The sequence below is a fragment of the Pseudomonas sp. FW305-25 genome (assembly GCF_017351415.1).
Taxonomy (GTDB): domain Bacteria; phylum Pseudomonadota; class Gammaproteobacteria; order Pseudomonadales; family Pseudomonadaceae; genus Aquipseudomonas; species Aquipseudomonas chlororaphis.
In genome coordinates, this window is record NZ_JACNDE010000019.1 from 57,672 (window position 1) to 115,342 (window position 57,671).

Sequence of the window (57,671 nt, forward strand, 5' to 3'; positions counted from 1 at the left end):
GGAAGCAGGAACTTGGAGCGCCGCATGCCCGGGATCCGCAGCAGGTCGCTGGCGTTTTCCATGGCCAGTACGGTCTGGCGATCGAGGTTGCGATTGCGCGCCATGACCGCCAGCCAACTGGTAGGCCGGGCCGAATAGACCCCGACATAGGCCTGTGCAATCTGTGCCACCGTGGCATCCGCCAGGCGCTCGAAGTGTTCCGACACTATCCATTCCCGCAGGTGGGTGTCGGTGAGGCCATTGCAGGCAGTTCTAATGCTCATAAGGTTCTCGATAGCTGTTGGGCTGCGCAGTTCAGTCGCCGACGACATCGAAGTTGCAGCCGCGAGCGGCCTCGAGCTGGTACATGTCGGACTTGGCCGGGACGAAGAACGTGCCGTCCTTGCCCTCGCGATGGCGTTCGCCAGGTACCGAGACCGGCAGTGCCGCCTGCCCGGTGACTCGTTCGTAGTCGCGCATCAGGCGGGTCATGGAAACCATGCGATCGAGCATCCGGCGCAGCATCTCCATGCCTTCCTTGTCGCCCAGTACTTCGCCTTTCTTGTCACCCACGAGCATGGCCGGGAAGCCGTAGCCGACCATGATCATGCGGTTGAGCAAGGCGCACTGGAGCATCTGGTTGTAGACCTCCACATGGCCCATGCGCCGGCCAGTGACCATGACCCCGGCAACCTTGTTGGTGAGGGTGCGATCGTGGCGCAGGAACCCGGTCCCGACCCGCTCCAGGAATGCCGACATCAAGGGCGTGGCGCCAAAGCCATGGACAGCGCAGGCGAAGATCACGCCATCGCTGGCTTCCATGAGTTGCACGGCGCGCGCGGCGTCATCCTTCTGCGCGCAGGGCTCGTCGCGAAAATTGCAATCACCGCAGGCCCCGCAGGGATCGATCCTGGCGCTGGCCAGTGAAAAGACCTCGAGAATCACATCCTGCTTTTCCAGGTACTCGGCCGCCCACTCCAACGCCCTGGCATTGTTGCCATCCAAGCGTTCCGAGCCGTTGATGGCGACGTATTTGATCTTGTCCGTCATGGTGCTTCTCTCTTCTTAGCGTTTGCGTATTGGCCGGGCACGACGATCGCCGGACCGTCGTGCCATGCCTCCAGCGGTGCCGGAGACTGCTTCAGCCTGCCAGGTAGTCAGCGATCGGATACTTCACGCACAGCGCCTCGGCCTCCGCGCAGAATTGCTTGCGCAGCGCCGGGTCCAGGGTGAACTCGCTCTCGCCGAGCGGAGTCACCTGGTCCAGGATCCGGCAGAGCAGGTCGACGATCTGCCGGCATCCCTGCGGGTCGACATGACGCTGGGCGAGGGCGCCGGTACCGATGCGCAGGCCACTGGTGACGAAGGACGAACGTGTTTCGCCGGGCACCCGGTTCTTGTTGACGATGATGCCGCAGTGCTCCAGCGCGGTCTCGGCGATAGCGCCGGTCATCGCTGCGCGCAAGCGAATCAGAATGGTGTGGTTTTCGCTGCGACCGCCCACCACCTCATAGTCCCGGGCCTGGAATTCGCTGGCCATCACATCGGCCGCGTCGCGGATGCGTTGCATCTCGGCATCGAATTCGGGGGTCATGGCGTAACCCAGCGCCGCGGCCTTGGCGGCCATCATGTTGACGGCCGGCGCGCCTTGCATCCTCGGGAACACCGCCAGTTCGAGCACCCGGGCGAAGGTCGCATCGCGGCCGGGGACTTTTTCATTGGCGTCACGGCCCGAGAGAATCAGGCCGCCACGGGGGCCTGCGAGCTGTTTGTGGGTGCAGGTGGTGGTGACGTGCGCGGCGTCGATCGGGCTCGGATGGCGCCCGGTCGCCACCAGGCCGGCGATATGCGAGATGTCGGCCATCAGGATGGCGCCGGCTTCATCGGCGATCTGCCGGAAGCGCTCGAAGTCCACGACCCTGGAGTAGGCCGTGGCGCCGCAGATGATCAGTCGCGGCCGATGCTTGAGGGCCAGCCTGAGGACTTCGTCGTAGTCGATCAGGCCTTCCTTGGTGGTGCCATAGCCGATGGCCTTGTAGTAGGTGCCCGAGAACGTCACGGGGCTGCCATGGGTCAGGTGGCCACCGTTATCCAGGGCCATGCCCAGTAGCGTGTCGCCAGGTTCGAGCAGGGCGGCGAGCACCTGGTAGTTGGCGCTGGAGGCCGAGTGCGACTGGACACCGGCATATTGCGCACCGAACAGCTCCCGGGCACGGTGGATCGCCAGGGACTCGACCAGGTCCACGTTTTCGCAGCCGGCGTGATAGCGGCGTCCGGGAACGCCTTCGGCGGTGACATTGACCAGCGCGGAAGACGAAGCCGCCAGGGTGCGGGGCTTGACCGCGCAGCAAGAGGCGACCAGCGAGAGGGTGCGTTGCTGGCGAGCGACCTCGGCGTCCAGGATCTGCGCCAGTTCGGCGTCGTGTGCCTGAAGATCGGCCAAGCCGCGCTTGAGCAGATCGGCCTGGGTGAGAAGTGGTTGATGATTGACTGTCATGACTTGCTATCCCTTCCTTTGGTGTTGTGTGCTGCGAACGCCAGCACGGTTTCCTCGACCTCGTGCGCATGGGTACGCACGAAGTAATGCCCGCCACCGGCCAGGGTTGCGGCCTGGGTAACGTCGATGAACGTGCGCCATTGCTCCAGTACCGTTTCGGGCTCGGCGGTAGCCGGATCTTCATCGCCGAGCAGGAGCAATGCCGGTACGCCGTGCGCCGGGTGCTGCGCCAGGTAGCGATAAGCCTCGCAGGCGATCAGATGGTCTCTGCGACCACGGGCCAGCATGCTCTCGACCTGGCTGTCGAGCAGTCCGGTGAAGGCACCCAGGGAGCGCAGGTAGTCGGTCCAGGTCTGGTCCGCCGTGGTTTCGGCGGCGCCAATTGCGGCATCGGCATCCAGCACCGGGCGCGAGGCTGCAACCACCAGTGACAGGCTCTCGTGCCTGTCGGCCATGCTCGAGGCAATGCACGCCGCGGTGGCCGCGCCGGCGCAGTGGCCGTAGATCACCAGGCGGGCGGCGCCGATCTCTTCGATCTCGGTGGCAAGGGTGTCGAGCAGGGCATGGAAGTCCAAGGCGTCCTCGACCTTGAAGTCACCGAAATCCACGCCGAAAACCTGCACATCCTGCGTGCCTTGAAACAGGCTGCGGTAGGCCGTGGCATCGCCGCCGCCGAAAGGCACTGCAACCACCGCGGTCGAACCCGCGGCGGCTTGCGCATCGCCAAAACAGACCAGGCGCACGGCTTGTCGAGTGGCTTCGCAGAGGATGCGCCGGGCTAGGTCAACGGCCGTCGGGTGCTCGAAAAGCGTCACGATGGGCAGGTTGCAGGACAAGCGCGACATCACCCGAATAGCGTCGAAGGAGTCGCCGCCGAGGTTGAAGAAATTGTCTGCAGGGTCGACATGCGGCAGCTTGAGTACCTCGGCAAACGTGGCAGAGACGCGAGCCACTTCGTCGGCGAGGACGTGTTCATCGAACTGGATGTTTTCAGTCATTCCATTCACTCCTATCCATAAGTACATCAGCGAGTTCATTGAGCAGGTGGGTGGCGGCACTGGCGTCGCAAAACGGCCCCTCGATCTCCAGGAGCAGTTGCGAAGCGCCTGTGCGGCGTATTTCGATTCCCACCGGAAACGTCGCGCTCATCACCTGCGAGGCCGGGATGCCGCGCCTGCCCGCGCCGTTGATGAACAGCTCGGACGCCCGGCAGCAGGCCAGCGTCTGGCGCGCTGCGGGACAGTGGCGAGCACGTGCCTCAAGGCTGGTTTGCCCGGGCAGCAGCTGTTCTCCAGGGACTGCGAAGGAGAGCGGGACAAGGCCCGTCATCATGCCGATGGCATCCTGCTGGTGAGCCGGGCGCCAGTCATGCGAGGAACACAGGGTGTCGCCCTCGGCGATGACATCGGCCCGCCGCAGGCAGGCCAGGAGCGTCGCCAAGGGCGGCTTGCCGACATTGATCGTGGCGATGTCCAGGCTGCGTTGCAGACTCACTCGCGGCCCTTGGGCATTGAAGGCCAGGCGCCCGGTTTGCCGCAGGCGCACTGGCGTCATCGGTTGCGCAACAACTGTGCGCAGCCCGTCCTCAGCGTGCCCGTGCAGGGCTTGCGCCTGGACATAATCGTCATAGCACTCACGCCCTCGACGCATGTGCGCCAGGGCTGAACCGACGTCAGCGGATTGCGCTGCTTGCAGCCGCCGCGCCAGAACCTCGAGGCTATGTTCGTCGGCCAACCCATGATGGATCGAGAGGAGACAGTGCCATCCAGTGCCAGTGGCCAGGCTGCCAGCGGCAAATAGCGCAGTGCCGGTTCTGACAGCCAACTGGGCCTTGCGCAACGCCTCGGCAGCGCTGCTGCCGCGAACATCGAGCACTTCAAGATATTGGCCCAGCTCCTCGCCCCATCCAGCGTTCACCAGCTGGCGCAAGAGTCCGAGATCCGGGTCGACCCCGTCCTTGAGCGGTATGACCGTGGAAACTTCCTGGACGACCCCGGTGTAGAAGCCCTGGGCGACCATGGCCCTGGCCTCGACGCTGAGCCTGGCGTCGGCAAGTACCTGCATCATGCCCAGCCGTTCGATCGATTCCGTGGCCGGGCCTTGAGCTGTTGTTTTTGACATGTCCGATCCTCGGCGCGCAGGCATCATCCGGCGGCGATTTCGATCCATTGGAGAACGCATTTCCGGGCACCCGCAGCTCTCCCGTCCAGCGGGAAAGCCATAAGGCGCGCAGCGTTTTTTGTACGACGGCCTTAGTCGGTCATGTCGTAAAAATGCGTCGGCTTTTTACTTGCTTCGAGCGGGCCGATCAGTTTCTAAGGCGCACGCAAAGGAGGGAACCTGACGGAATGTCGGGCAGGGTTCCGAGGGGGTAGGAATCATTGCTCGCAGCATTTCGCTCATGGGCCGAGGTGCTGAGGGCGGGGGTTTCAAGGGGGGCTGGCAGGTTCCGGACAACAATATCGGCAAACAAAAACATTAAGCCATTCCTTAGCTTGGGTAGGAAAAATGTCGCCTTTTGGGCGATCTAAATAAAGCATCCTTTGATACGGCATCAGGTAATCCCTGATTTGGCTAGGGGATGACCCTGCTCGCCATAGGGGAAAACCTTAGTAGGTAATGTCGTAAGCGCAAGTAAGTTTTTTCCGATTTTTTAAAAAATTATCGGACTGCCCCAGGCTGCGGTTCAGCCGTGGAAAACATGCGGACCTGCCATCAGCAAAGCCGGAGGTGCGCCACGGCCAAGTAATAGGCCGCGGCGTCAGGGGAGGGGAGAAATAGAGGAAAGCGGGGGCTCAGCAGTGGATGTGTTCAGCCGCATGCATGGCCAGGTAGGCATCGAGCTTCTTGTCGTTCAAACCCAAGGTACTGAGAATTTGCGCCATGAAGCTGACAGGCGCGCTACCAGGGGCGGTAACCACCCCCTGGTCGGCAACGGCATAGGGCACATCCTGGTAATAGTCCGCTCCGCGGTAATGCACCTGCTTCAGGTTCTCAGCAGAGTTGGACGTATGCTGCACGTGATCCAGCACTCCGGCCTGGGCCAGGACGCGGGTGCCGTCACAGATTCCCGCAACGACGATTTTCCTGGCGTGGGCCGCACGAACCAGCGCCTCGATTGCCGGTGCCTTGTCTGTTTTCCACACAGGGCCTCCCGTCACGATCAGCAAGTCGACATCGTCCAGCTCGATGGCTTCGATGGCCAGGTTCGGGATGATGGTCATTCCTCCGGATGAGGTCACTTGCTTGCCACCGGGGGCTGCGAAACGAGTGTCGAAGCCATAGTAGGCTCGCCCCGTGGAGTTGATGAGTGCGGGTTCCCAGTCGGAGAAATTCTCGGTGAGAACAGTGACGGCACGTACCATTTGAGTGTCCTTCTCAAGTATCCATGATGATCGGCGGCAATGATCCAGAATGCGGGTCCTGGCCGGTTGCCATCGAGTGTAGGCGCTGGCGCGTCGCTGAATGACGGGGCTGAGTATCGGCGGGATGCATCGGACTCGACAATGACAGTGGTCAAAGGGGCGGCGGGTTGGGCATTGAAATCAGCGAGGGGGGCTTCGGTGGTGTTGAGGGCGGCTTATGAACATCAATGACATAGCACCTGATTTTTGTGGGTGATGTCAGATGTTCATAGGCAGCTCATGAGGCCGAGATTACTGGCTCAGTGTTCCCGAAATGAACGCAACTGTTCATCGATTGATGTTCATAGACCGAGTTTTCCGAGACCCGCGTTAGCCTCGTCCCCGGGCTGGCTCAACCATTGGTCGACCTCGCGCTGCCTCGGGTTACACGCGAGCACTACATCATCGGTAACGCCGCGATCAATTTCCCGTATCCGCACGTGTTGGCATTTCTTGTCGTACTGGAATCGTGATTCGGGGGGGGGCAAGGTGTCCCTTGCTGGCAACCATTTTCCGGAGCCACATCGGTTTTTGGTGACGCCGGGATCTTGGATGCTACTTAGCAGCTAGCCAAAAAACGGATACCGGGGTGAGGGAGTCAGCGATCTACGATGGGGGGATGAGTGCAAGCGTGATGCCAATTGCAATTGGTTCGCTTGCTGGGTGGCGGGTTTGTGGCAGTGAGCGTACGGAGTGATTGACGGAGGACTTTGAGGGAGTAGGTGATTGGTTCGTGGTTAGCTGAACCAATTTTTCAGACAGTGCCATATAGATGTGCATCAAAGTTACATGCGCTTCATTAGGAAACGTCGTGAGTATCGCACCGCCTATGAAGGGACTACGTGCGTGAAAACTTTTGGCTGGAAGTCCCGGTATTTTGCCGTCCTGTGGGCAGCAAGGCTAAAGTGCAGCTGTTCAAGGTTGACCTAAATCTGATCCTCGAAGGGCACCCCTTACTGCAAATAAGAAGAAGGTTTCGGCTGAGGTGCCCTCCCTAATATCCGTTCGCTTTTCATTTTTCAGACTACTCCTAAATATTTAACGACTTGTATCACGGTATTGTCTTGAGAAGGCCTGCTGCACCCACTTTGATTAGGGAATTATAACTACAGAATTTTATTTCAAGCCAAACCCTGTTGCAGCGACAAAAGCGCTATTGAAGTTACCAAGTGGCGCCCCGTTTCTTGGTTGCCCGCACAAAAAAGTCGCAGTGCTGACCAGTGATAAATATGTCAATACGGAGCTCGAGGCCCGAAATGATCAAGTTGCTTTCTGCCTATAAAAATAAAAAGCCGATGACACGCATTTAGAACTAATTACATGTTCGAGGGGAGCAGAATGAGTATTTCAGATCATGATTCAAGTCGTATAAAAAAACATCTACTCACAGCACGACAATGGAGGCTCACACCCATCACTTGGGCTGTTACCTTGTCGATGAGCCAGGCAGGCGTGGCTTTTGCGCAAGAAGCGCCAGCAGCCAATAATCCCTATACGTCTCAGGTGCTTGAAGCTGCGTTCAGGAAAGCAGTTGCCTCGTTTGGCCCCAAAACCGACGTATATAAGGGGCTGCGGTTTAAAGACGCGGAGATCGTCGATTTAGCGGCCAAGGATTTTGCCGCCCAGTCCGGCAAGTTTGACTCGGCCCTCAAGCAGAACTACGAACTGCAACCAGAAAACCTGACCATCAGCGCCATGCTTGGTGATACCAAGCGGCCGTTGGACTACGACTCGCCTCTGGACAAATACCGCAGCCGGTTGTTCAGCAACAACGGCCGTTACACCACCGATATTCTCGATTTTTCCAAGGCAATCATCTCCAATCTGCCCGCCGCCAAGCCCTATGTCTATGTAGAACCGGGCGTCAGCAGCAACCTCAACGGGCAACTGAATGCAGGTCAATCCTGGGCGGGTGCTACACGTGACTGGAGCGCCAACGCACAAACCTGGAAGACTCCGGAAGCCCAGGTTAACTCTGGCCTGGACCGCACCAATGCATACTATGCTTATGCCTTGGGCATCACCGGTAAGGGCGTGAATGTCGGCGTGCTCGACTCGGGGGTCCTCGCCGAGCATTTTGAGTTCCAGGGCAAGAATGCCCAGGGCCAGGACCGGGTGCAGACGGTGACTTCTACCGGCGAGTACTACGCCACCCATCCGCGCTACCGTCTTGAAGTGCCCAGCGGCGAGTTCCAGCAGGGTGAACATTTCAATATCTCAGGAGAATATGACCCGGCGTTCAACGATGGCCACGGTACGGAAATGTCCGGCGTGCTTGGGGCCAGCCGCAATGGCACCGGTATGCACGGCATTGCCTTCGATGCGAATATCTTTGTCGCCAACACAGGTGGCAGCGACAACGATCGGTACCAAGGCTCCAATGACCTCGACTACAACGCCTTCATGGCCAGCTACAACGCCCTGGCCGCAAAGAATGTGTCGATCGTCAACCAGAGTTGGGGGCAAAACTCGCGCAACGATGTAGAGAACCACTTCGGCAATGTCGGCGACAGCGCGGCGGACAACTTGCGCGACATGACCGCCGCTTATCGCCCGTTTTGGGACAAGGCCCACGCCGGGCAAAAAACCTGGATGGACGCGATGGCCGACGCAGCACGGCAAAACACGTTCATTCAGATCATTTCTGCGGGTAACGACAGCCACGGGGCCAACCCGGATACCAACGCCAACCTGCCGTTTTTCAAACCCGATATCGAAACCAAATTCCTTTCGATCACCGGTTACGACGAGACCAGCGCTCAGGTCTACAACCGTTGCGGCACGTCGAAGTGGTGGTGTGTGATGGGCGTTTCGGGGATTCCATCCACGGGGCCGGAAGGCGAAATTATCCCAAATGCCAACGGCACCTCGGCCGCCGCGCCGAGTGTCTCCGGGGCGTTGGCGCTGGTGATTCAGCGCTTCCCTTACATGACCGCCAGTCAGGCCCGCGATGTGTTGCTGACCACCTCCAGCCTGCAAGCGCCGGACGGTCTGGACACGCCCGTGGGTACCCTGTACGGCGGCCGCACCTACGGCAAACTGCAACCGGTGCACGACGCTGCGCGGGGTACGCCGCAGGTACCGGGAGTGGTCAGTGGCTGGGGCTTGCCCAACCTGCAAAAAGCCATGCAGGGGCCGGGGCAGTTCCTCGATTCGGTGGCGGTGGCCTTACCCACCGGTACTCGTGACATCTGGGCTAACCCGATTTCCGATGAAGCGATCCGCGCCCGTCGGCTAGAAGACGCTGCCGAGCAGGCAACCTGGGCGGCCACCAAACAGCAAAAAGGCTGGCTCAACGGCCTGCCGGCCAATGCCTCGGCTGACGATCAGTTCCAATATGAAATCGGCAACGCGCGGGAGTTGGCTATGCTGGCGCGTGCCAAGGACCTGCTCACCGGCACGACCTATGTCGGTAGCCTGGCCAAGTCGGGGGACGGTGAACTGGTGCTGGAAGGCCAGAACACCTATTCGGGCAGCACCTGGGTACGCGGCGGCAAGCTGTCGGTCAATGGCTCGCTGACCTCTGCCGTGACCGTGGATGGCAGCGCCTTAGGCACCGTGAACGCGGACAACGGCGTGACAACCACCCTGGGTGGCACACTGGCTGGCAACGGCACGGTCGGGGCCTTGACCGTCAATACCGGCGGCCGTGTGGCGCCAGGTCATTCGATCGGCACGCTGCATACCGGCGATGTGACGTTCAACCCGGGCTCGGTGTACGCCGTGGAAGTGGGGCCCAATGGCCGCAGCGACCAGATCCAGAGCAGCGGTGTCGCCACCTTCAACGATGGTGTGGTGACGGTTTCCCTGGAAAACAGTCCCAACCTGTTGACCGCCACCGAGGCACGTAGCTTGCTGGGCCAGCAGTTCAACATCCTCAGTGCCAGCCAAGGCATCAATGGCCAGTTTGCGGCGATTTCGCCCAACTACCTGTTCATCGGTACCCAGCTCAATTACCAACCTAACCAACTGACCCTGGCGGTAGCACGCAACCAGACGACCTTCGCCAGCGTTGCGCAAACGCGCAACGAACGTGCAGTGGCGACGGTGGCCGAGACATTGGGCGCCGGCAGCCCGGTGTATGAAAGCCTGCTGGCATCAGATTCGGCGGCCCAGGCGCGGGAAGCGTTCAAGCAACTCTCGGGGCAACTGCACTCGGATGTGGCGGCGGCGCAAATGGCCGACAGTCGTTACATTCGCGAAGCCGTCAACGGCCGCCTGCAACAGGCTCAGGCACTGGATTCCAGCGCGCAGATCCAGGCCAGCGACAACGGCGGCTGGGTGCAACTGCTGGGCGGTCGCAATAACGTCAGCGGTGACAACAACGCCAGTGGCTACTCCTCGTCCACCAGCGGTGTGCTGCTGGGCCTTGACACCGAGGTCGGCGACGGCTGGCGTTTGGGCGCAGCGACCGGCTACACCCAGAGTCACCTCAATGGCGACGCCTCGGCATCGGCTGACAGCGACAACTATCACCTGTCGGTCTACGGCGGTAAACGCTTCGACGCCGTCGCCCTGCGCTTGGGCGCCACCACTACCTGGCACCGTATCGACAGCTCGCGGCGTGTGACGTACGCCAACCAGTCGGACTACGACAAGGCCGACTACAGTGCTCGCACTGACCAGGTGTTCGGCGAAATCGGTTACACCCAATGGAGCCTGTTCGAACCCTTCGCCAACCTGACCTACCTGAACCATCAGAGCGATTTGTTCAAGGAAAAAGGCGGCGCCGCAGCCCTGCATGCCAGTAAGCAAAGCCAGGATGCCACGCTCTCGACGTTGGGCCTGCGCGCGCATACCCAATTGCCGGTCAGCTCGACCTCGGCCGTGACGTTGCGCGGTGAGCTGGGTTGGGAACATCAGTTCGGTAATACCGATCGTGAAGCTTCGCTGAAGTTTGCCGGCAGTGACACCGCCTTTGCCGTCAACAGCGTGCCGGTGGCCCGTGATGGTGCGGTGATCAAGGCCAGTGCGGAAATGGCCCTGACCCAGGACACGCTGGTGTCGTTGAGCTATAGCGGTTTGCTGTCCAACCGCGGTAACAACAACGGGATCAACGCGGGCTTTACCTTCCGCTTCTAACCCAGGGAAGTTGTCCAGCGATAATCTTTGGCGAGGGAGCAAGCTCCCTCGCCACAGTGATGCATGGAATAAACAGCCCTGCGCAAAATTGACTCACAGGTTTACAATTGTCGCTCCTGATCAGGAGTATCCCTGTGCTGACTCCGGGCGGCGATGACAGTTACAGCCACAGTTGACACTTGAAGGCAGCATTAAAACCTACTCTCTGGCATCCGATGCGTAATAGTCGACTTATGGATGAGGAGGGCGGGACAGTTCCTATCGGAACACCTTATACCGGTTTTGATGAGCCGTTGATTCCTGTGCGTTCCGGCCGACATGGCAGTGCTCGCTCCACCTGAGCAGAGTGCGCGCTGATATGTTTGTTTATTCGTCGCCATCGGTTCAAAGCAGCAAGCTGAATAATTTAGGTGTAGTCCTATAGAACCCTATGATGGTCTTTGCTTAAGTATGTTGTCTTATTAAACATCAAGCGATATTCAAGTTGGATAAATTACCTCCCCGCCTTAAATCTGTCTTTCTGTCCCTTCGTCACGTGGTGCCGATCCTGGGACTTGCCGCCATAACCGTGCAGCCATCCCTAGTGGGGAGTGAACGTCAGGTCAAACCGACGGACGGCACCCAGACTCTGGTATTCGTGCGCCACGCCGAAAAACCCAGCGAGGGCTTGGGGCAGTTGAACTGCCAAGGGCTCAATCGCGCCCTGGACCTCGCTATAATGCTGCCTGAGCGTTTTGGCAAAGCCGACTACGTGTTCGCTGCCAACCCCTTGCGATATGTTAAGGAGGGGCGTCAGGACCAACGCTATAGCTATATTCGCCCGCTGATGACTATCGGCCCCAGCGCCATCCGCCTTGGCCTGTCGGTGAATATCGACTTTGGGGCAAACGACACTGACGAACTGGCGGACGAGCTACTGCGCAAGAAATATCACAACGCGACGGTCTACACCGCCTGGTCTCGTGGTTACCTCCCGGAACTGATCAATGCCGTAGCAGGCAAGGCCCTTGGTGAGGAGGGGATGATCGCCGAGGATTGGAGGCGTGATGATTTCGACACGCTATATGTATTAACCCTGACCTGGCGCGATGGCAAGGCGAGCCTGTACAGCCAACGCCTGCTCCAGGGCCTCGACCATGGTGAGCCTACTTGCCCAGCCTGATTCGCGGATTACTGCCGGGCTTTGGAGCCGATACCGGGATGACTGGTGGCTTGCGGTGTACAGGGAAGGGGGTGCGACCGGCGGGTAGTAGCGAGACACTGATCTGCCACTCTTCGAGCGTCAGCCGCAGTTGCTCGAATACGTCGTCGCCGTAATAGCTCTCAGGCTCCGGTGGCGAGCGCGCGTATGAATTCGTCCACCTCCAGAGGTAACGACAAGGCAAAGCCCTGTCCCGTGCGGTACCCGTGCTTGAGCAACGCCTCAACCTGCGACGAAGATTCAATCCCTTCGGCGATGACATCCAGGTCCATGGCCTGGCCTATCGAAATCGCCGCGCAGACTGCCGCACAACAGCCGCAGTCATCGGCCATACCTTGTACGAAGCGGCCATCAATTTTGAGTTTGGAAAATGGCATTTGAGTCAACAGGTCTATCGAAGCAAAGCCACAACCAAAATCGTCCATTGCAATCGGAAAGCCCCACATGCGCAGAGAACCCAACTCCATCGACAAGGCAAGCCAATCATGAACTGGCACATCTTCCGTCAATTCGATCGTGAGCAGTGAAGTGGGCACGTCTGCTTCTCGAAGCCTTCGCGCGAGTGATTGACCAATCCCAGTCGTGGATAATATCGAGGCTGATGCATTTACGGCTATCGGCACCGCAATACCCTGACGGTGCAGATCGCTCAACAGCGCAATCACTCTAGTCAGCACTGTGTGGAAGAGCAGTAGCTCCACACCGGCTTGGCGCGCCAACGGCACAAAGGTTGCCGGCGCAATATTGCCTTTGGATACATGGTTCCAACGCGCCAGCGCTTCGGCACCTACGATCTCGCCGGTTTGCAGGTTGAGTTGTGGTTGCAGCACTATTCTGAGGTCGATATTGGCCATCAGGGCGCGCATCAGCTCAACTGCGCTGGGTGCTTGATTTTTGCTGTGCTGGCCTGACCCGACATGAGTGCTCTCCAAGAGCGCGCAGGCGACATTCATATCGATATTTGCACTAGCCAAGTCGAAGAGCAGGACTTTTACACCCGCACGTCCGGCTACTCGTACATGCCATTCCAGGGAATCCTGCTCCTGTGCGCTGTACCATATGACAACAGGCATATTCGACAATATGCATTGCCGCCTAAGATCCAGCAGCAATGACGGCAAGGCTAGCCCCTCGGCACGCTCCGCCGAGATACTGTTCAGCACGACGTCAAACCGTCGCGTGGCCAGTACGATTGCAGCTGCACTCAAGTTCGCTACGAACTGCGCCTCGTAGGTGAAAGATGGGCTGTAGCCGATAACGTCAACTGCTCCTACAATCAGCACCTGAGGCAAAGTTTTGTAATGCTCCGTCTGCATCGGATTCGATGACATCGTATCTGCCCATAGAAATATATTGATGCCAAATACTGTACGTAGTCGTGCAGAGTGCAGACTATCGGAATGGGATTAAAAGGAGTTCGATCATCCTCTCATGGTGAAATTCTGTCTGATCCTGTGGATGACGCACACTGCCCCAGTAGCTGCTCCAATGTGAGAAGATCCGTCTGTACAGAGCTAAAGGACCCGACCTTGAGGCGGGCCTCCATTGATTTCGCCAACGATGCCATATCTGGTTGTTTCAATATTGCGAAGGCGCCAAACAATCGATGCGCGTAATGAGTCGCGTCTTCCATGTCAGCCATTTCAACTGCAGCTCGTAACGCATGCACGTCGCTCCAGAGGTGCGCGAAAGCTGTTCGTTCATCTGTAACGAATGCGGCCTCATCATCAATATGTGCCAGTGACAAATCTGTCCAGAGTTGAAGTGCATCTCTTAACTTGCCCAGCTTGATGGGTTTTTTCAGTACGCCGTCCATGCCTGCTTCGAAGCAGGTGGTGGTGTGTTCATCATCGGTCGATGCGGAGATCGCCATGATTGGCGTAGGTGCAAGGGCGAGCGACGACTCTATGGCTCGCCACTGGCGGGCCACCTCATAGCCGGAAATGCTCGGGAGATCACAGTCTAATAACACAATGTCAAACGTGTTTTGCTCAAGTGCAAACAAGGCTTTTTCCCCATCGGGTGCGAGTGTCGGGCTGCAGCCCAAGACTTCGAGCTGGGCGTGGAGGACAGCTTGATTCGCAGGCATATCCTCTACCAGCAAGACCCTGAGTACACGCTCCGTCGCTGGCACACCCAATTGTTGCCTGGATAAGCTCTGTTCTTGTAGATGGGGCGGCGCAACGTAGATATCACAGGGTAGGAGTACTTTGGCGACAGTACCTTTATCAGGCTCGCTCTCGAGATCTATAGAACCACCCATCAATTCCAACAGTTGCCTGCAGATGGTCAAGCCAAGCCCGGTGCCACCAAACTTGCGCGCAGTATTCGTGTTTGCTTGGGTGTATGGTTGAAAAAGCCGTTGAAGAGAGTCGGCGTCTATCCCGATACCTGTATCCACTATGCGGATTTGTAATTGATGCCGGTTTAGCGGGGGAGGGCTGGGATCCAACCGTATACTGATCGTCACGCCACCTTCAGGCGTGAACTTGATCGCATTCGAGATGAGGTTATGCAACACCTGCTCAACGCGAAACCTATCCAGCATCAGATGGGGTTCAATGGGGTGTTCTTGTATTAGCTCCAGTTCAATCCCGTTTTTTGCCTTTAGCGCTAGCAAATCTACAACGGAGCGGGCCAGTTCCATAATATCGACGGGCCCCAGGTCCAGTTGCAGCCGTCCGGCCTCGAGCTTGGAGATATCCAGAACGTCATCCAACAGATATAGTAAGTTCTCCGCACCGCTGGAAGCTACCGCCAGCAAACGATGAGACTCATCAGGCAGCTCGGGACGCTGCATCAGCAACTCCATGGAGGCGAGGATGGCATTCATCGGCGAGCGAATCTCATGGCTGAGGACGGCCAGAAACATAGTTTTCTCTTTCTCGCTTCGCATGGCCAGTCGCCGTTGCTGCCTAGCGTGAACCGCAAATCCTGCGATCAACAATAGTCCAGTCAAGACCAGTGCCATTTGGAGGCCGTAATAGCGCAATAGTACGTCTAGCGACGGCCTGCCATAGTTGTTGGCCGACTCGAGCTCGTTCTGGACCATCGCATCGATTTGCTCCGCGGTCAGAGATGCTAGCACCTTGTCTATAATGTCACGTAAGACGGGCAGATCACGTCGTACAGCCATGGAAAGTTCCATTGGCAAACGGGCTATCCCACCGGATACATACAGCTCCTCATCATATTTGCTACGTAAAAAAGGCAGCAGCACAGGTGCAACGTCTAGCGCCGCATCAGCCTGCTTGTCCATGACTGCAATAAGCGAATCTTCGGACGTTTTCGTCCCAAGGATTTTGACAGCCGGGTAGAGTGCTCTGATTGCGCTCTCATATGAGCTGCCCTTCTTGACGGCAACAATATGCCCGTCTAGTCGATGTAGATCGAACACCGCCTGACTGTTTTTACGTGTTACAACTATTGTTGCGCCCGTATAATAGGTGTTGGTGAAGAGGGCTGCATCGATAATCGATTGCTGCGCAAACATCGGCATGATCCCGGGAAGAACATCTACTTCGCCCCGCTGAAACTTCTCTATCCTCCTCCGACCGAGACCCGAGTCGGGCACAGGCTCAAATCGAAGGCCTGTGCTGTGTTCGATGAAGTCTATGTACTCGGTGGCCAGTCCCATGAGCTGACCGTCCTCCACATATTGTATCGGCTTCCAGTTAGGCTCGACCGCCACATGGACGACCGGGTTTGCAGCAATCCAGGCGCGTTCTTCAGGGGTGAGATCCAGAGGATGGGAGAAAACTGACGGTAACCAGACCAATAAAATCGCTGGCCAAAATGCCGCTCCCCGCTTCATGGTGCTTTCACCTGGTACTTCGGTTGGAAAAAGTCAATATTGAAGATAACAGCTGACCTGTCGGATTTTTCTGCATTTTTTCTCACGGCCATGCCTCCTGGAAAGCTGTGAATGACCTCACGTTTTTGATCGAAACCCTACCGCTGGCATGAGCGGCCGTCAATTATACTGTACTGCTCGCGCGCCACGAGCGAGATAAGAATACGAGTTGCCATCTCACATTATTTTTAAGAGCAGTCTTATAGTCTGAAATGATCAGGCGTTGTTTAAATGAGCTGTCAGTACACTCATGAAGCGATCGTCAAGTTGAAAAACTCGCCCCTTACTCTAACGCCTCCCCCCCGAGTCAATCTGGTCGTATTAAGCCACGATGAACAATATGTGTTACGCATGACAGAGCGCCTGAACGGTAGTGGTCTTTTCCATATCGAGCACGTTGAGTCGCTGAGCAGGCTGCGCCTGCGTGAGCAACCTATAGACATCGTTATGGCCGAGATTCATGCTGATCATGTCGACAGTCTGATGCTACCGTGTTGGGTCGGTGAACTTAACGCCTACGGCCGGGTACGCAGAGCTCCCCATATTGTCTGGACCATAAAGGCCAGTGCGCTTGATGATGCGACTTCGTCGGCCGCTGCCATCGAGCAGGGCTGTACGGATATCGTCAAAGGTATTTCCAGTATAGCCTTGGCCTCGTATGCCCGACTCGCCAGAGCATCGGGCATACGGGTTGAGATCGTTGCCGAGAATCATCCCACTCAACTTCTACAAGTACTCGAAAAGCTTGCTACTGCCGAACACTTGCTACCGCAGCTGTCGCAATCTGACAGATTTGAGTTGTTGATCAGCGAAGACGATGTCGTGTCAGTGATAACGTCGGGTGAAAATCTACGTGTGGTGCTGCAGCCGCAATATAACTTGGCCAGTCGTCAAGTGATCGGTGCCGAAGCGCTGATACGCTGGCAACACCCAATCCACGGCGACATCCCCCCGTTGATCCTGATCCCGATGGTCGAACAGTTAGGGTTAGGCCTCTTGTTGTTCAGTCATGTCGAGAGAGCGGTGATTGAAGTCCTCGGTACGCTCGATCGTCTGGGTATAGACATTCCCATCGCTATAAATGCCTCGGCCCGCACGCTGTGTGCCACCGGACTGGCTACCCGGTTGGCAATCAAGATGCACAAGGCCGGTTTGCCTGCCCGGCGATTGAAGATCGAGCTGACTGAGCAAATCACCCCTGGAAACGAACTGGTGTTGTCAGCGTCCATCATGGCACTCCGAGCGAAGGGTTTTCTGATTTCGCTCGGAGACTTCGGTGCCGGCGCCGCAACGCTCGCTCTGTTGACGCACATACCCTTCGATGAGATGAAAATCGACGGAAAGTTAGCTGGAATTGCTGAGCAATCGCCACAATCGAGCGAGATCATTTCCGGCATCGTTAACCTTGCCCGCTACTTCAACTTGAATCTGGTGACCGAGGGTATTGAGGACCCATCCAGCATCGAGATGCTCAACCGTCTAGGTTGCAGCGCCGGACAAGGATTGGCTCTGGCCCCTCCATTGGAGCAGGCTGATTTCCTGAGACTCGTCGCGCGATAGTGCACGACAAAAGCCTGGGTGCGACTTTCCAGAACTGTGTGTTTGTACTTAAAAAATTCTCGATCAGGTACCAGTATTGACTATTCTCATTTTAGTCTTTGAGTTACCTGGTCCATACCGAGTGACGTCTGAACGCCATGAAGTCTATACGTGTTGCATTACTCGACGACCATGCTGTCGTTCGCCAAGGTCTTGCCAGTCACCTAGGCGACGCCCCCGGTATAGAGATCGTCGGGATATATAAAAACAGCCGGGAACTGATGCGCGGCATGTCTACAGTGCCCGTCGATGTGCTTTTGCTGGACTTCGTTCTCGGTCGCGACGAGCTTGATGGTGTTTCACTGATTCGCGCTTTGCGGGTTCGCTTTCCTGCCTGCCGGATCCTGGTGCTGTCAACTCACCACGATCCGGCCACTGTCTCGCTGGCCCTGCGGGTTGGAGCGCGCGGATTCATTGGCAAGGATGAGGATCTGACATGCCTCGCCAAGGCTATCCGGGTGGTTGCTTCCGGAGCTGTTTACCTAAGTGCAGAAGCTTCTTATAAAGTAGTCGATGGCATCCAGCAAAGTGACAATTCACCTCAATTAATCAGCAGTGATACTAACGTGCTGCAATTGGCTTTACTGTCGGCGCGTGAGCAGGAGGTGATCCGCTGTTATCTCGACGGCATGACCATCACGGAAATCGCCGAGAAGTTCAACCGTAGTATAAAAACCATCAGTACGCAGAAAGCCACAGCTTTTCGCAAGCTAGGAATAACCTCTAACAATGGGTTGTTCAAGATAATGAAGACACTAGAGTAGCCTGTGAAGCTTTACGCATGTCCGTAGGTTCATTCTTGAATTTGAGGAAGCTCACAAGTTATTATCTGTGAGTTTTTTTGTTGGCGGCAACTACATGAAATCTGTAAAAGGAAAATCATGATCTCAGAAAAAAGCGGAGGTTCGAGAACGGCGAGGAGTTTTTCTCTATTATGGAAAATGATCTATCTCGCTAGACATCAAAGCAGCATTAGGATTATTTCACGCCGACAGCATCATGATTGATGCGGCGGGGAAAATGCATCGTGGTAAAGACGCCATTGCCCTTGAGTTGGAAGGGTTCTTCAGCCTCGGATTTCCTGTATGCAGTACCAGGCGACATTTGTTTGTCTATGGCGATATGGCTTTGCAAATTTCTGATTGGAGTCTTAGTGGTGTCAGCGAGGACGGAACGATAATAAACGTAGGGGGTACTGCGACCGATGTTATATGTCGCGGGCATGATAATATCTGGCGTTACGCAATCGATAATACATTTAGAATTTTAAGTCGCCATCTGAAGTAGATTGTTAGGCCCGGGAATGAGTAGAGAAATAGCGTGGGGCAAAAGCCCGTAGCGAATAAACGCTACGGGCCGATTTTGTATTACAAATAGACTAACTCTAGCGTGGCTGAACCGTCCAGAGACACATCGCTGCTCAAATCCAGTTCAGAACCTTTATTCAACGCGGCCTGCACGTTTAAGGTACCTGACAGAGTCTTGAATGCGATTGGAGCGCCAGCAGTTGTTGCCGACCATGACATGAGAACAGAACCATCATTTGCAATACCTCCTGAACTTGAGTTTAGCCATGTAGTGCCGGAGTCTTTGCTGAAGGTTGATTCAACTTGGGCGCCGTCAGCAGTGAAGCCATTTACGGCTAAGGTCATCGCATAAACACCAATATTTTTTCCGGACGCATTGCCCAAACCAAAGGCACCGATTTCATTCAAGGCTGGCCTGATTTTCTTTACTGCTCCAGGGACTCGTGTGCCCGCACGATTATCTATAGCCTTCAGCGCAACTTTTGTCGGTGCATTGCAAACAATAGTGAACGCAACATTTTTTTCAGGCAACAGGGTAAAATCGTTTGTGCTCAAGTCAGTAGAACTGTGTGTGCCGTAATCGATAGTGCCACCACCCGCCAATGTCGGAGTGCAGGCGTTCGGAATAATAGTGCCAATTACTTTTACCTCAACCGATGCAGCATGTGCACCCAAAGAAAAGGCTGTCGCAGTAGTGGCGAAGGCCCATGCGGCGAGTTTTGGATTGAAACGCATTTTTATTTCTCCGTTACGAAAAGTTAGGTAGGTCTGCTCCAATGGCAGAGTGGCTGGCTTCCATTCCAGCTGGATGCTATTTTCTTATTAATAATGTTTGCGAAGCTCTAGGAGTAGGCCTAAAAATAAAAGTCGATATGCAATCTTCTATTGTGTATCCAGTGTCAACCTGCCGAGCCCTTCAAGTACGGTGATGTCGCGCGCATATGTCTCTGTGTCACTGATATACGTTTGAATTTCAACCTGAGCCAAAAAAACTTTGCCAACAGCCCGCTGACCTTGAACCATAGTTGTCACCACTTCATTTGGGCGCAGTAGCTCCGTTGGCGATAACGGCCTGGCACTGCCAGCCTGAGCGAGTTGCACGGTATTTCCATCCAGCGTTGCGTTACTCAGCGTGATTGTGAAATGGCCTTTATCGGCAAACCGGTAGCTATTCAAATCCGCCGCTTGTCCCTCAAACCGCAATCCAAAGCGGGTTTCTTCGCGACAGACCACCGTCAGGTTTAGTTGCCGGTTTCCGAGGGCAATCGGAGCACTCCCGCGGATATCCATATCGCTCCGGTTAAGTGTGCCGTAATCGACCTCCGGGTTGCTCAAACGCATTTCGCAGTCGGCCGCGAACGTACTACTGGCAACCAGGGTAAGCGCAGTGCCAAGCCATCGCGCGCAATCTGCCCTGGTGCTACGGCGCATGACAAACAGCCGGTGCAACATCATAAAAAGCGTCATAGTCAGTCTCCTTGGGGAAGTCGATCTTCAGCAGGCAGGACTTTTCATCAGTAAGAGAAACCCTCAGTACTTCAGTAGGGGCCAGGTCAGAAAGAAAGATGACGCCCTTGTCCAGAACCGTCGTAAGGAAGTGGTTTTTGTCATCAAGTACCGAAGAACCTTTGGGCAGCGGTTGTCCTGCTGTGTCGGAGGCGTTAATCAGGATGCGTTGAACTTTGATGACCTTGAAGTCGAGGTGACTCACCGAACCACGGCCGGCGCCAATCCTCTGGAAGCCGTTCTGTAGGTCGATCCGTTTCGGCAGCGATTTTGTTTGCACCTCGACGCGGCTATCTCGATAGGCACTCAGTTGTGGCACCACTGCTTTGCCTTTGTAGTCAGTCCATACCGGGCCATAAGGTGTCGACACCTTGACCCCGGACAGGTCGCCGACGTCCACGATGCCGAAGGTGTCTTGCACCGGATATGGCGAGAAGGTCACCCCATCTTGATGTGCTACTGCGCCGCCGGAGACTCGAGCGTTGTAGTTCTTGCTGTCCGGGCCTTGGGCATAACCCAGGTCCACGCTGGTGAAGCGAGGAATGGCCGAGAGGTTGGCGGTAGAATAGTTGTCACCTCGGTCGCCAGTGCTCTCGGTGCTAAGGCGGTAATTGAACTGGTCATTGATGGTTTCGGAATACGTTGCACCAAAACGCTGGTTGTCGCCGCGTCGGCTGGCATAGGTGCGCACGCTACGGGACTGACCCAGGGGCACGCTGACGCTGAAGTAGATTGCGTCGTCGCTGTCACCCGGACTGTTGGAAGAGCCGCTTAATGCGGTTTCCACGGTGGCAGACACAGTGGCATGTTTGAACGTTTTCCCCCAGGAGCCCACCAGGCGATTGGTAGAGTCGCCATTGAAGGTACGGCTGGGTGAAATGGACACGTTGAAGCTGCCCAACGTGCTATTGGACCAGCCCAGCGAGGCACTGTATTGGCTCTTGTAGCGGCGGTTGTACCAATCGTCATCAGCATGCAATGTGGTGTCGGACAGTTCTCGATAGCCGGTGGTCTGCTGGGTAGCCGACACACTGCCCGACACGGTCTCGGTGAAACGCGTGCTCAAGGTGACACTGGCCTGGGTGCCTTTTACGTCTTCCTTGGCTGTGTGGGAGTAGAGGTTACGCACACTCAGGCTGGTGTCCTTTGCGAGGTTGGTGTCCACGCCCCATCCGGTGGATTGATAGTCGGTGGCTGCCATCAGCCCGGTAGTAGCGGTCAGGCTTTCACTCAGGCTCCAGGTGCCAGTGCCGGTAATCACCCAGGGTTGGTCCTCATCATTGGCGCCCTGGTTGCGTATCTTGCCGGCAGAAAAGGTGTAACCAGGTCGGACCGTAACAGCGTTGCGAAATGACGCTGCTGACACGACGAAGTTTCGCTCTGCGCCAGTGATGTCTCGCACTTTGACGTCCAGATCGGAGTTGCTGTTGAGCAACGGTATATCGCTCAGGCTGAACGGTCCTTCCGGCACGATCGTGGTGTAGATCAACGCACCGACCTGACGTACTTCTATCGTGGATTGTGCATTGGCGATGCCCTCTACCCGTGCCCCGGAACGTGCCGACCCCATCAGCGCCGTTTCGGGCAGTATCTGCACGCCGGTAATCGCCCCCCCGGAAAAAAGCGGGTTGTTGATATTGATCTGCCCGGCCTGCAGCAGGGCCTTTTGCTCGGTGAATGTGCGTTGTGCGTATGCGTATAAATGTTCGAAACTCTCTTTGTCGTCGCTCTTGCTATAAAGCTGGTGACTGCGCACGATCCAGTCACCCATGTTGAACCCCAGATCGGTCGAGCCCGACAGGTAGTCGCTAGACTGCGAACCAAATTCCGAACGCATGGCCATTACGTCATAGTTGAAAAGGGCAGCAGTGCCACCACGGCTGAAGTTCGTAGTCTGGGGCGCATCGCTCTGTAAGGCATGCTGCGGGACCACCAGAAAAATCTCATCCTTGTTCGGGTGCAGGCTGACCTCGGTTTGCGGGTACGCCGCCACAAAGTCATAACGTTTTTCGGTGGCGTCCTTTGAACTCAGCACGTACTGCGAACCAGGAACCTTCAGACGGGCCTTGGTCAGCAATGCCTCGTCAAAATACAGCTCTCCGTGGTTGTCGAACCGGGCTTCCACTCTGCCCAGCTTGACCCCGTTAACCACCAGTGAAACTACGTGCGCGCCCTCCGTAAACCGCGCGGGCTCGCGAAAATAATCAGCCAGTTTGGGGTCAATGCCGCGTGCTTTAAGGGTTTGCATATCGAACCTTGCGAAATCGCCGCTGGCTTGCCCAGCCCCCTGCGACATGTCCGCCTGGGCGGCAATCGGCGTAAGCAAGAGTGCGTTCCAGATCGCGTACGCAAGGGGCGCAAAGATCGGTAGGAAAGGGCGCTTGTTTTGTTCAGGCACGAGTTTGCAGCGGCCACCCTTATAGGTAGCCAGGAAAGGCTTTTTCATGGTTTAGGACTGCTAGGTAGAAACAGGCGGGGAGGCAAAAGCTGTTGACTATTGCGCGTGCTCAGTAACTAGTAGTGGCATCAATAGGCGCTTCGTACTTATCGACCGAGAAGCCATAGACCGTGCCAGGGCCGATGGTTACCGAGCTTGAGTGGATAGCTTCAGGTGCCAACGCCATCTTCAATGTCTCACCAGGCAGGACATAGGTGCGTGGCAGCAAGGCCGTCTTGCCCGAAGGCTTGAGTTTCAGCTCTTGAGACAACCGCACGACATAGGCGCTGTTGTTGATCACCACCAGCTTGCCGTTATGGATACCCCATTTCAGCAACTTCCAAGGCTCACGGTTAGGCTCCAGACCCTTGGGGTGAACGATCAAAGGCAGGTTCTGACGCATGCTGACACCGACAGTCGAGCGCCCTTGGCTGTTGAGTTTTGGAGCGATGCCTTCAAAGATTACGCGCTTGAGTCGCTGGGTTGTCACCGGCTCGCCTCCTTGACGCAGGAAACGCACAAGCTGGGTTTCACCGGCCTCAACACGGGTGACGGGTGGAGTCAGCACTACCAGGGGCTCGGTGTCCTCGGGGATATTCTCGATAGTCGAATACAACAGCGCCGGAGTGCCGTCGGTGTTCTTGACGTTGATGCTGGTTTCACCTTCGGCCTCATACAATATCACCACAGAGGTCTCAGGCTGCATACCGGTCGCGCAAATGAACGGTGCGGCTAACGCTGCAGCCGAACCTGCCAACAGGGCACACAAATGTTTTTTGGAGATAGTCATGTCTATACCTCATTGAATTGCCGCCAATCGATGAGTTCAGATGGGGCGCTCATTGAGGTGAATTATGAAAGTCCGGTACTAAGCAAAACATCGGAATAGGATTAAAAGTGAGATGAGTTGCCGATAAATCGTGTCTAGGAGGCGAAAACCTGCGCGGTGGACACCAGGGTGCCGTTGATCAGAGCAAGACCTTTCTTCGGCCCCCCCTGCGACAATGGCTCCACCATGATCCTATTGTGGGCCTCTACCATTATTCATCTACCTTTGATCAATGTATCCGGTGTCCGCGAAGGTGATAATCCGAGCATTCGTCGAGCTGCTCGGCGGCGTGTAAGAAGGTACCGCGAGCGAGCATGTTCCTACGGGGTTGACACCTAGCCCACACGAACATGCCTGCTGGCGAAGAAATGCTTCATTCTTATATTGCAATCGGCTCCCCTATCTTGTTCAGCCCTCTGTGAGGTGCTAACTCCACCAGCGCGAGGTTTTCTTGGGGCGGCGGCGCATCTAGTTACCTCTAGAAAGTCCAGGAGGCAGTAGCAGAAGCGCTCTGGTCGTGAAAGCGCTGGCCTATTTCTCCTGTGTACCCCAAGCCGATGGAAAAGGACGGCGTTAGGTCAAGGCTGGCGTTGAGTGCCAATTGAGCCATGTCTTTTTGCACAGGTAAACCGGAGATACTGACGAAGTCCCCTTGGGACCGCAGTTTCAGTCGGGTCTCCGTGGATGGTTCGCTGAAGGTGTGTTGCAGCCCTGTGCTGCCACTCAGCCGCAAGGTCATGCCTCTGGCCAGTGGATGGGTGGCGTTCACACGCGCACCGAGTCGGGCCGAGGTCACGTCCATGCGGCTTTTCTTGCCGCTGAGGGCGAACAGGTTTTGCTTCTCGGTAAAGGCCTCGGTTTCAAGGTGTGTGTAGTTAAGCCCAACAAAGGGTTCTAGAGTCAAGATGTTGAAGTTGATGGCCTTGGACAGTTCGGCAAAGACCTGGCGGGTGCTTCCATCGTAACTGCCTTTCAGTCGCGTGGTGCCATTCTTGTGGCTTATATCGCGTTTGCTGTCGATCTCATGCCAGGCGTAGGCCGCGCCGAGGCGCACTGTAACGCTGTCCAACTGTTTACCGGCATAGGCGGCAAGGCTGTAGGTCTCGACATCAGCCGAAGCACTCTGCATGGAGAGCGAGGCAGAGCTGCTTTGATAGCTGGCGGCGATACCGGCTCTCAAGCCGCTATCTTCGTCTTGCTGATCGAGCCCCCAGATTACCCCGTGAGTCGAACGATTGAGTTTGGCAGCATCATCCTGGCGATTTTGCGCGCCACTGGAGTTGAAGGCATATCCCCAGGCGCCCAAAGCACGCGGGTTCTGTTCTGTTTGGTAAAGACGATTAAGCGTGGCGTTGCGCACGTAGCCTGAATCTTGCAACAGCGCATTCTTGAGCGAGGCATGCAGCTCGCCGGTCATGGATTGCATGACGTGCTTGAACTCATCTCTGGAGAGCCCGATCAAGGTATTGGTTTCTTTTTCGGCCCAGGTTAGAGGTACGGTTTCCGGAGCGCCCACGGAGGGGGTAGCGGCCAGCGGTGTTGCTGACGGAACAGGCACTGGCGTTACGGTGGGCGAGGGCGTAATAACGACTGGCAAAGTCGAGGGCGGTATAGTGATAGGGGCCTCCTTCAGCAGCTGGGTGGCCAAGACTTTTTCGTTTGCGGTTTCCACCAGTGCTTGAGGACTGACGTCGTTACGCACCAGGTTCAGGTTTACTTGGTTTGTTTCGTAAGTCAGGCTGGGCGTGAGGAAGGCCAAATTGGATGTGACGCTGGCAAATTGGCCGCTGACGCCTTTTTGCGCCTGGATAATAGGCAGGCTGGTGTTGGATTTGTAGTCGCCGGCCTCTGCCTGAACGTCAACCAGACCACCTTGCAGGTCAATATGTCCGGCCACGTCCAGCTTGTCGGCACGTCCAGTCGCATCGACCTCGACCTGGTAAATCGACTCGGGCCTGAAGGTCAGGTTTTGGGTGATGCGTAAGGTACCGATCGAATTGCCGGGGGCGATGATCCCGCCTTTGTTGACGGTGACTGAGCCGACTTCGCCGATGCCCTGCAACTGGCCGCCGGACTCTACGTAAACCAATGCGTGGTTCAGTGTGCCATTGATCTTCAGTGCACCGTTGTTGATGTAGGTGTGCCCAGTAGAACTGTTGTTGCCGTTGAGTTCGAGCATACCCGAGCCGTCTTTTATTAGACTGCCGCCGCCGCTGATATTGCTGCCAAATGCGATGTTGTCACTACGATTGAAGGTTAGTGTGCCATTGTTGTTGATATTGCCCGTCACCGAGCCTTGCGTTCCGCCGTTACCCACTTGCACGGCGCCCTGGTTCACGTCGATGCCGCCATTGGCGTTCGTATTGCCTGTAAGGATCAGCAAGCCAGCGCCATCTTTCACCAGCTTGCCATCGCCGCTGATATCGCCGCCAAAGGCTGTGTCGTCACTGCGATTGAAGACCAGCGTGGCGTCGTTGTTGATATTGCCCGTCACCGCGCCTTGCGTTCCACCGTTACCCACCTGCAAGGTGCCTTGGTTCAGGTCAATGCCGCCACTGAAGGTGTTGTTGCCTGTGAGGATTAGCGTACCGCTACCATTTTTGATCAAGCTACCAGGGCCACCAATATCTTCCTTCCAGGTATCAGTTTGAGAAAAGCCGGCCAGATCCATATCTGAAGCTGGGTTCTGGTTGACTGTGAAATCTTCATAGAAATAGGTGGGGCCGCTAAAAGCGCGGGGCAGGTTGATCAGGCCCCAGTTGGCGTCTGGGTTGTTGGCGTCGAAGGTCCAGCCCGCCAGCGAGTTGCTGGGGTAAGCTGTGCTAGCCAGAATCTGCTGCCATTCGGGTGACTTCAAATAGGGAAAGCGAAAACGCAACAAGGCACTTGACTGTTGCGGAATATGTTCAGGGGTGAGCGCTACGACAGGGCGTTTGAGCATTTGGTTGTAATAGCCGATGCTGTAGTTTTCGTTGGCTTGAGTATCGGTCAAGGGCGAGTCTTGAGCCTCAAGGCAGCCACGCAAAGGGCCCGAGCAAAGCTTCGACTCTTCTACCTGCGTTCGAACATCCTTGCTCAGTTCAAAAAAGGTAGTTGCCAACGTGTCGTCTGACAGTATTTTCGACAGGTAGTAATAGTTGCCAATGCGGGAGGCAATAGTGTCGGTTGGAAAGTGTGCTTCCAACACGACACGACTCTCGCCGTATTGCAATGCGCGGGAAATTATTTCGCTGCCACGCTCTGGAAATACCAGGCTCATGGGCAGCGCCGTTGTATAACCTTCCCAAGTGTGGCCGCTTGGGAAGGATGAGCCTTTTATGGATAGGTAGTCTTTTATATATTGTGAGTTTTCCAGAACCTCATAGGGTCTTCCACGAAGAAACTGTTCCTTTAATATGAAGTCTGCAGTTCGTTTCCTTTGTTTGTTAGGGTCATATGATCTGGCTGCCAGTTCGTATAGATCTACCAAGCTGTCGTAAGACGATAGATCTGAAAGAACTAGCGGCATGGTGGGTGTTTTTGCGGGGGTGAGCGAACCTAGTGCTGACTGCGTCATTATCGATAGTTGATAAGCGGTCTCTTGCGATCTATCGCTCCTAGCGAGCTTGTATCTAGCTCCACTGTCTTGTACGTAGGCGATGGAACCTATCCGATCAAGCTCGGATGATTCTGAGCCTGGTTGTGGATAGCCGGTAAGGACGTTATTTTGGAGCTCCTTGAACCAGGTATTTCTTTTGGAGTCGATCAGTGCTTCAGCGATGTCGGTTTCAACTCCAGCTAATACACATGAAGGTGAAAGCATCCAGAGAAAAAGTGCATATTTCAAAGCTGCGTATTGGCCCGATGGGCTAGTATTCAAGGATATGTTTGTTGGTCGCATGAGTCCTCCTGTGGCGTATTGCTTATTGGGAAGGGATCGTTATGCGGGGTTTTCTTTTCCGTTTTATTGCAATGCTGTCAACAAGCCAAAAGAAAATATTTCTGTAAAAATCAAGAGGCTTTATATTTCGCACCTTAATTTGATTTAGGATTTTTCCTATTGATTTTTGTTTTTGGTTTTGTAAGGTCGCTGTTGGTGGCGTGGTGATTTATTGTGTTAGATGTTTGCTGTAACAGCGAAATTTCAGGATTTGTTGTCAGAGGTTCCGTATGCCTCCCTATAAGGTGGGACCAGTGTCAGCCTAGGCCAGCCCCATTTCATAGGTATCGGTCTTTACCACTTCCTTCGCGTCGCTAAGTAGCTCAGGCCATAGCTTAGGCGGACTGCGATCAGTTCGGCCGTCGTGTGATGTGCGAGAGTCGAGGCTGGCAGTCATGTGCTTGTCGAAGGTTCTCAAGATCATGCGTAATTTGCATCGTGTTGACGGCGACAGAAATTTCGGATCATTCCTAGAGATTTTTTTTACCTCAATCGTCAGTATTCAAACCACCTGCCGTCGGCACGCTCGATCTAGCCACTGGAGAACCGCAGGTCATTGGTCAACCGGGTGGATAACCAGCTATTGATCGAAACACGTATAAACAGACTATCGCTAACTAACGAACACGAGCGGTAAGCTGTTTTCGATCCTCCCCGGATGAGCGCGACGGTGGAGATAAAGTCCAGCTCCAAACGTATTGGACTATCTGATCAAGCCTTTTAACAAGGCAATGGAGGCATCAAGGATGCGCTGACTTCTGAGAGAACTATTCGCCAAGCAAATAACTAATCAATTCTCTTGTAACTCGTATGCTTTGTTCGATTTAGAAATAAAACTGTTTGCCTAACGCCGGAAGCAGCGAGGCATGGCAGCTTTGCTCATGGAATATGATCATGCCTACAAAGGCCTTGCGAATTATGATTTTCGACAAATGTCATTCTCAACGACTGGAAGTCGAAAGGTTACTGAACGAACAGGGTTACTATCGTATAGCGCCGGTGGCAGCCTTTGCCGATTTTCTTCATTTAGTGGAGTACTCACTCGTGGCTTTTGATCTTGTCGTCATGCATGGCGGCTCGATCGATGGGATGAGAGATGGTTTCAATCTTGATGGCTTCTGTCGTAATAGCCCCAACCTTCGCCATACCTTGATCTACGATGACCAAACTTTTGATGTAACAGAAATAGATTGGACGTCTTCACGGATCATCAGGAAGGTCCCCAGTCCTCCGAGTCGTATAGCGATAAGTAGTCTCATGGAGATGATCGACCCACACAGAAAACGGTGAGTGTCGTGAGTGGACTGCCCCCGTCACCGTAGACATCTCCAGCCTATGCTTTGAGCATAGGAGGAAGTTTATGAGCACCCAACGATTCACGCCGGAATTCAAGGCCGAAGCCGTCAGGCAAGTCATTCACTACGCTGTGTCGGGTGTTGCAAGTTGCTCGTGCCGGGTTCTATCAATGGCTACACAAGCCTGTTTCCGATCGAGAAAAAGAGAATGGTCGGTTGTTAGGGCTGATCCGTGACTCCTATGCGGCCAGTCGAGGTGTGTATGGCGCACGGAGGGTGTTTGCTGACTTGCGCGAGGCTGGAGAAAGTTGCGGCAAGCACCGTGTCGCGGCATTGATGCGCACCAATAAAATCAAGGCGCTCAGAGGATATAAAGCCCCGCGCGCAATCAAGGGGAGGCCATCGATCATTGCCCCCAATCGACTCAACCGGGCCTTCACTGTCGATGCCCCTAATAAGGCTTGGGTGACCGATATCACTTACATCCGAACGTGGCAGGGATGGTTATATCTGGCCGTCGTACTGGATTTCTACGCTCGCAAGGTGGTCGGCTGGTCAATGAAGCCAACGCTAGGCAAGGAGCTGGCGCTGGACGCGCTGCTCATGGCGGTATGGCGCCGTAAACCCAAAACCAGAGTCATCGTGCATTCGAATCAGGGTAGCCAATATGGTAGCGATGACTGGAAACGTTTTTGTCTGGCCAACCACCTCGAGCCGAGTATGAGCTGCCGAGGAAACTGCTGGGACAATGCCGTGGCGGAGTCTTTTTTCAGTAGCCTGAAAAAAGAACGTATCCGCAAGAAGATCTACAAAACCCGTGACATGGCCCGTGCCGACGTATTCGATTACATTGAAGCGTTTTACAACCGAACGCGTCGTCACAGTCACCTGGGCGGCGTCAGTCCTGAGGCCTTTGAAAGTGCCTCACTTTGAGGCTGGAAAATGTCTATGGGGGCGGGGGCAGTCCATCAGTCGCTTAGGCAGCTCATGAACATCTATGACATAGCACCTGATTTAACATAATATACATTATGCGAATCATCGTATACAGAGCTGAGGCTAGGGTTGGCCAAATTTTCAGCCTGGCAAAGCCTCCATTCTCGTAATCATGCACGGTGTGGCGTCGGTTACCGCTGCACACTTGAATGCCGTCCTCAGAAACAACGCCGTTGGCATCCCTCCGCCTCAAACCATGACGACAGCAATTGGCACCACACCGATAGAAATCGCTAACTCTTGGGCAGCTCTCCCCACAGAAAACCCAAGCATTTACCAGCTTGTCAATAGTGTCGTTGAGCGACTGTGCGGGAGGCAGCGCGATGGTAGGCTTTCATGGCGCCACACTACGCGAGTGCCCGATCTGTTCAGATTATTGATAAAGGCAGGTCAGGCCGATGTATAAGCCGCATGTCAGATAACTGAAAGGATTCGAACATGAAAAAGCCCATAACTTCTCTGGCCGTATCCGCGACGCTCGCTTTCACCGCAACTGTCGCGAACGCTTCCGTGCATCCGACCACCATCAAGGCCCCCCAGACCGTCAATCAGGTGACAGCTTCTATTGACACTCCTTTCGGAACCCATCAAAAAGCTGGCGAAATCCAGATGGCCAGCCTGGCCAGAAGTTGCTCCGATGAACGATATTCCTGGTGGGAATACAGCGGTTGGGAAATCGTCGGCTGTCTCATAAGCGGCCAGTGGTAATTATTGACGGGCCTGGTGCGTGACTTGCGTGATGAGCGCGCACCAGAGCCTAAAGATCGAGCCGGAGAATGCCAACTCAAGAAGCTGCTGGCCGAGGCCCACCTGCACATCGAGGCACTGAAAGTGGGCTTTGGGTAACCGCGGGCCAAGTAGTCTACCGACAGAGCTCTTTGTATTGATTCACGTTGGAAACTGCAGAGTTTAGTGCTGTTGTTTTATATTGATAGTAGCGGATTGCATCTGCCTGAGCGGGTCCAACATTACCGAAATATTCTTCCCAAGCGTTACTCTTAGTTAGCAAGTCAGAGAGCATGGTGCTTAGATCGTTTGCCGTCCAAACTGTCTTGTAGCCTTTAATCTCGCCAGGGGCTGGATGGATATGTTTGACATACTTATCCACCGAGTACCCATACTCGTCGCCCTTTTTATGCTCGTAAGCCATAAAGACCGTGTACACTGTCCCGACTGACTGCTTGTACCAAGGGATAACGACAAAGTGATGAACCGCTGATCCCGTAATAAGAAAGTGCCAAACAGCTGTCTGCGAGTGATCACCACGAAATAAAAGTGCCTGTTCGATTTGGTACTTCATACTCGCATTGTTTTCGATGACATCATTTCCAACATCATCTTGCACCTTCCCGTAAACCGCGCAGCTCATTTGAGCTGGCACACCAGGACAATTCTTCAATCCCATGAGTATTGTGTTGTTGTTTATAGCCCTGATCAGATCTTCCCCTGTCATGTCTCTTGGCTCCTGCCCAGATATTTAACACGTATTTGGAAATAATTAAGCTCACTGTCCTTGGTGAGGATAGCTTCGATCCACCCTTTATCAAATTCATCCAGTGGGTGAACAAAGATGTCAATGGTGATCGGTGCCATGCCACTTTTCTAAAACTAAACGCTCTTAAGAGCCACAATAAAAATGATGAATTATCGTCGACGGCGTGTCGGGTCAACGAACAGGCAATTGCCGCGGCCCACACTGGGTTGCCCCACAGGTTGGCTAAAAGCAGCCATGCCCTCCTCCCCTTCACCAGCAGCGCGGATTTGTGGGGGTCATGAAGAGGTTTCCCGGGGCGAGGAATGGCTGGCCGGCCGCGCGGCCGGAGTCCGGGACAGCAAGACAATGCCTACGGCGATCATCACGCCACCCAGCATTTCGTGGGTGGAAAGCATGTCGCCGCTGATAGCGAAGGTGATCAGCGCGGCAAAGAAAGGACACAAAAACAGGAAGCCGCTGGTGCGCACGGCGCCGCCCGTATGCAGGGCCGCGAACCACAATCCCATGGCCCCCGTCGAAGCGGGAATGGCCAGCCACAGGAACGCAAGCATCGTTTGGGCCGGCAGGCTGAACGACTCGCCACGCCAGGCGGCCAGCAACGCGAGCGCGACCGCCCCAATGAGCATTTGCCAGAACGCCAGCGTCCAGGTATCGACGGCCAAGCGAAAGCGCTTGCTGGCCAGCGTGGCGAGAGCCCAGCAGGTCGAGCCCGCCATGACCAGCGCTTCCGCGGGGCCGATTGCGCCGGTCATCACCGACTGCACACCGATGCAGACCACCACCCCGGCGAAGGCCAGCAGCAGGCCCAGCCAGGCCAGGGGGCGTACCCGCTCCTTGAGCAGGATGCCGGCTAGCAGCGCCACCACCAGCGGATTGCTGGCCATCAGGATTGCCGCCTTGGATGCGCTGGTCTGCGTCAGGCCCATGGTCAGGAACGCCATGACACCGGTCGTCTGCAACAGGCCGATGATGGTCAGTCGCAGCCAGGGCATGGCCTTGACCGGAACCGCTGTGCCGGCAGCGACCCGGGCACGGTGGCGCAGCCACAACCAGGGCAGCAGCGAGAGAGCCGCCACGAAAAAACGTAGTGCCGCCAGCCACAGCGGCGGCAATTCACTCAGGACAATCTTGCTGGCGACGAAGGACGAGCCTTGCAGAAAGGTGGAGCTGAGGATCAGCAGGAGAAAGCGCCGTTGTGCTGCATGCGAGTCCATGGAAACCCTATCAATCGTGGCGGCGGACAGTCGGCCGCCGAATCACTTGATAGTGTGTTGCCCCGCCTCTCGTCACGCTTCGCGCAGAAAGACAACCTCTACGTCAAACAGGACAAGCGCACGCCCGGTCAACTACGCAAAGTAGCGGCTGGGCGATGCTCCAAGCAACCGCTTGAACATGGCCGAGAACGCGCCCGGCGTGTCGTAGCCCATTTCCAGCGCCACAGTCGTCACAGGCTCGCCCGCGGCCAAGCGCGGCAACGCCGCCATCACGCGGGCCTGCTGTCGCCACACTTGAAACGGCACCCCGAGTTCGGCAGTGAACAGCCGCGACAGCGTGCGCGCTGTCGCGCCATGCTGGCCAGCCCAGTCGTTCAGCGTGCGATTATCCTGTGGGTTGGCCAGGATCGCTTCGCAGGTGGCCACCAAGCGCTTGTCGCGGCCCGTGGGCAAATGCAGCCCTTGTTCCGGCGACCAGGCAATCTCTTCGAGGATCAGGCTCAGGATGCGGCCATCTCGGCTGTCCTCTGGATAATCAAGGGCAATCGTCGCCGCACGCAGGATGAGTTCGCGCAGCAGGTTCGAAACCCGTACCGCGCCGGGGTGCAGGGGGGCATCAGTGGGATAGCGATCCTGGCGAACATAGGCTGTGCGCAATGCCACCGGGCTGCCTCGGGTCTGCATGGCATGGGAGATTCCCGCGGGCATCCACAAGGCGCGTTGCGGCGGCACCAGCCACAGGCCTGTGCCCGTCCGGATCTCCATGACGCCGGAAACCGCGTAGATGAGCTGCCCGCAGGAATGGGCATGCGGCGCTACAGCATATGCGGCCGGATAGTCCTTCGCCATGACCACGATGGGGCGGTCTACATTTTCATAGTCGCGCCTATCTACACTTCTAGCCAAAACAGAAACTCGCAGGTTGCAATCGTTCAAGGCTACAGGCTAACCCCTTAAAGCGTCTTCATTCGGCTTGTTTCTCAGCCAAACATTCGCATTCGGTGAACCGATATTTCGATGACGGCGCTGTGCCCTTCGATAAACCTCAATATTGATAGCAGGTTCAAGGGCTCTGGCCGCTCGTAGCCAATAGCCAACGCCTTACATCTCACACAGCCAAATGCGGACATACTTTTCACTGCTGCCTGATAGCTTAAGGCCATCCAGCGGCATGCCCTATAGGCACAGCTGCTGCAGACAAGACACGGAGGTCTGGCGGTCATCATTCATCGAAGGCTGTTTCCATCAGGGACAAGGATCTGAAGCCGGCGACCACCTCATCCTCCATGACCAGCGGTTCGCGCCCGCCACTTGATGGCCTGCAGTGCGCGACTTGTGCAGTACGTGCCGGTGTTCTCCCCAATACCCTGTTTCACGATGAGCAGGCGTTTGGGAAACCCACTCGGCACAATGGATCCCGGAAACCATTCAATAAACGGGGCGGACTCCGAAAAGCCAGACGAGTAGGAACTTATATATGGAGATATATCGTATGTCGGCTCAAGAGAACTTTGTTGGCGGATGGACTCCTTACCACGAACTGACTCCAAAGGATCGGGAAGTATTCAAAGAGGCCCTGGCCGGGTTCGTGGGTGTGCACTACACCCCTGAAAAAGTTTCGACCCAAGTCGTCAACGGCACGAACTATCGTTATCTGTCGAAAGCAACGGTGCCTGGCTCGTCGGACAGCTGGCAGGCCGTAGTGGAAATCTACGCGCCTATTAAAGGCAAGCCGCACATCACCCAGATCCACCGGATCTAAGCAGGGATCAAACCCGTCGGGTCGCGCACAGGTTGCGCGGCCCGATGGTTCATCGCGACGCTCTCCTTCCAAGCCCTCCCCCGAGCCGTAGCCAGCCCATAAACCCCGCCTTGTCTGTCACTCGTTGCAGTTGCTCGACGCCTCCCAGCCCGCGTTATTGCGCATTCCTCTGGAATACTTGCCTGATCCTCTGAGCTTGCCGGGTATCGGATAGGAAACCCTTGGCCCCTGGGCTAGAGTCCGATCACTAGGAGCCAGCCGCCATGACCCAAGCCCGCGCCGGCCAGGCATCGCCCCTGGCACATGCCCTCGACACCTCCCCGCATTTTTTCTCGCTGGACCTTCCGGCCCACTCCGACGTGCTCGCGGCCAGCCCGGCGCACGGGGCAGCGGATTGGCGTATCCGCCCCTTTACCCGCGTTTCTTGAGCAAGGACGCGCCTCGTGGCGCCTCCTGAAGAAAAAACAACGACACACCAACCGATGATCAGCAGGTGAGCCATGGAACTACGAATCAACCAGAAGACCTATCAGGTCGATGCCGACGCCGACACGCCGTTGCTGTGGGTGATCCGCGATGACCTGGGCCTGACCGGCACCAAGTACGGCTGCGGCCTGGCCCAGTGCGGCGCTTGTTCGGTGCTGGTGGACGGCAATGTGGTGCGCGCCTGCGTCACCCCGGTGGCGGGTGTGGTCGGCCGCGAGGTCACCACCATCGAGGCGATCGAGGCGGACGCAGTCGGCAAGCGCGTGGTCGCCGCCTGGGTCGAGCACCAGGTGGCCCAGTGCGGTTACTGCCAGTCTGGGCAGGTCATGGCGGCCACCGCGCTGCTCAAGCACAGCCCCGCGCCCAGCGATGAGCAGATCGAGGCGGCGATGGTCAACCTGTGCCGCTGCGGCACCTACAACGCCATCCATGCCGCCGTGCATGACCTGGCCGCCCAGCCTGCCAAGAAGGAAAGCGCCTGATGAACAAGCCCATCGATTTCGCTGAAGACCTCCTGGACCTGCCGCTGGACGAACCGGTCAACCTGTCCCGCCGGCGCTTTCTGACCGGCACCGCCGTGGGCGCGCTGGTGCTCGGTTTCGGCCTGCCGCTGGGTTCGGCCCGGGTCCTGGCCGCCACGGCGAACACCGCGGAACGCGGGACCCAGGTGCCGGCGTTCCTGGAGATTCGCCCGGATGGCAGCGTGCGCTTGCTCAGCCCCTTCATGGAAGGCGGACAAGGCACCCACACCGCCATGGCGCAGATCGTCGGTGAAGAGCTGGACGCCGACCCCGCCACCTTCGTGGTCGAGGCCGCGCCGCCCGGCGAAGCCTACGTGGTGATGGAGAACGGCATGCGCATCACCGGCGGCAGCATGTCGGTGCGCATGAGCTACCCGACCATGCGCCGCCTGGGCGCCCTGGCGCGGGCCATGCTGCTGCAGGCCGGTGCCGAGCAACTGGGCGTACCGCTGGCCGAGCTGTCCACCGAGCCTGGCCGGGTGCTGCATGCCGCTTCCGGCCGCTCCCTGGGTTACGGTGAATTGGCCGGTCGCGCCCTGGACATGCCGGTGCCCGACCCGGCCAGCATCACCCTGCGCGACCCGAGCCAGTTCCGCTGGATCGGCAAGCCGGTACGGCGCGTCGATGCCTACGAGAAGTCCACCGGCAAGGCGCTGTACAGCATCGACCTGAAGGTCGACGGCATGCTCCACGCCGCCGTGCAGCATGCGCCGCGCCTGGGCATGACGGTGGGCAGCCTGCGCAACGAGGCCCAGGTCAAGGCCATGAAAGGCGTGCACTCCGTTCACCAGTTGCCCGGCGCGGTGGCGGTGGTCGCCGAACGCTGGTGGCACGCCAAGCGCGCGGTGGAAGCCATCCAGGTCGACTGGCAGGAAGCGTCCGCCGATTCGAAGGTACGGCCAATGCCCGCTGACTTCTCCAGCGATGCGTTCCGCGATTTTCTCGCCGCCCAGCAAGGCCCGGCCCGCGACGACGAAAACGAAGGCGACGTGGCCGCCGCCCTGGCCAGTGCCAAGACCCGGGTCGAGGCCACCTACCACAACCAGTACCTCAACCACGCCCAGCTGGAGCCCCCTTCGGCCCTGGCGCGCTTCAATCCCGACGGTTCGCTGGAGGTCTGGCTGCCCAACCAGGCGCCGGACATGTTCCGCGCCGACATCGCCAAGCGCACCGGTCTCGATCCCTCGCGGATCACCCTGCACTCGCCGCTGCTGGGCGGCTTTTTCGGCCGGCATTTCCTCTATGACTCGGCCAGTCCCTACCCACAGGCCATCGCCCTGGCCAAGGCCGTCGGCCGCCCGGTCAAGCTGATCTGGAGCCGCGAGGAAGAGTTCCTGCGTGACGTGCTGCGCCCGGTCGCCGTGGTCAAGTTCCAGGCCGCGCTGGATGCCCAAGGGCTGCCGGTGGCGATCGAAGCGGTGAGCGCCACCGAAGGCCCCACCGAAGCCATCGCCGGCAAGCAGGGCGAAAAACTCGACCCTTCGGCCCTTGAAGGTCTGTCGGGCAAGCCCTACGCCATTGCCAACAAGCGCATCGCGCAGATCTACGTCAAGGGACCGGCCATGCTCGGCTACTGGCGTTCGGTGGGCAATTCACTCAACGACTTCTTCTACGAAGCCTTCCTCGACGAACTGGCGGACAAAGGCGGCCGCGATCCGTACGAGCTACGCCAGCACCTGCTGCGCGACAACCCGCGCCTGACCACGTTGCTGCAGGCGGTGGGCGAACTGTCCGGCGGCTGGAAGCGCGGCCCGTTCACCGCCGAGGACGGCACTCGCCGCGCCCGCGGCGTGGCCATGGCCTCGCCGTTCGGCTCGCACACGGCGGCGATCGCCGAGGTGTCGATCGAAAATGGCCAGGTCAAGGTCCACGACATCTGGCAGGCCATCGACCCGGGCAGCATCGTCAACCCGGCGATCGTCGAGGCCCAGGTCAATGGTGCCGTGGCCTTGGGGTTGTCCCAGACATTGGTGGAAGAAGCGGTGTTCGTGGACGGCAAGCCCCGGGCGCGCAACTACGACCTGTACCCGATCCTGCCGCCTTCACGCATGGCGCGGGTGCATGTACGGATTGTCGAGAGTGGCGAAAAGATGGGCGGCGTCGGCGAGCCCCCGCTGCCCGCAGTGGCGCCGGCGGTGGCCAACGCGGTGGCGCGGCTGACCGGCCAGCGCATCCGTAGCCTGCCATTGAGCCGATACACCTTCAGCTGACCGACAAGGACTGCCCATGAATAACCGCCGATTCGCAAGAACCGCAGGCTGGCTGGCCTTGCCGTGCCTGGTCGCGGCAGGCCTGCTGGCCTGGTATGTCACCCGCGAGCCCGCCTCGCCCTTCGAGCAGGAACAGGCCGCGGCGACCCGCTTCGACCCCGCCTTGGTGAGCCGCGGCGAGTACGTCGCCCGGGTCAGCGATTGCGTGGCCTGCCACAGCCTGCCGGGTAAGGCGCCCTTTGCCGGCGGCCTGGAAATGGCCACGCCGCTGGGCGCCATCCACGCCACCAACGTCACCCCCGACCGGGACACCGGCATCGGTGCCTACAGCCTGGCCGACTTCGACCGCGCCGTGCGCCATGGCGTCGCCCCGGGCGGTCGGCGGCTCTACCCGGCCATGCCCTACCCGTCCTACGTCAAGCTCAGCGACGATGACATGCGCGCGCTGTACGCGTTCTTCATGAAAGGCGTGCAACCGGTCAGCCAGCCCAACGTCCCCAGCGCTATCCCCTGGCCGCTGAACATGCGCTGGCCCATCGCGCTATGGAACGGCCTGTTCGCCCCGAGCACGCCCTACGCGGCCAAACCGGCGCAGGATGCGTTGTGGAACCGCGGCGCCTACATCGTCCAGGGGCCGGGCCACTGCGGCAGCTGCCACACTCCGCGCGGCCTGGCGTTCAACGAGAAGGCCCTGGACGAGTCCGGCGCGCCGTTCCTCGCCGGTGCCCTGCTCGACGGCTGGTACGCGCCGAGCCTGCGCCAGGACGCCAATACCGGCCTGGGCCGCTGGAGCGAGCCGCAGATCGTGCAGTTCCTCAAGACCGGGCGTAACCAGCACGCGGTGGTCTACGGCTCAATGACCGAGGCGTTCAACAACTCCACCCAGTTCATGGCCGACGAGGACCTGGCCGCGATCGCCCGCTACCTCAAGTCGCTGCCCGGCGATCCGCAGCGCGACGGCGCGCCCTGGCAGTACCAGGCCGTGTCCGCCGCCACCCGCCTGGACAGCCCCGGAGCCCACACCTACGTGACCCGCTGCGCCTCCTGCCACGGACTGGACGGCCAGGGCCAGGCCGAGTGGATGCCGCCTTTGGCGGGCGCCACTTCAGCCCTGGCCAAGGAGAACGCGTCGGCGATCAACATCACCCTCAACGGCTCGCAGCGCGTGGTCGCCGCCGGCGTGCCGGATGCCTACCGCATGCCGGCCTTTCGCGAGCAATTGTCGGACCGGGAAATCGCCGAGGTCCTGAGCTTCGTGCGCGGCACCTGGGGCAATTCGGGTGGCGCGGTCGACGCGCAAGCGGTCGGCAAGCTGCGCGGGCATACCGACCCGGCCAGCAGCAGCCCGATCATCCTGCACATGCGCTGAAAGAAGGAGTGGCGTGCTGGCGATCCCCCTGGCCAGGAGCGGATCTGCCAGCAGCCCCTCCCATGAACAACCGAGGTCCCCATGGAAAGCATCGATCTACTGGTCCTGAGCACCGCCCATGACTGGCTCCAGGCCGGCCACCGCGTGTTGCTCGCCACCGTGGCCCGCACCTGGGGCTCCTCGCCCCGCCCCGTGGGCTCGATGATGGCCCTGCGCGGCGATGGTCGGGTGGTCGGCAGCGTGTCGGGAGGTTGTATCGAGGACGACCTGATCCACCGCTACACCAGCGCCTACGATGGCAGCGGCCTGCCGGACGGGCCGCCTCAGGTGGTGCGCTACGGCATCAGCGCCGACGAAGCGCACCGCTTCGGCCTGCCCTGTGGCGGCACACTGGAACTGATCCTCGAATTCACCCCATCGAGGGATGCCCTCGAACGGCTGCTGGCCCAACTCAACGCCGGCAAGCTGGTGCGCCGCAGCCTGGACCTGGGCAGCGGCCAGGTGTCCCTGACCATCAGCGCTACCCCGGAGCAGTTCATCTTCGATGGCCGGCAGATGGTCAACACCCTGGGCCCCGGCTACCGCCTGCTGCTGATCGGGGCCGGCGCGCTGGCCGAATACCTGGCGACCATGGCGCTGTTCAACGGCTTCCGGGTCGCGGTCTGCGACCCCCGCCCCGAATACATCGACGGCTGGAGCGTGGCGGGCGTGGAACAGTTGGTTGGCATGCCGGACGACATCGTCCGCGAATTCGCCCCGGACCTGCGCACCTGCATCGTCGCCGTCAGCCATGACCCCAAGCTCGACGACCTGGCCCTGCTCGAGGCCCTGCACAGCCCGGCCTTCTACATCGGCGCCATCGGTTCGCGGCGCAACAGCCAGCTACGCCGCGAACGCCTGATCGAACACTTCGGCGAAACCGAAGCCTCGCTCCAGCGCCTGCACGGCCCCATCGGCATCTACATCGGCAGCAAGACCCCCGCCGAAATCGCCGTAAGCGTCATGGCCGAGATCCTCGCCGCCAAGAACAGTGTCGCCCTGCCCCTCACCCTTGACGTTTCGAACGCCAAGCAAGCCCGCGAGCAAGAGGCGCCTGTGGCCTGATCGAGACCATCGTTCTCGAAATCCCAGGCGGACTGCCTAGGGTCCAGGTGTTCTGCTGGGGGTATCCAGATGGTCATTTCCCGGCCCCGGAGCTGGCTTGACCAGCATCAGGCTGCAGGGGGCACGGCGCAGCAGGCGCTCGGCGGTACTGCCGACGAACATCTCGACGCCGTGGCGGCAGGCCGTGCCCAGCACAACCATGCCGAAGGCGTTCCTGCGGGCGAAATGCTCGATCGCCAGATGGGGAATGCCGGCCAGCAAATGTCGGCGGCTCTCCTCGACTCCATAACGCTCGGCGAGCAGATCGAAGGCCTCTTGCTGGGCGTCGTTGACCGCATCCCGCAAGCTGGCATCCAGGCTCGAGGTCGGCACACTTGTCAGCGCGTCGCCCACCACCGACCAGTTGCTGACATTGAGCAGGTGCAAGGTCGCGCCGCAGGACGTTGCCAGCGTCGAGGCCAGGTCGAGAATCCGTTCGTTGAGCCCATGGGTCAGGGCCTCCAGGTGGGACAGGTCGACGGCGGCGAGGATCTTCAGCGGCTTGGGGTTTTCCGCGCGGCAGACCAGGTGCAAGGGGGCGGGACAGTCGCGCAGCAGCAGCCAGTCCAGAGGCCGATGGAAGACCCGGTCGAGTGCCGGCACCCGTTGCACATCCTTGATCACCAGGTCCGGGTGGAAGTCGCTCACGTACTCAAGCACGTGGGCCGGGCTCAACCTGGCCCAGACCACTTCAGTGGTCACCCGCAAGCCCTCGCTGCGTTGAAAGCGCGCCTGCTGTTCAAGCCAGTGGCGGTGCACCTGCAGGTAACCTTCCCGGGCCTGGCTCATGGCGTCGTGGTCGAACAGGCCGGCCACCGCCAGCGCGTTGACATGATCGAAAGCGACAATGTGCAACATCGCACCGGTTGCGCTGGCCAGCGCCTGCGCCCGGTCGAACGCGGGGGTGCGGGTCATCTCGATTGGGGCAATGAGCAATAAACGCTGGATTCTCGACATCGCACACCTCGTCCTGGTAACGCTTCACCTGCCTTACCGCAAGCCCGGCTTCCTGCCGGAGCCTTGGTACCCTGCCGATGGGTCATCGGCGATGCGCGGCGCCCGATCTCGGTCAGGGCCGCGCCCTTCTGCCCCTGCTCTGCCCGCAGCCCGCTCCGGTGCCCTCCCCTAGACCGCCAGAACGCTGCAAGGCGCCTGATACAGAATATGTTCGATCGTGCTGCCCACCAGCTTGGCCAGCCCGCGGGACTGGTTCCTGCCCATCACGATCACATCCACATCCTGCGCGTGGGCAAACTCGCTCAGCACCGAGACGGGTGGGCCCTTGATGAAGTGTCGACAGTCGGCAGGCACGCCGAAGCGCTCGGCCAGTCCGAGGAAGGATTGTTCCAGATCCTCGCGCAGCTTGCGGGTAAGGTCCGCCAGGGTCAGGCCGACGCCGCTCATATTTTCCAGAAAGGCCGCGGAGATATCACAGGCGTACAGCAGGTGCAGCTCGGCATCGCACTGCAAGGCGAGACTGGAAGCCTCATGGATGATCCGCTCATTGAGTTCGTTGTCCGCAGGCTTGGCGTCCGACACTTCGACCGCGGCCACGACTTTGCGTGGCAAGAGGCTGCCATTCCCGCCAGTCAGGTACACCGGTATCGGGCAATGGCGCAGCAAGTGCCAGTCCAGGGGGGTGAAGAGCGCGCGCCTGAGCCGCGGCTCATGCTCTATCTGCTTGATCAACAGGTCGGGCTGCATTTCCACGACATGGTCGAGGATGCCTTGCTGCATGTCATCGACCCATGCCACCTCCATCGTCACGGCCAGCACCTGGCCGTGCAGGTCTTCTACCTGGGTCTTGAGCCAGTCGCGATGGTCCTGCAAGTAGCTTTCCCGGGCCTGTTGGCGATCGCCCTCTTCGAGCAACCACAGCATATCCAGCGACCTCATCAAGGCCGCGATATGCAGGCTCGCACCGCTGGCCCGGGCCAGGGCCGCGGCGTGATCTATGGCATGGGAATGGCGTTGAGCCGGGTTGATGATCAGCAACAACCGTTGGTACTGGCTCATGATCGACCTCCAGACAGGTGGGCTTCGATGCCAGGTGCCCGTTGATGAAGGCAGCCGCTGCGCCCTCGCGGGATCGGCATCAGTGTCGCCCCAGACTCCTCCCTGCGCGCCTCCAGGGTTCTGATCTATGTCAGATCCCCGCGCGAGGCGCCGAAAAGCGCCCCTGCGCAGATAAACCTGAGGACCCGCCCCTGGCGCGTCCTGCCTGAGCTCGATGAGGGGCAGGTGTTTTTCCCATTCGTCGCCTGCTTTTCGCCAGCAGCCGAGCGGCCCGCCCTGGCAAGGCACAGGAACTATGCTTCACCCACCAATAGAGGGCTTACTGGCATGCCCGACACCCGAGTGTCGCCAAACCACTATCTCAAGGCTGCATGCGCCAACTGCAGTGTTCTGGAGTTGTGCCTGCCGCTTGGCCTGAGCGGGCCGGAGATCGAGCGTCTGGACACTCTGATCGTGCAACGCTTCAAGGTTAAAAAAGGCGCGGCCCTCTACCGTACAGGCGATCCTTTGCGCTCGCTGTATGCGGTTCGCATAGGCTCGTTCAAGACCAGCATGGTTTCAGTCGACGGTCGAGAACAGGTCACCGGCTTTCAGATATCGGGTGAGATGCTTGGTCTGGATGCCATCAGTGCCGACGAACACGCCTGCAGCGCGTTCGCCCTGGAGGACAGCGAAGTCTGTCCCATCCACTTCGCTCAACTGGAGAAACTCGCCCAGGACTTGCCATCCTTGCAACACAGCCTGAACAAACTCCTGAGCCGAGAAATCGTGCGCGATCACAGCATGTTGATGCTGATGGGCAATATGAACTCCGACGAACGCCTGGCGGCCTTCCTGCTGAACCTGTCGCAACGCCTGAGCCTGCGAGGCTACTCGTCCAGGGACTTCATCCTGAAGATGCGCCGCGAGGAGATCGGCTCCTACCTGGGGCTGAGGCTGGAAACCATTTGCCGGGGCATCGCGCACCTGCGGGACCAGGGGCTGGTGGAAATTTCCGGGCGGGAAGTCAAGGTCCTGAACCTGGAGGGGCTCAAGCAATTGGTCGCAGGTTGCCACCGCTCGGCCCTGCGCTGACCCTGCACGCCCGGAGAATCGTCATGCGCGCCATGGTCCTGCATACCCCCGGCGAACCGCTGCGACAGGAACAACGTCCGGTCCCGACACCCGGCCCCCGGCAACTGCTGATCAAAGTCCTGGCCTGCGGCGTCTGCCGCACCGACCTGCATCTGGTCGATGGCGAGTTGCCCCAGGCGCTGCTGCCACGGGTGCCCGGCCACGAAATCGTTGGCCAGGTGACCGCGGTGGGCGCCAACGTCGCGCCCGACTGGATCGGCCAGCGAGTGGGCGTCCCGTGGCTCGGCTGGACATGCGGCGAATGCGCGTTCTGCCGCACCGGCCGGGAAAACCTGTGCGACCAGGCGCAATTTACCGGCTGTCACCTGGACGGCGGCTACGCCGACTACACGGTCGCCGACGCCCGTTTCTGCCTGCCGATTCCCGAAGCGCTCTCGGCCACCCAGGCCGCGCCGTTGCTGTGTGCCGGGCTGATCGGCTTTCGGGCGCTGCGGATGGCCGGGAATGTGCGCCACCTGGGCCTCTACGGTTTCGGAGCGGCAGCGCACCTGGCCATCCAGGTGGCGCTGGGCCGGGGGCAGCAGGTGTATGCCTTCACCCGGCCCGATGACCGCGCGGGCCAGGACTATGCCCGGTCGCTGGGGGCCCGTTGGGCCGGTCCCTCGGATCAAGCGCCGCCGCACCCGCTCGATGCCAGCCTGATCTTCGCCCCCGTCGGCCCGCTGGTGCCGGCGGCGCTGGCCGTCACGGTCAAGGGCGGCTGCGTGATTTGCGCCGGCATCCACATGAGCGACATCCCGGCATTCCCTTACCGACTGCTCTGGGGCGAACGCAGCGTGCGCTCGGTGGCCAACCTGACCCGTGAAGACGGCAGCGCGTTTTTCGCAGAATTGCAGCACACCCCCGTCCACTGCGACGTCACCTGCTTCGCCCTGGAGGATGCCAATCAGGCCCTGGAGCGCCTGCGGGCCGGTCAGTTCAACGGGGCGATCGTGCTCACTCCGTGACGCCCGAGCCGCTCACCTGACCGCCAGAATACTGCCCGGCACCGAGTACAGCGCCCGTTCGGTAGTGCTGCCGATCAAGCGGTCGATCCCCATCCGGTGCACAGTCCCCATCACCACCACATCGGCCAGGTACTGCTCGACGAAATCGCCGATTGCGGGCACCGGCGGGCCCGGGACAAAGTGCCGACGTTCCGGCGCGATGGCATAACGCTCCGCCAGGCTGACAAACGCCAGATGCAAGGACTCACGCAGCTCCTCGACGACGTCCATGCCCCAGCCACCGCTGACCAGCGGTGCATCGCCATTGAAGGCCGGCGACAGGTCATAGGCGTACAGCAGGTGCAGTGGCGCATCGCATTGCAGGGCCAGGACGTTGGCCGTCTGGATGATGGTGTCGTTCAGGCCGCTGATCTGAGTCGGTGGATCGAATGGGTCCACCGCCGCCACGACCCGGTGCGGCAACCCGTAACGGGCCTGATTGACCAGATGCACGGGGATCGGGCACTCACGCAGCAGATGGCAATCCAGGGGCGTGATGAACACCCGCTTGAGCAGCGGCTCCAGGCTGACGTCCTTGATCAGCAGGTCCGGACCGAGCTCCTCGACCGTCTTCAGGATGTCCAGCAGCGGATGGGTGGTGAACAACACGTCGACCGTCGCCTCCAGCCCCAGGTCGCCGAGCCGCTGGGTCTCTTCGGCCACCCATCGACGATGGCGACGCAGATAACGCTGATAGCCCGCCTCATCGATTATCTCTTCCCACAGATGCACCACCGGCGCCGGCTCGGCGAAGCCGCGTACATGCAGCGCCGCCCCGCTGGCCTTGGCCAGCGCGACAGCCCGCAGCGAGGCTGGCGACTGATGCAGGGTTGGATCGGTGATCAGCAGCAAACGTTGGTAATGCCCCATCACACACCTCGCTCAGGCACTGGTCGAACAGACCGGCATATGCCAAGAGTGCGCCTTGTGCGCCGGCAAGCGCCTTGATGTACATCAGATCCCACTCGATGAGCGACGCCTGTCGCCGGTGTCTGATCCAGATCAGATCCGCCTGTCATCAGCGGGGTAAAACGAAGCGAACCGCGTGTGCCCTGCCGCGCGGCCCCTTTCGGCCGTATGGAGAACCCCATCATGCTCACTGTCAAAAACCACAACGAACGGGCCGCCGCCGTCTACGCCGCGGTCCCCGGAGAACACTGGATCGAAACGCTGAAGGACGGCCATCATGTGCTGATCCGGCCACTGGCGGAAAAGGACCGCGAGCGGGAGTACGCCTTTATCAGGCGCCTGTCTCCCGAATCCAGGCACATGCGTTTCCTCGCCCAGATCAATGACCCCAGTGGCGCCCTGCTCGATCAGTTGATGCATACCGATGGCAAGCAGCACATAGCCTACGTCGCACTGGCTCACGAGAACGGACAACTGATCGAGATCGGTATCAGCCGCTACGCCGCCACGGGCCAGCACGAATGCGAATGCGCGGTAACCGTCGCCGACGAATGGACGCACCTGGGCCTGGGAACCTTATTGATGGAGCATCTGATCGAGGCTGCCCGCAAGAACGGCTTTCGCCAGATGTATTCGGTCGACGCCGCCAGCAATGCGCCCATGCGCGACCTGGCCAAGGCCCTGGGTTTCGAACGGAGTCACGATCCCGACGACAGCCGCCAGGTCATCCATCGCCTCCACCTGTAAACCAGCGCCCCGTGGCGTACCGGCCAGCGGGCCGCCACGGGCGATTCAATCCTCAATCAGAGTGTCTTGTCCGGTTTTATCGCCAGTACGCTGCACGGAGCCCGGTGCAAAAGCTGCTCGGCGGTGCTGCCCAAGAGTTTTTTCAGTCCCTTGTGCTGCACGGTTCCCATGACAATGACGTCAGTCCGGTGGGCAGTCGCAAAGTCACAGATACACGACAGCGGCGTACCCTCGATGAAATGGCGACGCTCTGGAGGCACGCCATGGCGTTCGGCCAGCGCCGCGAATGCCTCGAATTGCGCCTCGCCCAACACTTCGTAGATCCCGACATTCAGCGGCAGCACGCCAACCCCCATGTCCTGGGCATATACCGTGGCCCAGTCATACACATGCACCAACTCGAGTGCCGCGGCACATTGCCCGGCCAGCTTTACCGCGGCGTCGATAATCTGGTCGTTGAACACCCTGTCCTGCTCATCGCTGCGCAGCACATCGACGATGGCCAGTACGTTGCGTGGACGTGGGTTGAGGGCATTGGTCACCAGGTGCACCGGTACCGGACAGTCCCGTAGCAACTGCCAGTCCAGGGGAGTGAAGAACACGCGCTTCAAGGCAGGCTCTTCTTCGGCATCCTTGACGATCAGGGCCAGGGGCATCTCATTGACGAAGTGCAGGATTTCTTCGAACGGATGCTGCACCCAGAGCACTTCGCGGGTGACCTCGATCCCCTGTTCGCTCATCGAGCGAGCCTGCTCGTCAAGCCATTGCCGATGGCTTTGCAGATACCCGTCCCGGGCCTGGGCGATCTGTTCGGGCGCGAACAGGCCGGCCACCGCCAGCGCCTGCAAATAATCGAACGCCACGATATGCAAGGGTAACTGCATCGCCCGGGCCAGCGCCGCAGCGCGGTCGAATGCCGGTGTGCGGTTCATGGCGGGAGGGGCAATGAGCAGTAAACGCTGGGTCTGCGACATAAGGCACCTCGGCACGCGGCCATCTCAGAACACGGAATGGAATTGCAGATTGAGCGTTCCCGGGCCGGGTGACTTGATCTTTGTCAGCTACCCGAAGCGACAGGTTTCAGTACAGCCAGATGCCGGCCCACATCGCCAGCGTCAGCAACACCTGGCCGGGAATGACATAGGCGGCGAAGCGGCGCCCGCCACTGACCCAGGCCACCAGGCATTTGCTCAGGGAATTGCTGCTGACCGCAATCAGCACGGGCGCGGCGATGGCCTGGAAGGGCAACTGGCCGGATTTGGCCAGGGAGGCTATCGACGCCGTCGAGGAATGGGCGTCGGCGAAGCCGCTAAGGGTCGCGGTCACCATCACCCCGACTTCGCCAAAGTGACTCAACATCACCGACGACAGGAAGGTGATACCCGTCATGGCCAGCGTGACGAGCAAGGCCAGCTTGAGGTTGAACGCGCCGCCGACCTTGATCGGCTGGTGGGCGCCCTGGGCCGGCGTGGGGAACATCAGGCACAGGCCATACAATGCCGTGGCGGCAGCGCCGGCGAACAGCGGCCCCCACATAGGGTGCAGCAGACCGGTATCGACCGCGCCCAGGATCAGGTCCACCTGGGTCAGGGTGGCCAGGTTGGAGAACAATGCCGCCGCGCCCAGGGCCTTGATGTTGTCCGGCTCTCTGGCAGCGATATGCCCCATGGCGGCGATGGTCACCGTGCTGGAGGCGAACCCCGAAGCGATGGCACTGATCGCATAACCGTAACGAGTGCCCAGCGTGCGAACGGCGATATGCCCTACCGCACCCACGGCCATCAGCAACACGGTCAGGGTGCAGATGGTGCGCAAATTGATGGCGGCATAAGGCCCGATGTAACGATCCGGCGCCAGCGGCAGCACGACCAGTGCGGCGATCAGCAGTACCAGCCCGTCGCGCATTTCCGCTTCGCTCAATTGACTGCGGGCGAAGTGATGCAACTTTTGTCGATACGTCAGCAGCCCCGCCATGACCACGCCAATGGCAATCGCCAATTCCGGCGCCGTACCGCACATAGCCCCCAGCGCCAGCACCGTAAGCAACGCCACTTCGCTGGTCACGCCCGGGTCGCTGCCCAGGCTTCGCCAATACGCCACGGTGATCAGCAAGGCCAGGCAGATAGCCATGATCCCCAGCAACAGGGCTCCACCGACCTGCATCGCCACATACCCCAGCAGCGCGGTAATGGCGAACGTGCGCAACCCCGCACAGGCACGGCTGTCTCCTCGCCCCTTGTGCCGCTCGCGCTCCAGACCGATGAGCAAGCCGATTCCCAGCGCAGCCGCCGCGCCTTCCAGGCCAAGGGTCGCGCTCACAGAGCCTCCCTGCGGACGAACCTTGCCGCCCTCACGAGGGTCACTTCAGCAGGCCAGGGCAAGCCCCCTTCCTGGTAGCCGGAGCGGATCGGTCGCCGGCTGTCCGAGGGGGGGCCTCCGTCTGGCCAGGGCTGGTCGGCCAGGGGTGCGGCGCATCGATGCGCGCCCGGAGTTGACCGACGAAAGCCGTCGCGGCTTCCAGGCTGCTGAAGCCCACTGTCAGGGCATCCATGTGCACGAGCCAGCCGTGGCCTGTCGGTTTCGCTGTGATGTCGATGATCATCGATCGCCTCCGCTCAAGCCTCCGCGTCGCCCGGCCGGGCATCACGGGGTAATCGCCACCTTCATGACCCCGTCCCGCTGGTGAGCGAACAACTCATAGGCGGCTTCGACATCGTCGAGTTTGAAACGGTGGGTCACCAGGGGCGACAGATCGACCCCGCCGCTTTGCACCACCGCCATCAAGCGGCGCATGCGTTCTTTGCCGCCGGGGCACAGGGTGCTGACGATGCTGTAGTCGCCCAGCCCGGCGGCGAAGGCGTCGAGGGGAATGTGCAGGTCGCTGGAATAGACACCGAGGCTGGACAACCGCCCGCCTGGCCGCAAGACGCGCAAGGCGGACTCGAAGGTGCCCTGGGTGCCCAGCGCTTCGATGGCCACGTCGACACCACGGCCATCGGTCAGCGCCATGATCTGCTCGACCACGTTACCGTCCTTGAAGTTGACCACATGGGTGGCTCCCAGGCGTTTGGCGACCGTCATGCGCTCGGCCACGGCATCCACGCCGATGATCTGGCTGGCACCCTTGAGCCGCGCACCGGCTACCGCGCAGAGGCCGATCGGCCCCAGGGCGAATACCGCGACGGTATCGCCGATACTGACCTCGCCACGCTCTGCCCCGGAAAACCCGGTGGACATGATATCGGGGCACATCAGCACCTGTTCGTCGCTGAGGCCGTCGGGGATCGGGCACAGATTGGCCAGGGCATCCGGCACCAGCACGTACTCGGCCTGGCAACCATCGATGCTGTTGCCGAACTTCCAGCCGCCGATGGCGCGAAAGCCATGGCGGGTGTCCGGACCGTCCTGGGAAGCGCAACCGCACAAGCAGGCATAACTTTGCCCGCTGGGCGTGATGGCCCCGGCAATCACCCGCTGCCCCTCGACAAAACCGCGCACCTGCGAGCCCAGCCGCTCGATGATTCCCACCGGTTCATGACCGATGGTCAGGCCCTTGGCCACCGGGTACTCGCCCCGCAGGATGTGCACATCGGTGCCGCAGATCGTCGTCGTGGTGATACGCACCAGGGCATCCAGCGGCCCCACTTCGGGGATCGGCTTTTCATCGAGCACGATCCGGTTCTTTTCCACGAAAATTGCCGCTTTCATGGTGGCCATGACGATCCTCCAACCTTGAGCCCGCGCTTGAGTCCAGCAAGACTTTCAGGCTGCGCCGGGAGCGAGAGCCTGAGCTTGATCATGATCAATAATTCATCAATGGGCCCCTCGCGACTGACCACACGTCAGCTGGCCCGCTCCACTGCCGGACGGGTTGATACAGATCAAGCGCGCACCGTCGGCCGCAGGCAGGATCGCAGAGGGCTTTACGGCCGAAGACGCGTTGCCGTCACTTGCTATTACCCCTGGGAGAGTCGTCATGTCCGAGCAATCACGTTTCATGCTGGTCGCCTCGCCGCTGATGGAGAACAGCCCCGCCTTCGATCGGGCCGCCGCCCTGGCCAAGGCCGAAGACGCAGCCCTGCACATCGTCGCCTTCGACTACCTGGAAGGCCTGGCCACGGCCAGCCTGGTCAACGAACAGGCCCTGGAGCAGATGCGCCTGGGGTACGTCGAGCGCCATCACCAGTGGCTCGAAGAACAGGCCCGCCCGCTGCGCAAACTGGGGCTGACCGTCACCACTGAAGTCGTCTGGGTCGAAAGGCCCTTGCAGGAAATCCTGATCCACCTCAAGGAGCAGCCCATGGCCTTGCTGATCAAGGCACTGCAACACGAATCGCTGCTGTCGCGGGTAATGTTCACTCCCCTGGATATCCACTTGCTGCGCGAATGCCCCGTGCCCCTGCATTTTGTCAGCCATGTACAGCACGCATTGCCACGCAGGATCGTCGCAGCGGTCGACCCGTTCCACCGCGAGGGTCAGTACAAGGACTTCAACGACCGGATACTGCATGAGGCCTCGAAACTGGCCAGCGCCTGTAACGCCGAGCTCGACGTGATCTATGCCCATGACCTGTCCTCCATCGGCGCGGACGAATTCAACTTCGACCAGAGTTCGACATTTTTCTCGACAAGCAAGGCCAAGACTCTGTTCGATGCCCAAGGCGACGCCTTCAACGAACTGGCTGAACGCAACGGCATTGCGCCGGAACGTCAGCACATGATCATGGGCAATCCGGCCAAGGTCCTGACCAGCTACGCAGACGCCTATGACATCGATGTGATTGTCATGGGCAGGGTCGGTCATCGCGGTGGCTTGGGGCGCCTGATCGGCAGCACGGTGGAGCAACTGCTGTACAAGGTGCCTTGTAGCGTATGGGTGGTTTCGCCAGAGGTGCTGATGACCGAATAAAGCCCTTTTTCAGGATGCTTGCCCGCGCGCGCCAGGCCGGTCAGTCAGCGCGGCGCGCCAGTTGCGTAAGGTAGGCACAGAACATGTCTGCCATTGCGTCGGCGTAGGTCTGGATCTCTGCGGCGGTGCGCGGGCTTTCTGAAAAGTCCTTGCCCACGCTGCTGAGGGTGGTGGTGATCAAGTCGGCGGCCAGGGCGCGGGTGGCCTGCGGCGCCTCGGGCAGCGCCTCCTCCATGAAAGCCTGGAAGATCCGCTCCCCTTGCGCCTTCACGGCCTGCGCTTCAGGGGCGTCGCGGTACAGCGGCGCGGCGTCGTTGAGCGCCACGCGCATCCTGGCTTCCTCGCACTCGGACTGGATAAACACCCGGACCAGCACCCGCAGCCGCTCCAGCGGGGCTTTGCCACCCTCTTCGAGGATGCTGCGCAGCATCTGCGTGGTCTGTTGCCACTCATCGCTTTGCAGGCGGAACAGGATCGCCGCCTTGTTCGGGAAATATTGATACAGCGAACCGATGCTGACGCCGGCCTTCTCGGCCACCCGCGCGGTGGTGAAACGCTGCGCGCCCTCCTTGGCCAAAACCTGAGTAGCGGCTTCCAGGATCGCCGCCACCAGCTCCGTCGAGCGTGCCTGTTTAGGCGCTTTGCGCGAGGAAACCTGCGGGGTCCGGCGGTTGCTCATGATGGCCCGACAGGGCCGCAGCCAATGCGAATAGCGCAGGGGGTCACTTGCTCATATCCTCTGAATGCGACGAATTGATCGCATTTTAGCCACGCGCCGCAAGGCGTCAACTTCGGACGGGATGCCCCCATGACCAGCACATTGACCACCTCCCCACTCGCGCCCCTGCTCGATCGCCTGTTCGAGCAGGCCAATACGGCGACCAACCCGGCCGTCGCCGGCATCTCCCGCGAGGAACGCGAACGCCTGATGCACAGCAAGACCGAATACCTGGATTTCTATGGCCGCCTGAAAGACCTCTGGCTGCCCGTTTCCCGCGAGACCGGCGGGCTGCTGTACATGCTGGCGCGCAGCACCCGGGCCCGGCACATCGTCGAGTTCGGCACCTCGTTCGGCATCTCGACCCTGCACCTGGCGGCGGCCATCCGCGACAACGGCGGCGGCCGCCTGATCGGCAGCGAGTTCGAGGCGTCCAAGGTGCAACGGGCGCGCCAGCACCTGCTCGAAGGCGGCCTGGCCGACCTGGTGGAAATCCGCGAGGGCGACGCGCTAAAGACCCTGGCGGTCGACCTCCCCGAGTCCATCGACCTGCTACTGCTCGACGGCGCCAAGGCGTTGTATGCCGATATCCTGGCCCTGGTCGAAAGCCGCCTGCGGCCGGGCGCGCTGATCGTCGCCGACAACACGGACTACTGCCCGGACTACCTGGCCCGGGTCCGTTCGCCCGCCAGTGGCTACCTGTCCGTGCCCTTCGGCGGCGACGTGGAACTGTCGATGCGGTTCGCCTGAGTCCTCCCTGGAAGACAAGGCCCCGGTCAAGATCGGGACCTGATCACCCGCGACTTTGCCACTGAGTCGCGCCACTGCCGCTTAGCGATCCTCGCGCCCTTCCCCCTCCAGCGGATGCTGCGCGAGGTAGCTGTCGACGGCATCGCCGATGGTCGGGAAGAACGCCGCTTCGCCGAAGCGTGCGAACAGCCCGAACCGCTTCAGCTTGTCCTTGACCGGGTCTTTCATCTGGGCCACGCACAGCTTGATGCCGGCCTGGTGCAGGGTGTCGTCCAGTTCCGCCAGCATGTCGGCGGACGTCACGTCGACGCTGGTGACCGGTTCCGCTGCCACTACCAGCCAGCGCACCGGCGTTGGCGAGGCCGCCACGGCGTCCAGCACTCGGTCATGGAACAGCTCGGCATTGGCGAAGAACAACGGGGCGTCCCAGCGAAACAGCACCACGCCGGGGATCAGGCGCGCGTCGGGATAACGCGTGATGTCGTGATAACCCTTGACCCCTTCCGCCCGCCCCAGGACCGCCGAGTAAGGGCGCCAGCCATCCCACAGGAACTCGATGACGGCGATCACGATGGCCAGGCCGATGCCCTCGATCGCGCCCAGCACCGCCACGCCGACGGTGCAGACGATGGACAGCCAGCACTCCCATTGCTGGATACGATAAATCCGCCGCAGGTCGCTGACTTCGATCAGGCCGATGGCCGATGCGATCACCACCGCGGCCAGGGCGCTGGTGGGCAGACTCTCCAGCAGGTTCGGGGCCAGCACCAGCAGCAAGGCCACGGCCAGGGCGCCTATGACTCCGCTCAGCTGGGTCCTGGCGCCGGCGGCCTCGGCCACGGGGGTGCGCGACGAGCTGCTGCTGATGGCAAAACCCTGGAAAAATCCGGCCGCCAGGTTGGCCACGCCAAGCCCGACCATCTCCTGGTTCGGGTCGACGTAGGTGCGGGTCCGCGCTGCGTAGACACGGGACAGCACGCTGGTATCGGCGAACGAAACCAGGGCCACCGCACAGCCGCCGATCAGCACCGGGCCGATATCGGCGCGGCTGATCCAGGGGATGGCGAACGCCGGCAGGCCTTGTGGCAGAGAACCCAGGACCGACACGCCGGCTGTTGCCGCAAGGTCCAGCACAGCGACAGCGACGGTCGCCGCGGTGACGGCGATCAGAATGCCCGGCACCCGCTGGCTGTTCTTGAACAGCAGGATCACCGCCAGGGTCGCCGCGCCGACCATGAAGGCGATCCAGTTGGTCTTGCCCTCCAGCACCGCTGTGGCAATGGCCCACAGGTTGCTCAGCGGCCCGTTGGCCTCGACCGAGAAACCGAAGAGCTTCGGCAGCTGGCTGATCAAGACCGTCAGCGCGATGCCGTTCATGTAGCCGTAGCGAATCGGCTTGGAAAGCAGCTCGGTGACAAACCCCAGGCGCGCGATGCCGGCCAGGATGCACACCACCCCGGCCACGATCGCCATCATCCCCGCCAGGGCGACCGCGCGCTGCGGGTCACCGCCGGACAGTGGCAGGACCACGGCGAGGATCACCGCGGCCAGCGAGGAATCCGGCCCCAGTACCAGGATCCGGCTGGGGCCGAACAGCGCATAGGCGAGCAACGGCACGATGGTCGCGTAGAGGCCATAGATGCCGGGCAGCCCCGACGCCACCGCGTAGGCGATGCCGACAGGCACCAGCACCGTGGTCAGCACCAGCCCGGCCACGAAATCGTGACGCAACCAGGCCACGCGGTATTCGCGCAGCATGCGCAGCCCCGGCAGCCAGCGGCTCCAGCGATGCTGTTCGTCGCCGGCGTCCCGGCGGGCAATCCGGCCAGGTTCCGGGACGGGCGGAGAAGACCCCGAATGGTTCATCGGACACTGGCCTTGGCGGGTAGATGGGCTTATGCCTGGTGCTCAGAACTTCTGCGGAACCCGTCGCAACGGATGGTCCGATTCCCGATAGCCGCCCGGCTTCTGGCGTTTGGGCAACACCACTTTCTCCCGTGGTACTTCCTTGTAGGGAATGCGGCTGAGCAGGTCGCTGATGATATTGAGACGCGCGCGGCGCTTGTCGTTGGAGTCGGCCACCAGCCAGGGCCCATGTTCGGTGTCGGTGGCCTTGAACATCGCGTCGCGGGCACGGGAATAGTCATACCAGCGGCTGTATGACTTGACGTCCATCGGCGTCAGCTTCCAGATTTTGCGCCCGTCCTTGATCCGTGCTTCGAGGCGGCGGGTCTGTTCTTCCTGGCTGACTTCCAGCCAGTACTTGAGCAGGATCACGCCCGAATCGACGATCGCCCGCTCCACCAGCGGCACCGCCTTGAGGAAGCCGTCCGCCTGCTCTTCGCTGCAAAAGCCCATCACTCGCTCGACGCCCGCGCGGTTGTACCAACTGCGGTCGAAGATCACCACTTCGCCCGCCGCCGGCAGGTGCGGCAGGTAGCGCTGCAGGTACATCTGGCTTTTCTCGCGGTCGGTCGGTGCCGGCAGCGCCACCACCCGGAACACCCGCGGGCTCAGGCGCTCGGTCAGGGCCTTGATGGTCCCGCCCTTGCCGGCGCCGTCGCGTCCCTCGAAGACGATGCAGATCTTGATGCCTTTTTCGCGCACCCACTCCTGCAGCTTGACCAGCTCCACATGCAAGCGGCGCAACTGGTCCTCGTAGTCTTTTTTGCTCAGTTTTGCGGGTTCAGCGGGAGCACCCTTGGTGGCACCCTTTTTGTTTTTTGCCATGACCGGAACCTCATGCTCGCTTTCATCGATCGCGTGAGTCTAGTCGAGGATCCGGCCTCCACAGGGCAGCCCTGCTCTTGCTGGCGGCTCAGCCAGACGCCTTGCTCGCCGCCAGATAGGGCGCCAGGCGGCGCGCCATTTCTTCGCCGAGGGCCTGCAGGCCGCTCATGGGACGGACCATCACCTCGAACTCGACGATCTTGCCGGCTTCGTCGAAGCGGATCAGGTCGATGCCCTTGATCTGCCGCTCGCCAACCCGCGCGCTGAACTCCAGCACCACGCTCAGGCCATCGGCGGTGACCAGTTGACGGTGATAGGCGAAGTCGCTGAACACCTTGAACACGGTATTGAGGATGGTCGAGACCACCGGCGCACCCGGATAAGGCGTATGGGCCATGGGCGAACGGAATACCACTGTCGAATCCAGCAGGTCAGGCAAGGCGCCCAGGTCACCCTGGGCCAGCATGGCGTGCCAGCGTTGCAGGGAGGCGGCAGCCTGGGGATGCAGTTTCAGATCGGACATGGTGTTCTCCTGTCGCTTGCAAGGGGTGGATCGGGGAGCTGTCGTTCGACGGCGATTGACCGAGCCACCATAAGCGCCGGGCGCCGCGCGCAACAATGATCGCAAGTGACACTTGACTGATCGCAATGAGCAATCGGCGTGACGGTTTTCTTCAGGGCTGGCAGAGCCGTTCGAACAATTTGGCGTGCCGCGGGAAGCGTTCGCTGAGCTGGCGCTTGCAACCTAGCTGCATGTCCGCGTAGTCGAACCCTGGGCACACCGCCTCGCTGATCAGGCCGTAGCCCGCCGCGCCGGGCAGCAGCCGCGAGGCCTTCCATACACCGCCGGGAACGTGAAGCTGCAAGCACTGGCCGGCCAGCACATCGCTGCCCATCACTCGGGTTTCCAGGCGGCCATCCGGGAACACCAGGCAGTATTCGAGGGCATCGCCGAGGTGGAAGTAATGCAGGATGTCGGACTGGTTAAGATGAAAGTGACCGATGGGCGAATCCCCGGTCAGCAGGTAATAGATGGAGGTCATCAAGTAACGCTGCCCGCCCGCGCTGGCGAGCATCGGCCGCTGGTCCGTCTGGAAGGTCCGGCGGTAGTAACCGCCTTCCGTGTGCGGTTCCAGGTCGAGGGCGGTCAGCAGTTGTCGGGCGCTGCAAGCAGGCGTGGGCGGGAGCGGGTCAGTCATGTCGGGGTCACAGGTCAGGGAGTTGCTCCCAGCGTAGCAGCGCCTCGCCCTGGCGCTGGCCCGACCTGGCGCATGAATGGCAAGTCGGGCCCTGGTCACTTACGCTCGCCGCGAGCCGGCTACCTTGCCGAGCGGCGCAGGCTTGCGCGACACGTCCTTGCTCCGGCGCAGGTAGCGCACGACCCAGACCAGCAGCATGCCAAGGCTCAACAGCAGCGGAACCGCGGCGATATTGAGCATCTTCAAGGTCCTTCCAAGCTCATCGATATCGGCGTTCAGCTGGTATTGCACCTCGCGCAGTTCCTTGCGAATGCGGGTTTTCTCCTGCATGAACTGGCGCACCGTCGCCTGCTGCTCGGCGCTGAGGGTCTCGCCCTTGTCCGGCGAACCCTGCAACTGCTGCAGCTTGCCTTCGGTTTCCTCGAGACTCTCCTCGAGGGCGAAGCGCTTGGCGCGGAAGCTGGCTTCGGCCTGGCGGCGCAATTGCTCCACCACCACGAACGGACGACTGTAGGGGCCGCGCGAGCGCAGGCTGTTCAGGGCGTCCGAACCGGCGAGGTTGTCCAGGGTATTGAGCACGAAGGAGGCGTTGTCGGCCCATGGCCGTGCTGCCGGACGCCCGTTGACGTCCTGCATTTCCAGCCACATCCGGTCGCTCAACAGGTCCGTATCGGCCACCACCACCAGGTTGACCTGCTGCGCCTCCTTGAGGCCGTCCTTGCGACCCTCGATGCCGTCGGCAAAGACTGTGCGTACCGGGCCTTGCACCCGGGCGGCGATCACGTAACGCTGGCTGGGCTGTTCCTGGTCGCGCAGCATCTGTTTGCGGTCGGCTGGCTTGTCGAAACGGTCCGCCTCGAAGGCCTTGGCCGAGTCGGAGCTGTACATCAGCGGTGTAAAGCGCGTGCTGGCGCCGGCCACCGGTTCAAGGATGCCGGCGGTGGTCAGGGCAATGAACTCCAGCCCGGCGGTACTCGGGTCCTGCTGGCTCAAGGCAGCTTGCGGCACACCCAGGGTGAACGGCCGCGGCAGCGGACGCCCGTCCTCCTCGGAACTCTCCAGCAAGGCATAGAGGTTGTCCCCCACGACCTTGCCCGACTGCATATGGATGCCCCAGGCCTTGAACAACGGTTCGAGATTGGAGGACTTGTCCTTGCTCTGGATGCCGAAGTACTCCTCGCCGGAGTCCTGTTCGCTGTAGGGGTCGACGAAGGCCAGCAGCTTGCCGCCGCGCAACACGAACTGGTCGATGGCGTACAGGGTCGGCTGCGAGAGTTTTTTCGGGTGCAGCAACATCAAGATGTCGACATCTTTCGGGATGTCCTGGGTATCGGGCTTGAGCTGTTGCAGATCGAACTCCCGACGCAGTTCCTGGAGCAGCATCCACGGCTCGGTCTTGCTCTGCGTGCGGATATCGAAGCCACCGTTGGCCGGCAGGCTGCTCAACAGGCCCAGGGTCGGGCGCTTGG

General features: G+C 59.7%; 46 protein-coding genes and 1 pseudogene (2 of these 47 cut by a window edge). 19 read left to right on the top strand and 28 right to left on the bottom strand.

The genetic code is table 11. The annotated features are described in order from the left end of the window. From J4E58_RS18495 to J4E58_RS18520, 6 genes are all read right to left on the bottom strand, one after another. Positions 1-263, bottom strand: partial view of a DNA glycosylase AlkZ-like family protein gene (locus tag J4E58_RS18495; RefSeq protein WP_087090954.1) — the 5' portion only. It extends 856 nt beyond the left edge of the window; the window shows 263 of its 1,119 coding nt (coding positions 1-263); it begins with the start codon at positions 261-263; its stop codon lies off the left edge, out of view. A gap of 31 nt (positions 264-294) precedes the next feature. After that, positions 295-1,029, bottom strand: a complete 735-nt coding sequence (locus J4E58_RS18500; protein WP_087090955.1) for a flavodoxin family protein — start codon at positions 1,027-1,029, stop codon at positions 295-297. Between the two features lie 91 nt (positions 1,030-1,120). Next, positions 1,121-2,476 (bottom strand): serine hydroxymethyltransferase, encoded by a 1,356-nt coding sequence (gene glyA, locus J4E58_RS18505; RefSeq protein ID WP_007925572.1) that lies wholly within the window; start codon positions 2,474-2,476, stop codon positions 1,121-1,123. Then, the gene (locus J4E58_RS18510) at positions 2,473-3,474 is read right to left on the bottom strand and encodes an alpha/beta fold hydrolase (RefSeq protein ID WP_087090956.1); all 1,002 of its coding nucleotides are present in this window, start codon (positions 3,472-3,474) and stop codon (positions 2,473-2,475) included. Before J4E58_RS18510 ends, glyA begins: the two co-directional genes overlap by 4 nt. Beyond that, positions 3,467-4,597: a hypothetical protein gene (locus J4E58_RS18515; RefSeq protein WP_087090957.1), complete on the bottom strand. Its 1,131-nt coding sequence runs from the start codon at positions 4,595-4,597 to the stop codon at positions 3,467-3,469. Before J4E58_RS18515 ends, J4E58_RS18510 begins: the two co-directional genes overlap by 8 nt. A gap of 674 nt (positions 4,598-5,271) precedes the next feature. Beyond that, entirely contained in the window at positions 5,272-5,841 is a 570-nt protein-coding gene (locus J4E58_RS18520) for a type 1 glutamine amidotransferase family protein (RefSeq protein WP_087090958.1), read from the bottom strand. A 1,476-nt stretch (positions 5,842-7,317) separates the two neighbouring features. Here J4E58_RS18520 and J4E58_RS18525 point away from each other — a divergent pair. Next, on the top strand, positions 7,318-10,962 hold the full coding sequence (locus J4E58_RS18525; protein WP_256583168.1) for an autotransporter domain-containing protein: 3,645 nt from the start codon (positions 7,318-7,320) through the stop codon (positions 10,960-10,962). A gap of 547 nt (positions 10,963-11,509) precedes the next feature. Further along, positions 11,510-12,124 (top strand): histidine phosphatase family protein, encoded by a 615-nt coding sequence (locus J4E58_RS18530; RefSeq protein ID WP_370686824.1) that lies wholly within the window; start codon positions 11,510-11,512, stop codon positions 12,122-12,124. Positions 12,125-12,285: 161 nt separating this feature from the next. Here the strand turns inward: J4E58_RS18530 and J4E58_RS18535 are convergent, their stop codons facing one another. Together J4E58_RS18535 and J4E58_RS18540 are read right to left on the bottom strand one after the other, a co-directional pair. Then, complete coding sequence (locus J4E58_RS18535; RefSeq protein ID WP_087090959.1) at positions 12,286-13,494, bottom strand: EAL domain-containing protein; 1,209 nt, start codon at positions 13,492-13,494, stop codon at positions 12,286-12,288. Between the two features lie 98 nt (positions 13,495-13,592). Further along, complete coding sequence (locus tag J4E58_RS18540) at positions 13,593-15,977, bottom strand: ATP-binding protein (protein ID WP_087090960.1); 2,385 nt, start codon at positions 15,975-15,977, stop codon at positions 13,593-13,595. A gap of 270 nt (positions 15,978-16,247) precedes the next feature. Between J4E58_RS18540 and J4E58_RS18545 the strand changes: the two genes are divergently transcribed. Continuing rightward, positions 16,248-17,576, top strand: a complete 1,329-nt coding sequence (locus tag J4E58_RS18545) for an EAL domain-containing protein (protein ID WP_087090961.1) — start codon at positions 16,248-16,250, stop codon at positions 17,574-17,576. 137 nt (positions 17,577-17,713) lie between these two features. After that, entirely contained in the window at positions 17,714-18,379 is a 666-nt protein-coding gene (locus J4E58_RS18550) for a response regulator transcription factor (protein WP_037034627.1), read from the top strand. 603 nt (positions 18,380-18,982) lie between these two features. Here the strand turns inward: J4E58_RS18550 and J4E58_RS18555 are convergent. From J4E58_RS18555 to J4E58_RS18575, 5 genes are all read right to left on the bottom strand, one after another. Next, entirely contained in the window at positions 18,983-19,657 is a 675-nt protein-coding gene (locus tag J4E58_RS18555) for a DUF1120 domain-containing protein (protein WP_087090962.1), read from the bottom strand. 147 nt (positions 19,658-19,804) lie between these two features. Continuing rightward, the gene (locus tag J4E58_RS18560; RefSeq protein ID WP_087090963.1) at positions 19,805-20,389 is read right to left on the bottom strand and encodes a hypothetical protein; all 585 of its coding nucleotides are present in this window, start codon (positions 20,387-20,389) and stop codon (positions 19,805-19,807) included. Further along, positions 20,343-22,874 carry a fimbrial biogenesis usher protein gene (locus tag J4E58_RS18565; RefSeq protein WP_087090964.1) on the bottom strand — a complete coding sequence of 844 codons (2,532 nt, stop codon included), beginning with the start codon at positions 22,872-22,874 and terminating at the stop codon, positions 20,343-20,345. The genes J4E58_RS18560 and J4E58_RS18565 overlap by 47 nt, the downstream gene beginning before the upstream one ends. A 61-nt stretch (positions 22,875-22,935) precedes the next feature. Continuing rightward, complete coding sequence (locus tag J4E58_RS18570; protein ID WP_007925614.1) at positions 22,936-23,655, bottom strand: fimbria/pilus chaperone family protein; 720 nt, start codon at positions 23,653-23,655, stop codon at positions 22,936-22,938. A 517-nt stretch (positions 23,656-24,172) separates the two neighbouring features. Next, a complete protein-coding gene (locus J4E58_RS18575; RefSeq protein WP_306299205.1) occupies positions 24,173-27,496 on the bottom strand; it encodes an autotransporter domain-containing protein in 3,324 nt (1,107 codons plus the stop codon). On the opposite strand from J4E58_RS18575, the gene J4E58_RS31990 reads away from it, so the two are divergent. The 4 genes and pseudogenes from J4E58_RS31990 (at position 27,411) to J4E58_RS18590 (ending at position 30,612) form a co-directional block, all read left to right on the top strand. Next, on the top strand, positions 27,411-27,722 hold the full coding sequence (locus J4E58_RS31990) for a hypothetical protein (protein ID WP_256583178.1): 312 nt from the start codon (positions 27,411-27,413) through the stop codon (positions 27,720-27,722). The genes J4E58_RS18575 and J4E58_RS31990 overlap by 86 nt on opposite strands. 785 nt (positions 27,723-28,507) lie before the next feature. Continuing rightward, positions 28,508-28,903 (top strand): hypothetical protein, encoded by a 396-nt coding sequence (locus J4E58_RS18580; RefSeq protein WP_087090966.1) that lies wholly within the window; start codon positions 28,508-28,510, stop codon positions 28,901-28,903. Between the two features lie 131 nt (positions 28,904-29,034). Continuing rightward, positions 29,035-29,841 (top strand): annotated as a pseudogene (locus tag J4E58_RS18585) (IS3 family transposase); the annotation flags it as partial. A 501-nt stretch (positions 29,842-30,342) separates the two neighbouring features. Next, positions 30,343-30,612 carry a hypothetical protein gene (locus J4E58_RS18590; protein ID WP_087090967.1) on the top strand — a complete coding sequence of 90 codons (270 nt, stop codon included), beginning with the start codon at positions 30,343-30,345 and terminating at the stop codon, positions 30,610-30,612. Between the two features lie 154 nt (positions 30,613-30,766). On the opposite strand, the gene J4E58_RS18595 is transcribed toward J4E58_RS18590, so the two are convergent. From J4E58_RS18595 to J4E58_RS18605, 3 genes are all read right to left on the bottom strand, one after another. Further along, entirely contained in the window at positions 30,767-31,357 is a 591-nt protein-coding gene (locus tag J4E58_RS18595) for a hypothetical protein (protein WP_087090968.1), read from the bottom strand. Positions 31,358-31,674: 317 nt separating this feature from the next. Beyond that, positions 31,675-32,613 carry a DMT family transporter gene (locus J4E58_RS18600; protein WP_087090969.1) on the bottom strand — a complete coding sequence of 313 codons (939 nt, stop codon included), beginning with the start codon at positions 32,611-32,613 and terminating at the stop codon, positions 31,675-31,677. 132 nt (positions 32,614-32,745) lie between these two features. Beyond that, positions 32,746-33,462 carry a helix-turn-helix domain-containing protein gene (locus J4E58_RS18605; RefSeq protein WP_081002284.1) on the bottom strand — a complete coding sequence of 239 codons (717 nt, stop codon included), beginning with the start codon at positions 33,460-33,462 and terminating at the stop codon, positions 32,746-32,748. Positions 33,463-34,105: 643 nt separating this feature from the next. Here J4E58_RS18605 and J4E58_RS18610 point away from each other — a divergent pair. From J4E58_RS18610 to J4E58_RS18635, 6 genes are all read left to right on the top strand, one after another. After that, positions 34,106-34,375, top strand: a complete 270-nt coding sequence (locus tag J4E58_RS18610; RefSeq protein WP_007925627.1) for a hypothetical protein — start codon at positions 34,106-34,108, stop codon at positions 34,373-34,375. A 263-nt stretch (positions 34,376-34,638) separates the two neighbouring features. Next, positions 34,639-34,803: a hypothetical protein gene (locus tag J4E58_RS18615; protein WP_156376428.1), complete on the top strand. Its 165-nt coding sequence runs from the start codon at positions 34,639-34,641 to the stop codon at positions 34,801-34,803. Positions 34,804-34,875: 72 nt separating this feature from the next. Beyond that, positions 34,876-35,343: a (2Fe-2S)-binding protein gene (locus tag J4E58_RS18620; protein ID WP_007925635.1), complete on the top strand. Its 468-nt coding sequence runs from the start codon at positions 34,876-34,878 to the stop codon at positions 35,341-35,343. After that, positions 35,343-37,592 (top strand): molybdopterin cofactor-binding domain-containing protein, encoded by a 2,250-nt coding sequence (locus J4E58_RS18625; protein WP_087090970.1) that lies wholly within the window; start codon positions 35,343-35,345, stop codon positions 37,590-37,592. The genes J4E58_RS18620 and J4E58_RS18625 overlap by 1 nt, the downstream gene beginning before the upstream one ends. Before the next feature lie 16 nt (positions 37,593-37,608). Then, positions 37,609-38,961, top strand: coding sequence for a cytochrome c (locus J4E58_RS18630; RefSeq protein ID WP_087090971.1), 1,353 nt, complete (start codon positions 37,609-37,611; stop codon positions 38,959-38,961). 81 nt (positions 38,962-39,042) lie between these two features. Next, the gene (locus J4E58_RS18635; protein ID WP_087090972.1) at positions 39,043-40,065 is read left to right on the top strand and encodes an XdhC family protein; all 1,023 of its coding nucleotides are present in this window, start codon (positions 39,043-39,045) and stop codon (positions 40,063-40,065) included. Positions 40,066-40,101: 36 nt separating this feature from the next. Here J4E58_RS18635 and J4E58_RS18640 read toward each other — a convergent pair whose 3' ends face one another. After that, the gene (locus J4E58_RS18640; protein WP_087090973.1) at positions 40,102-41,061 is read right to left on the bottom strand and encodes a universal stress protein; all 960 of its coding nucleotides are present in this window, start codon (positions 41,059-41,061) and stop codon (positions 40,102-40,104) included. A gap of 168 nt (positions 41,062-41,229) precedes the next feature. After that, a complete protein-coding gene (locus J4E58_RS18645; RefSeq protein WP_087090974.1) occupies positions 41,230-42,120 on the bottom strand; it encodes a universal stress protein in 891 nt (296 codons plus the stop codon). A gap of 327 nt (positions 42,121-42,447) precedes the next feature. Here J4E58_RS18645 and fnr point away from each other — a divergent pair, with 327 nt between their 5' ends. Beyond that, on the top strand, positions 42,448-43,194 hold the full coding sequence (gene fnr / locus J4E58_RS18650) for a fumarate/nitrate reduction transcriptional regulator Fnr (RefSeq protein WP_087090975.1): 747 nt from the start codon (positions 42,448-42,450) through the stop codon (positions 43,192-43,194). A 23-nt stretch (positions 43,195-43,217) separates the two neighbouring features. Beyond that, the gene (locus tag J4E58_RS18655) at positions 43,218-44,201 is read left to right on the top strand and encodes a zinc-dependent alcohol dehydrogenase family protein (RefSeq protein ID WP_087090976.1); all 984 of its coding nucleotides are present in this window, start codon (positions 43,218-43,220) and stop codon (positions 44,199-44,201) included. A gap of 12 nt (positions 44,202-44,213) precedes the next feature. On the opposite strand, the gene J4E58_RS18660 is transcribed toward J4E58_RS18655, so the two are convergent. Further along, positions 44,214-45,110 (bottom strand): universal stress protein, encoded by an 897-nt coding sequence (locus J4E58_RS18660; RefSeq protein WP_087090977.1) that lies wholly within the window; start codon positions 45,108-45,110, stop codon positions 44,214-44,216. Positions 45,111-45,332: 222 nt separating this feature from the next. Between J4E58_RS18660 and J4E58_RS18665 the strand changes: the two genes are divergently transcribed. Further along, positions 45,333-45,896, top strand: coding sequence for a GNAT family N-acetyltransferase (locus tag J4E58_RS18665; protein ID WP_087090978.1), 564 nt, complete (start codon positions 45,333-45,335; stop codon positions 45,894-45,896). A gap of 56 nt (positions 45,897-45,952) precedes the next feature. On the opposite strand, the gene J4E58_RS18670 is transcribed toward J4E58_RS18665, so the two are convergent. The 3 genes from J4E58_RS18670 to J4E58_RS18680 all read right to left on the bottom strand — a co-directional run bounded on the left by J4E58_RS18670 (position 45,953) and on the right by J4E58_RS18680 (position 49,613). Beyond that, positions 45,953-46,870 (bottom strand): universal stress protein, encoded by a 918-nt coding sequence (locus tag J4E58_RS18670; RefSeq protein ID WP_087090979.1) that lies wholly within the window; start codon positions 46,868-46,870, stop codon positions 45,953-45,955. 106 nt (positions 46,871-46,976) lie between these two features. Beyond that, entirely contained in the window at positions 46,977-48,215 is a 1,239-nt protein-coding gene (locus J4E58_RS18675; protein WP_087090980.1) for a DUF4010 domain-containing protein, read from the bottom strand. 324 nt (positions 48,216-48,539) lie between these two features. Next, the gene (locus tag J4E58_RS18680; RefSeq protein WP_087090982.1) at positions 48,540-49,613 is read right to left on the bottom strand and encodes an NAD(P)-dependent alcohol dehydrogenase; all 1,074 of its coding nucleotides are present in this window, start codon (positions 49,611-49,613) and stop codon (positions 48,540-48,542) included. A gap of 259 nt (positions 49,614-49,872) precedes the next feature. On the opposite strand from J4E58_RS18680, the gene J4E58_RS18685 reads away from it, so the two are divergent. After that, positions 49,873-50,805, top strand: coding sequence for a universal stress protein (locus tag J4E58_RS18685; RefSeq protein ID WP_053261120.1), 933 nt, complete (start codon positions 49,873-49,875; stop codon positions 50,803-50,805). Between the two features lie 40 nt (positions 50,806-50,845). On the opposite strand, the gene J4E58_RS18690 is transcribed toward J4E58_RS18685, so the two are convergent. Further along, positions 50,846-51,484, bottom strand: a complete 639-nt coding sequence (locus tag J4E58_RS18690; protein ID WP_053261119.1) for a TetR family transcriptional regulator — start codon at positions 51,482-51,484, stop codon at positions 50,846-50,848. Positions 51,485-51,613: 129 nt separating this feature from the next. Between J4E58_RS18690 and J4E58_RS18695 the strand changes: the two genes are divergently transcribed. Then, positions 51,614-52,273 (top strand): O-methyltransferase, encoded by a 660-nt coding sequence (locus J4E58_RS18695; RefSeq protein ID WP_087090983.1) that lies wholly within the window; start codon positions 51,614-51,616, stop codon positions 52,271-52,273. An 81-nt stretch (positions 52,274-52,354) separates the two neighbouring features. Here J4E58_RS18695 and J4E58_RS18700 read toward each other — a convergent pair whose 3' ends face one another. From J4E58_RS18700 to J4E58_RS18720, 5 genes are all read right to left on the bottom strand, one after another. After that, entirely contained in the window at positions 52,355-54,139 is a 1,785-nt protein-coding gene (locus J4E58_RS18700; protein ID WP_087090984.1) for a SulP family inorganic anion transporter, read from the bottom strand. Positions 54,140-54,181: 42 nt separating this feature from the next. Next, on the bottom strand, positions 54,182-55,003 hold the full coding sequence (gene ppk2 / locus J4E58_RS18705) for a polyphosphate kinase 2 (protein ID WP_007925677.1): 822 nt from the start codon (positions 55,001-55,003) through the stop codon (positions 54,182-54,184). An 88-nt stretch (positions 55,004-55,091) separates the two neighbouring features. Then, complete coding sequence (locus J4E58_RS18710; protein WP_087090985.1) at positions 55,092-55,526, bottom strand: nuclear transport factor 2 family protein; 435 nt, start codon at positions 55,524-55,526, stop codon at positions 55,092-55,094. Positions 55,527-55,677: 151 nt separating this feature from the next. Further along, positions 55,678-56,202, bottom strand: coding sequence for a cupin domain-containing protein (locus tag J4E58_RS18715; protein ID WP_087090986.1), 525 nt, complete (start codon positions 56,200-56,202; stop codon positions 55,678-55,680). A 99-nt stretch (positions 56,203-56,301) separates the two neighbouring features. Continuing rightward, positions 56,302-57,671, bottom strand: partial view of a Gldg family protein gene (locus tag J4E58_RS18720; protein WP_087090987.1) — the 3' portion only. 517 nt of this gene lie beyond the right edge of the window; 1,370 of the gene's 1,887 nt are visible here — the last part of the coding sequence; its start codon lies beyond the right edge, outside the window — the gene reads right to left on this strand; its stop codon occupies positions 56,302-56,304.

Coding starts and splice junctions, on each gene's coding strand:
- J4E58_RS18625 (WP_087090970.1), top strand. CDS start 35,343: ATGAACAAGCCCATCGATTTCGCTGAAGACCTCCTGGACCTGCCGCTG.
- J4E58_RS18695 (WP_087090983.1), top strand. CDS start 51,614: ATGACCAGCACATTGACCACCTCCCCACTCGCGCCCCTGCTCGATCGC.
- J4E58_RS18545 (WP_087090961.1), top strand. CDS start 16,248: ATGAGCTGTCAGTACACTCATGAAGCGATCGTCAAGTTGAAAAACTCG.
- J4E58_RS18575 (WP_306299205.1), bottom strand. CDS start 27,496: ATGCTTTCACCTTCATGTGTATTAGCTGGAGTTGAAACCGACATCGCT.
- J4E58_RS18595 (WP_087090968.1), bottom strand. CDS start 31,357: ATGACAGGGGAAGATCTGATCAGGGCTATAAACAACAACACAATACTC.
- J4E58_RS18620 (WP_007925635.1), top strand. CDS start 34,876: ATGGAACTACGAATCAACCAGAAGACCTATCAGGTCGATGCCGACGCC.
- J4E58_RS18635 (WP_087090972.1), top strand. CDS start 39,043: ATGGAAAGCATCGATCTACTGGTCCTGAGCACCGCCCATGACTGGCTC.
- J4E58_RS18645 (WP_087090974.1), bottom strand. CDS start 42,120: ATGAGCCAGTACCAACGGTTGTTGCTGATCATCAACCCGGCTCAACGC.
- J4E58_RS18680 (WP_087090982.1), bottom strand. CDS start 49,613: ATGGCCACCATGAAAGCGGCAATTTTCGTGGAAAAGAACCGGATCGTG.
- J4E58_RS18565 (WP_087090964.1), bottom strand. CDS start 22,874: ATGAAAAAGCCTTTCCTGGCTACCTATAAGGGTGGCCGCTGCAAACTC.
- J4E58_RS18500 (WP_087090955.1), bottom strand. CDS start 1,029: ATGACGGACAAGATCAAATACGTCGCCATCAACGGCTCGGAACGCTTG.
- J4E58_RS18590 (WP_087090967.1), top strand. CDS start 30,343: ATGAAAAAGCCCATAACTTCTCTGGCCGTATCCGCGACGCTCGCTTTC.
- J4E58_RS18550 (WP_037034627.1), top strand. CDS start 17,714: ATGAAGTCTATACGTGTTGCATTACTCGACGACCATGCTGTCGTTCGC.
- J4E58_RS18540 (WP_087090960.1), bottom strand. CDS start 15,977: ATGAAGCGGGGAGCGGCATTTTGGCCAGCGATTTTATTGGTCTGGTTA.
- J4E58_RS18535 (WP_087090959.1), bottom strand. CDS start 13,494: ATGTCATCGAATCCGATGCAGACGGAGCATTACAAAACTTTGCCTCAG.
- J4E58_RS18665 (WP_087090978.1), top strand. CDS start 45,333: ATGCTCACTGTCAAAAACCACAACGAACGGGCCGCCGCCGTCTACGCC.
- J4E58_RS18640 (WP_087090973.1), bottom strand. CDS start 41,061: ATGTCGAGAATCCAGCGTTTATTGCTCATTGCCCCAATCGAGATGACC.
- J4E58_RS18655 (WP_087090976.1), top strand. CDS start 43,218: ATGCGCGCCATGGTCCTGCATACCCCCGGCGAACCGCTGCGACAGGAA.
- J4E58_RS18525 (WP_256583168.1), top strand. CDS start 7,318: ATGAGCCAGGCAGGCGTGGCTTTTGCGCAAGAAGCGCCAGCAGCCAAT.
- fnr (WP_087090975.1), top strand. CDS start 42,448: ATGCCCGACACCCGAGTGTCGCCAAACCACTATCTCAAGGCTGCATGC.
- J4E58_RS18605 (WP_081002284.1), bottom strand. CDS start 33,462: ATGGCGAAGGACTATCCGGCCGCATATGCTGTAGCGCCGCATGCCCAT.
- ppk2 (WP_007925677.1), bottom strand. CDS start 55,003: ATGGCAAAAAACAAAAAGGGTGCCACCAAGGGTGCTCCCGCTGAACCC.
- J4E58_RS18610 (WP_007925627.1), top strand. CDS start 34,106: ATGTCGGCTCAAGAGAACTTTGTTGGCGGATGGACTCCTTACCACGAA.
- J4E58_RS18560 (WP_087090963.1), bottom strand. CDS start 20,389: ATGACGCTTTTTATGATGTTGCACCGGCTGTTTGTCATGCGCCGTAGC.
- J4E58_RS18710 (WP_087090985.1), bottom strand. CDS start 55,526: ATGTCCGATCTGAAACTGCATCCCCAGGCTGCCGCCTCCCTGCAACGC.
- J4E58_RS18520 (WP_087090958.1), bottom strand. CDS start 5,841: ATGGTACGTGCCGTCACTGTTCTCACCGAGAATTTCTCCGACTGGGAA.
- J4E58_RS18685 (WP_053261120.1), top strand. CDS start 49,873: ATGTCCGAGCAATCACGTTTCATGCTGGTCGCCTCGCCGCTGATGGAG.
- glyA (WP_007925572.1), bottom strand. CDS start 2,476: ATGACAGTCAATCATCAACCACTTCTCACCCAGGCCGATCTGCTCAAG.
- J4E58_RS18715 (WP_087090986.1), bottom strand. CDS start 56,202: ATGACTGACCCGCTCCCGCCCACGCCTGCTTGCAGCGCCCGACAACTG.
- J4E58_RS18570 (WP_007925614.1), bottom strand. CDS start 23,655: ATGACTATCTCCAAAAAACATTTGTGTGCCCTGTTGGCAGGTTCGGCT.
- J4E58_RS18580 (WP_087090966.1), top strand. CDS start 28,508: ATGCCTACAAAGGCCTTGCGAATTATGATTTTCGACAAATGTCATTCT.
- J4E58_RS18600 (WP_087090969.1), bottom strand. CDS start 32,613: ATGGACTCGCATGCAGCACAACGGCGCTTTCTCCTGCTGATCCTCAGC.
- J4E58_RS18690 (WP_053261119.1), bottom strand. CDS start 51,484: ATGAGCAACCGCCGGACCCCGCAGGTTTCCTCGCGCAAAGCGCCTAAA.
- J4E58_RS18555 (WP_087090962.1), bottom strand. CDS start 19,657: ATGCGTTTCAATCCAAAACTCGCCGCATGGGCCTTCGCCACTACTGCG.
- J4E58_RS18510 (WP_087090956.1), bottom strand. CDS start 3,474: ATGACTGAAAACATCCAGTTCGATGAACACGTCCTCGCCGACGAAGTG.
- J4E58_RS18670 (WP_087090979.1), bottom strand. CDS start 46,870: ATGTCGCAGACCCAGCGTTTACTGCTCATTGCCCCTCCCGCCATGAAC.
- J4E58_RS18660 (WP_087090977.1), bottom strand. CDS start 45,110: ATGGGGCATTACCAACGTTTGCTGCTGATCACCGATCCAACCCTGCAT.
- J4E58_RS18615 (WP_156376428.1), top strand. CDS start 34,639: ATGACCCAAGCCCGCGCCGGCCAGGCATCGCCCCTGGCACATGCCCTC.
- J4E58_RS18700 (WP_087090984.1), bottom strand. CDS start 54,139: ATGAACCATTCGGGGTCTTCTCCGCCCGTCCCGGAACCTGGCCGGATT.
- J4E58_RS18515 (WP_087090957.1), bottom strand. CDS start 4,597: ATGTCAAAAACAACAGCTCAAGGCCCGGCCACGGAATCGATCGAACGG.
- J4E58_RS18630 (WP_087090971.1), top strand. CDS start 37,609: ATGAATAACCGCCGATTCGCAAGAACCGCAGGCTGGCTGGCCTTGCCG.